General features: G+C 73.7%; 58 protein-coding genes, 1 pseudogene and 1 riboswitch (1 of these 60 cut by a window edge). Of the genes and pseudogenes, 39 read left to right on the top strand and 20 right to left on the bottom strand.

From position 1 onward, the window contains the following. The 3 genes from BM051_RS23770 to BM051_RS23760 form a co-directional block, all read left to right on the top strand. Nucleotides 1–1816 carry the 3' portion of an MMPL family transporter gene (locus BM051_RS23770; RefSeq protein ID WP_092534714.1) on the top strand. 311 nt of this gene lie to the left of the window's left edge, so the window shows 1816 of its 2127 coding nt (coding positions 312–2127); its start codon lies beyond the left edge, outside the window; its stop codon occupies nt 1814–1816. A 376-nt stretch (nt 1817–2192) separates the two neighbouring features. After that, nucleotides 2193–2816: a phosphatase PAP2 family protein gene (locus tag BM051_RS23765; protein WP_092534711.1), complete on the top strand. Its 624-nt coding sequence runs from the start codon at nt 2193–2195 to the stop codon at nt 2814–2816. 107 nt (nt 2817–2923) lie between these two features. Further along, nucleotides 2924–3631, top strand: coding sequence for an MBL fold metallo-hydrolase (locus BM051_RS23760; protein WP_092534708.1), 708 nt, complete (start codon nt 2924–2926; stop codon nt 3629–3631). Between the two features lie 483 nt (nt 3632–4114). Here BM051_RS23760 and BM051_RS23755 read toward each other — a convergent pair whose 3' ends face one another. Then, a complete protein-coding gene (locus BM051_RS23755; RefSeq protein WP_092534705.1) occupies nt 4115–4516 on the bottom strand; it encodes a PPOX class F420-dependent oxidoreductase in 402 nt (133 codons plus the stop codon). 553 nt (nt 4517–5069) lie between these two features. Between BM051_RS23755 and BM051_RS23750 the strand changes: the two genes are divergently transcribed. From BM051_RS23750 to BM051_RS23725, 6 genes and pseudogenes are all read left to right on the top strand, one after another. Further along, on the top strand, nt 5070–6305 hold the full coding sequence (locus BM051_RS23750) for an ROK family transcriptional regulator (protein ID WP_092535099.1): 1236 nt from the start codon (nt 5070–5072) through the stop codon (nt 6303–6305). Further along, on the top strand, nt 6274–7638 hold the full coding sequence (locus BM051_RS23745; RefSeq protein WP_092534702.1) for an extracellular solute-binding protein: 1365 nt from the start codon (nt 6274–6276) through the stop codon (nt 7636–7638). Before BM051_RS23750 ends, BM051_RS23745 begins: the two co-directional genes overlap by 32 nt. A 7-nt stretch (nt 7639–7645) precedes the next feature. After that, entirely contained in the window at nt 7646–8641 is a 996-nt protein-coding gene (locus tag BM051_RS23740) for a carbohydrate ABC transporter permease (protein WP_092534699.1), read from the top strand. Continuing rightward, nucleotides 8638–9477, top strand: a complete 840-nt coding sequence (locus BM051_RS23735; protein ID WP_092534696.1) for a carbohydrate ABC transporter permease — start codon at nt 8638–8640, stop codon at nt 9475–9477. Before BM051_RS23740 ends, BM051_RS23735 begins: the two co-directional genes overlap by 4 nt. Then, nucleotides 9474–10751 carry a 6-phospho-beta-glucosidase gene (locus BM051_RS23730; protein ID WP_092534693.1) on the top strand — a complete coding sequence of 426 codons (1278 nt, stop codon included), beginning with the start codon at nt 9474–9476 and terminating at the stop codon, nt 10749–10751. Before BM051_RS23735 ends, BM051_RS23730 begins: the two co-directional genes overlap by 4 nt. After that, nucleotides 10739–11725: pseudogene (locus BM051_RS23725) on the top strand (N-acetylglucosamine kinase); the annotation flags it as partial. The gene BM051_RS23730 and the pseudogene BM051_RS23725, both read left to right, overlap by 13 nt. A 17-nt stretch (nt 11726–11742) precedes the next feature. Here the strand turns inward: BM051_RS23725 and BM051_RS23720 are convergent. Further along, nucleotides 11743–12924 carry an ROK family transcriptional regulator gene (locus BM051_RS23720; protein WP_092534690.1) on the bottom strand — a complete coding sequence of 394 codons (1182 nt, stop codon included), beginning with the start codon at nt 12922–12924 and terminating at the stop codon, nt 11743–11745. 209 nt (nt 12925–13133) lie between these two features. Between BM051_RS23720 and xylA the strand changes: the two genes are divergently transcribed. Then, a complete protein-coding gene (gene xylA, locus BM051_RS23715; protein WP_092535096.1) occupies nt 13134–14369 on the top strand; it encodes a xylose isomerase in 1236 nt (411 codons plus the stop codon). A gap of 42 nt (nt 14370–14411) precedes the next feature. Here xylA and BM051_RS23710 read toward each other — a convergent pair whose 3' ends face one another. Beyond that, the gene (locus BM051_RS23710; RefSeq protein WP_092534687.1) at nt 14412–14603 is read right to left on the bottom strand and encodes a hypothetical protein; all 192 of its coding nucleotides are present in this window, start codon (nt 14601–14603) and stop codon (nt 14412–14414) included. Between the two features lie 344 nt (nt 14604–14947). Next, nucleotides 14948–15736: an IclR family transcriptional regulator gene (locus BM051_RS23705; protein ID WP_092534684.1), complete on the bottom strand. Its 789-nt coding sequence runs from the start codon at nt 15734–15736 to the stop codon at nt 14948–14950. A 60-nt stretch (nt 15737–15796) separates the two neighbouring features. Here BM051_RS23705 and BM051_RS23700 point away from each other — a divergent pair, with 60 nt between their 5' ends. Together BM051_RS23700 and dmpG are read left to right on the top strand one after the other, a co-directional pair. Continuing rightward, nucleotides 15797–16714, top strand: a complete 918-nt coding sequence (locus BM051_RS23700; RefSeq protein ID WP_092534681.1) for an acetaldehyde dehydrogenase (acetylating) — start codon at nt 15797–15799, stop codon at nt 16712–16714. Continuing rightward, complete coding sequence (dmpG, locus tag BM051_RS23695; protein WP_092534678.1) at nt 16711–17787, top strand: 4-hydroxy-2-oxovalerate aldolase; 1077 nt, start codon at nt 16711–16713, stop codon at nt 17785–17787. The genes BM051_RS23700 and dmpG overlap by 4 nt, the downstream gene beginning before the upstream one ends. Here dmpG and BM051_RS23690 read toward each other — a convergent pair. Next, entirely contained in the window at nt 17750–18373 is a 624-nt protein-coding gene (locus BM051_RS23690; protein WP_092534675.1) for a TetR/AcrR family transcriptional regulator, read from the bottom strand. The two genes, dmpG and BM051_RS23690, sit on opposite strands and share 38 nt — an antisense overlap. A 100-nt stretch (nt 18374–18473) precedes the next feature. Here BM051_RS23690 and BM051_RS23685 point away from each other — a divergent pair, with 100 nt between their 5' ends. Beyond that, a complete protein-coding gene (locus BM051_RS23685) occupies nt 18474–19454 on the top strand; it encodes an oxygenase MpaB family protein (RefSeq protein WP_092534672.1) in 981 nt (326 codons plus the stop codon). A gap of 13 nt (nt 19455–19467) precedes the next feature. After that, nucleotides 19468–20496, top strand: a complete 1029-nt coding sequence (locus tag BM051_RS23680; protein ID WP_092534669.1) for an LLM class F420-dependent oxidoreductase — start codon at nt 19468–19470, stop codon at nt 20494–20496. Between the two features lie 144 nt (nt 20497–20640). Here BM051_RS23680 and BM051_RS30065 read toward each other — a convergent pair whose 3' ends face one another. After that, nucleotides 20641–20865: a hypothetical protein gene (locus BM051_RS30065; protein WP_092534666.1), complete on the bottom strand. Its 225-nt coding sequence runs from the start codon at nt 20863–20865 to the stop codon at nt 20641–20643. 173 nt (nt 20866–21038) lie between these two features. Here BM051_RS30065 and BM051_RS23670 point away from each other — a divergent pair, with 173 nt between their 5' ends. Genes BM051_RS23670 through BM051_RS23660 form a run of 3 tightly spaced genes read left to right on the top strand, consistent with a single transcriptional unit; the run spans nt 21039 to nt 24017 of the window. Continuing rightward, nucleotides 21039–22373, top strand: coding sequence for an MFS transporter (locus BM051_RS23670; protein WP_177216994.1), 1335 nt, complete (start codon nt 21039–21041; stop codon nt 22371–22373). Continuing rightward, nucleotides 22370–23809 (top strand): pyridoxal phosphate-dependent decarboxylase family protein, encoded by a 1440-nt coding sequence (locus BM051_RS23665; RefSeq protein ID WP_243859758.1) that lies wholly within the window; start codon nt 22370–22372, stop codon nt 23807–23809. Before BM051_RS23670 ends, BM051_RS23665 begins: the two co-directional genes overlap by 4 nt. A gap of 43 nt (nt 23810–23852) precedes the next feature. Then, nucleotides 23853–24017, top strand: coding sequence for a hypothetical protein (locus BM051_RS23660; RefSeq protein ID WP_208326020.1), 165 nt, complete (start codon nt 23853–23855; stop codon nt 24015–24017). Nucleotides 24018–24129: 112 nt separating this feature from the next. Here the strand turns inward: BM051_RS23660 and rpmF are convergent, their stop codons facing one another. Genes rpmF through mrf form a run of 3 tightly spaced genes read right to left on the bottom strand, consistent with a single transcriptional unit; the run spans nt 24130 to nt 25819 of the window. After that, nucleotides 24130–24291, bottom strand: a complete 162-nt coding sequence (gene rpmF / locus BM051_RS23655; RefSeq protein ID WP_092534657.1) for a 50S ribosomal protein L32 — start codon at nt 24289–24291, stop codon at nt 24130–24132. After that, entirely contained in the window at nt 24291–24548 is a 258-nt protein-coding gene (locus BM051_RS23650; protein WP_092534654.1) for a type B 50S ribosomal protein L31, read from the bottom strand. The genes rpmF and BM051_RS23650 overlap by 1 nt, the downstream gene beginning before the upstream one ends. After that, entirely contained in the window at nt 24545–25819 is a 1275-nt protein-coding gene (gene mrf / locus BM051_RS23645; RefSeq protein WP_177216993.1) for a ribosome hibernation factor-recruiting GTPase MRF, read from the bottom strand. Before mrf ends, BM051_RS23650 begins: the two co-directional genes overlap by 4 nt. 102 nt (nt 25820–25921) lie before the next feature. Here mrf and rpmB point away from each other — a divergent pair, with 102 nt between their 5' ends. The 5 genes from rpmB (at nt 25922) to cobA (ending at nt 28306) form a co-directional block, all read left to right on the top strand. Beyond that, entirely contained in the window at nt 25922–26158 is a 237-nt protein-coding gene (gene rpmB / locus BM051_RS23640; RefSeq protein ID WP_092534648.1) for a 50S ribosomal protein L28, read from the top strand. Beyond that, on the top strand, nt 26159–26323 hold the full coding sequence (rpmG, locus tag BM051_RS23635) for a 50S ribosomal protein L33 (protein ID WP_092534645.1): 165 nt from the start codon (nt 26159–26161) through the stop codon (nt 26321–26323). Beyond that, nucleotides 26323–26628: a 30S ribosomal protein S14 gene (rpsN, locus tag BM051_RS23630; protein ID WP_092534642.1), complete on the top strand. Its 306-nt coding sequence runs from the start codon at nt 26323–26325 to the stop codon at nt 26626–26628. The genes rpmG and rpsN overlap by 1 nt, the downstream gene beginning before the upstream one ends. A 5-nt stretch (nt 26629–26633) precedes the next feature. Then, nucleotides 26634–26876: a 30S ribosomal protein S18 gene (rpsR, locus tag BM051_RS23625; protein ID WP_092534640.1), complete on the top strand. Its 243-nt coding sequence runs from the start codon at nt 26634–26636 to the stop codon at nt 26874–26876. 170 nt (nt 26877–27046) lie between these two features. Beyond that, nucleotides 27047–28306: a uroporphyrinogen-III C-methyltransferase gene (cobA, locus tag BM051_RS23620; protein WP_092534637.1), complete on the top strand. Its 1260-nt coding sequence runs from the start codon at nt 27047–27049 to the stop codon at nt 28304–28306. Here the strand turns inward: cobA and BM051_RS23615 are convergent. After that, a complete protein-coding gene (locus tag BM051_RS23615) occupies nt 28269–29183 on the bottom strand; it encodes an alpha/beta fold hydrolase (protein ID WP_092534634.1) in 915 nt (304 codons plus the stop codon). The genes cobA and BM051_RS23615 overlap by 38 nt on opposite strands. Nucleotides 29184–29523: 340 nt before the next feature. On the opposite strand from BM051_RS23615, the gene BM051_RS23610 reads away from it, so the two are divergent. The 7 genes from BM051_RS23610 to BM051_RS23580 all read left to right on the top strand — a co-directional run bounded on the left by BM051_RS23610 (nt 29524) and on the right by BM051_RS23580 (nt 34203). Continuing rightward, complete coding sequence (locus BM051_RS23610; RefSeq protein ID WP_092534631.1) at nt 29524–30366, top strand: crotonase/enoyl-CoA hydratase family protein; 843 nt, start codon at nt 29524–29526, stop codon at nt 30364–30366. A 232-nt stretch (nt 30367–30598) separates the two neighbouring features. Next, nucleotides 30599–30871, top strand: a complete 273-nt coding sequence (locus BM051_RS23605) for a hypothetical protein (protein ID WP_424923309.1) — start codon at nt 30599–30601, stop codon at nt 30869–30871. A 71-nt stretch (nt 30872–30942) separates the two neighbouring features. Then, entirely contained in the window at nt 30943–31560 is a 618-nt protein-coding gene (clsA, locus tag BM051_RS23600) for a cardiolipin synthase ClsA (protein WP_092535087.1), read from the top strand. Nucleotides 31561–31618: 58 nt separating this feature from the next. Next, nucleotides 31619–32002 carry a glycine cleavage system protein GcvH gene (gene gcvH, locus BM051_RS23595; protein ID WP_092534628.1) on the top strand — a complete coding sequence of 128 codons (384 nt, stop codon included), beginning with the start codon at nt 31619–31621 and terminating at the stop codon, nt 32000–32002. Nucleotides 32003–32224: 222 nt separating this feature from the next. Then, nucleotides 32225–32689: a glycogen accumulation regulator GarA gene (gene garA / locus BM051_RS23590; RefSeq protein ID WP_092534625.1), complete on the top strand. Its 465-nt coding sequence runs from the start codon at nt 32225–32227 to the stop codon at nt 32687–32689. Then, a complete protein-coding gene (ftsR, locus tag BM051_RS23585; protein ID WP_166677830.1) occupies nt 32686–33465 on the top strand; it encodes a transcriptional regulator FtsR in 780 nt (259 codons plus the stop codon). The genes garA and ftsR overlap by 4 nt, the downstream gene beginning before the upstream one ends. Nucleotides 33466–33729: 264 nt before the next feature. Beyond that, the gene (locus BM051_RS23580; RefSeq protein ID WP_092534619.1) at nt 33730–34203 is read left to right on the top strand and encodes a bifunctional nuclease family protein; all 474 of its coding nucleotides are present in this window, start codon (nt 33730–33732) and stop codon (nt 34201–34203) included. Nucleotides 34204–34318: 115 nt separating this feature from the next. Here BM051_RS23580 and BM051_RS23575 read toward each other — a convergent pair whose 3' ends face one another. After that, nucleotides 34319–34945 carry a TetR/AcrR family transcriptional regulator gene (locus BM051_RS23575; protein ID WP_092534616.1) on the bottom strand — a complete coding sequence of 209 codons (627 nt, stop codon included), beginning with the start codon at nt 34943–34945 and terminating at the stop codon, nt 34319–34321. A gap of 245 nt (nt 34946–35190) precedes the next feature. Here BM051_RS23575 and BM051_RS23570 point away from each other — a divergent pair, with 245 nt between their 5' ends. Then, nucleotides 35191–35757 (top strand): MerR family transcriptional regulator, encoded by a 567-nt coding sequence (locus BM051_RS23570; RefSeq protein WP_092534613.1) that lies wholly within the window; start codon nt 35191–35193, stop codon nt 35755–35757. A gap of 100 nt (nt 35758–35857) precedes the next feature. Beyond that, a riboswitch (glycine riboswitch) is annotated at nt 35858–35957 on the top strand. Nucleotides 35958–36417: 460 nt separating this feature from the next. Here BM051_RS23570 and BM051_RS23565 read toward each other — a convergent pair. Then, nucleotides 36418–36909, bottom strand: a complete 492-nt coding sequence (locus tag BM051_RS23565; RefSeq protein ID WP_092534610.1) for a PaaI family thioesterase — start codon at nt 36907–36909, stop codon at nt 36418–36420. Between the two features lie 85 nt (nt 36910–36994). On the opposite strand from BM051_RS23565, the gene BM051_RS23560 reads away from it, so the two are divergent. Next, a complete protein-coding gene (locus BM051_RS23560; protein WP_243859756.1) occupies nt 36995–37816 on the top strand; it encodes a helix-turn-helix domain-containing protein in 822 nt (273 codons plus the stop codon). A gap of 7 nt (nt 37817–37823) precedes the next feature. Here BM051_RS23560 and BM051_RS23555 read toward each other — a convergent pair whose 3' ends face one another. The 7 genes from BM051_RS23555 to BM051_RS23525 form a co-directional block, all read right to left on the bottom strand. After that, nucleotides 37824–38480 carry a substrate-binding domain-containing protein gene (locus BM051_RS23555; protein ID WP_092534604.1) on the bottom strand — a complete coding sequence of 219 codons (657 nt, stop codon included), beginning with the start codon at nt 38478–38480 and terminating at the stop codon, nt 37824–37826. A 101-nt stretch (nt 38481–38581) separates the two neighbouring features. Continuing rightward, nucleotides 38582–39472 (bottom strand): 3-methyladenine DNA glycosylase, encoded by an 891-nt coding sequence (locus tag BM051_RS23550; protein ID WP_092534601.1) that lies wholly within the window; start codon nt 39470–39472, stop codon nt 38582–38584. Nucleotides 39473–39543: 71 nt separating this feature from the next. Continuing rightward, nucleotides 39544–40593: a hemolysin family protein gene (locus BM051_RS23545; protein ID WP_092534598.1), complete on the bottom strand. Its 1050-nt coding sequence runs from the start codon at nt 40591–40593 to the stop codon at nt 39544–39546. Then, nucleotides 40590–41933 (bottom strand): hemolysin family protein, encoded by a 1344-nt coding sequence (locus tag BM051_RS23540; protein WP_166677828.1) that lies wholly within the window; start codon nt 41931–41933, stop codon nt 40590–40592. Before BM051_RS23540 ends, BM051_RS23545 begins: the two co-directional genes overlap by 4 nt. 314 nt (nt 41934–42247) lie before the next feature. Continuing rightward, entirely contained in the window at nt 42248–42814 is a 567-nt protein-coding gene (locus tag BM051_RS23535) for a TIGR03086 family metal-binding protein (protein WP_092534592.1), read from the bottom strand. 59 nt (nt 42815–42873) lie between these two features. Then, nucleotides 42874–43515 carry a TetR/AcrR family transcriptional regulator gene (locus BM051_RS23530; protein ID WP_092534589.1) on the bottom strand — a complete coding sequence of 214 codons (642 nt, stop codon included), beginning with the start codon at nt 43513–43515 and terminating at the stop codon, nt 42874–42876. A 71-nt stretch (nt 43516–43586) separates the two neighbouring features. Then, nucleotides 43587–44768 (bottom strand): Glu/Leu/Phe/Val family dehydrogenase, encoded by a 1182-nt coding sequence (locus BM051_RS23525; protein ID WP_092534586.1) that lies wholly within the window; start codon nt 44766–44768, stop codon nt 43587–43589. 253 nt (nt 44769–45021) lie between these two features. Between BM051_RS23525 and BM051_RS23520 the strand changes: the two genes are divergently transcribed. The 7 genes from BM051_RS23520 to BM051_RS23490 all read left to right on the top strand — a co-directional run bounded on the left by BM051_RS23520 (nt 45022) and on the right by BM051_RS23490 (nt 52854). After that, nucleotides 45022–45945, top strand: a complete 924-nt coding sequence (locus BM051_RS23520) for a LysR family transcriptional regulator (protein WP_092534583.1) — start codon at nt 45022–45024, stop codon at nt 45943–45945. Between the two features lie 89 nt (nt 45946–46034). Then, a complete protein-coding gene (egtA, locus tag BM051_RS23515) occupies nt 46035–47348 on the top strand; it encodes an ergothioneine biosynthesis glutamate--cysteine ligase EgtA (RefSeq protein ID WP_092534580.1) in 1314 nt (437 codons plus the stop codon). After that, entirely contained in the window at nt 47345–48691 is a 1347-nt protein-coding gene (gene egtB, locus BM051_RS23510; protein ID WP_092534577.1) for an ergothioneine biosynthesis protein EgtB, read from the top strand. The genes egtA and egtB overlap by 4 nt, the downstream gene beginning before the upstream one ends. Nucleotide 48692: 1 nt before the next feature. Then, nucleotides 48693–49478 (top strand): ergothioneine biosynthesis protein EgtC, encoded by a 786-nt coding sequence (gene egtC, locus BM051_RS23505; protein WP_092534574.1) that lies wholly within the window; start codon nt 48693–48695, stop codon nt 49476–49478. Beyond that, nucleotides 49475–50464, top strand: coding sequence for an L-histidine N(alpha)-methyltransferase (egtD, locus tag BM051_RS23500; protein ID WP_092534571.1), 990 nt, complete (start codon nt 49475–49477; stop codon nt 50462–50464). The genes egtC and egtD overlap by 4 nt, the downstream gene beginning before the upstream one ends. Continuing rightward, on the top strand, nt 50464–51066 hold the full coding sequence (locus BM051_RS23495) for a nitroreductase/quinone reductase family protein (protein WP_424923308.1): 603 nt from the start codon (nt 50464–50466) through the stop codon (nt 51064–51066). The genes egtD and BM051_RS23495 overlap by 1 nt, the downstream gene beginning before the upstream one ends. A gap of 174 nt (nt 51067–51240) precedes the next feature. Beyond that, nucleotides 51241–52854, top strand: coding sequence for an alpha/beta hydrolase (locus tag BM051_RS23490; RefSeq protein WP_092534568.1), 1614 nt, complete (start codon nt 51241–51243; stop codon nt 52852–52854). Nucleotides 52855–52878: 24 nt separating this feature from the next. Here the strand turns inward: BM051_RS23490 and BM051_RS23485 are convergent, their stop codons facing one another. After that, a complete protein-coding gene (locus BM051_RS23485; RefSeq protein ID WP_092534565.1) occupies nt 52879–53592 on the bottom strand; it encodes a sulfite exporter TauE/SafE family protein in 714 nt (237 codons plus the stop codon). A gap of 293 nt (nt 53593–53885) precedes the next feature. Here BM051_RS23485 and BM051_RS23480 point away from each other — a divergent pair, with 293 nt between their 5' ends. Next, nucleotides 53886–54608 carry an MgtC/SapB family protein gene (locus tag BM051_RS23480; RefSeq protein WP_092535081.1) on the top strand — a complete coding sequence of 241 codons (723 nt, stop codon included), beginning with the start codon at nt 53886–53888 and terminating at the stop codon, nt 54606–54608. The last annotated feature ends 269 nt before the right edge of the window (nt 54609–54877 follow it).

Genomic DNA, 54877 nt, shown 5'->3' with positions numbered 1-54877 from the left:
GGCCGGGCCGGTGACGCCGCCGGTACCCGCGCCCGACGGCGCGGCGGCGCAGTTCGTCGTGCCGGTGGCGGCCGACGTCAACCCCGGCGACGTGGTTCCCGACGTGCGGGCCGCGCTGGCCGACCCGCCGGCCGGGCTCACCGTGCTGGTGACCGGCCCGGCCGGGACGATCGCCGACCTCGTCGAGGCGTTCGCCGGCATCGACGGGCTGCTGCTGCTCGTGGCCGGCGCGGTGGTCGCGCTGATCCTGGTGCTGGTCTACCGCAGCCCGGTCCTGCCGGTGCTGGTGCTCACCTCGGCGGTGTTCGCGCTGGGGCTGGCCAGCCTGGTCGTCTACCTGCTCGCCGACCACGACGTGTTCGCGCTCAACGGGCAGAGCCAGGGCATCCTGTTCATCCTCGTGTTCGGCGCGGCCACCGACTACGCCCTGCTGCTGGTGTCCCGGTTCCGGGAGGAGTTACGCGACACCGAGGACCGCTACCGGGCCATCCGCGTGGCGTGGCGGGCCACCCTCGAGCCGATCGCGGCGTCGGCCGGCACGGTCATCCTGGGCCTGCTCTGCCTGCTGCTCAGCGACCTCAACTCCAACCGCAGCCTCGGGCCGGTGGCGGCGATCGGCATCGCCGCCGCGCTGCTGGCGTCGACGACGTTCCTGCCGGCGACACTGGCACTGACCGGGCGGGGCGCGTTCTGGCCGTTCCGGCCCACACTCGGCTCGGCCCATCCGGAGGCCGGCGGGCTGTGGGGCCGAATCGCCCGCGCGGTCGGCGCCCGCCCGCGGGTAACCTGGCTGGCCGCGACCGCGTTGCTGCTGGTCGGGGTGGCGTTCGTGCCGCAGCTGAAGGCGAGCGGCACCGCCCAGTCCGACGTGTTCCTCACCCCGGTCGACTCGGTGGCCGGGCAGGAGGCGCTGGCCCGGCACTTCCCGGCCGGGGCGGGCTCGCCCACCGTGATCGTGGCCGACGCCGACCGGCTCGACGCGGTGGTGGCGGCGGCCCGCGACGTGCCCGGGGTGTCCCAGGTGGCCCCCCTGCCCGGCCCGGACGGGGCACCGGCGGAGGTGGACGGGCTCGCGCAGGTCGAGGCGGTGCTCGCCGCGCCAGCCGACTCGCCCGAGGCGATGACCACCGTGCAGCGGCTGCGGGACGCCGTGCACGCGGTGCCCGGTGCCGACGCGAAGGTCGGTGGCCGGACGGCCATCCAGTACGACGCGCAGCGGATCTCCGAGCGGGACCGCGCGGTGATCATCCCGGTGGTCCTGGTGGTGATCTTCGCGGTGCTCGCGCTCCTGCTGCGGGCGCTGGTGGCGCCGCTGCTGCTGATCGCCACCGTGGTGCTCTCGTTCGGAGCCACCATGGGCGTGTCGGCACTGGTGTTCAACCACGTGTTCCACTTCCCGGGCGCCGACCCCGCGGTGCCGCTGTTCGCCTTCGTGTTCCTGGTGGCGCTGGGCATCGACTACAACATCTTCCTGATGACCAGGGTTCGCGAGGAGGCGACGCGCTCCGGGACCAGGGCCGGCACGCTGCGCGGGCTCGCGGTGACCGGTGGGGTGATCACCTCGGCCGGCGTGGTGCTCGCCGCGACCTTCGCCGCGCTGGCCGTGCTGCCGATCCTCTTCCTCGCGCAGATCGCGTTCATCGTGGCGTTCGGCGTGCTGCTGGACACCACGGTCGTGCGCTCGCTGCTGGTGCCGGCGCTGACCATCGAGGTCGGCCGGACGGTGTGGTGGCCGTCCCGGCTGGCCCGCGGGGACGATCAGCGGCAGTGCTCGCCGTACCACGCCTCGCGCCACTCGACCACCAGGGCAGGCTGATGCCGCCGGTCGGAGGTGATGCTTCACTCCCAGGCCTCCGGTGCCGGTTCGCCCTGTCGCTGCCACCAGCGGTACGCGGTCCCCGCTTCGTCCCACAGTTGTCGAGGAGTCCCACAGTCGCCGAGGATCGGACTGGCGTGCCACGGGAAGGTCACCGAGTTCACTGCCACCGGGAACGGTGCTCGCCCACGAGCCGGGGCACCCGATCCGCTGGGCTCGACGGCCGTTGCTCGCCAGGGCCGACCTGTCGGGGTGCTCCGTCGGCGTTCCGGGAACCGTCCGGGGTCGTCGGTCGCGTTCCCGGGCCGGTCATCGCCGCGTGGACCCACCCCCGTGTCGTCGCGTCCAGCCGTGGGAGAAGCTTGACGTCGTGACCATGCCTGCTTCCCACACCGCCACCACACCTCGTTCCGGCCGTGTCCGCCTCGCCGCGGTGATCACGGAGGCGCTCGCTCCGTGGGTGGTGATCGTGCTGCTGTCGTTGGCGATGGCCGGCAAGGCCACCGGCTTCCACCCCGGGTGGACCGTGCTGTGGGCGCTGGTGGTCGCCACGTTCTCCGCCGGGATCCCGATGACCTTCATCACTCGCGGGGCCAAGGCCGGCAGGTACGACACCCATCACGTCAACAACCGCGAGGGCCGGACCGTGGTGCTGCTCGTCTGCTTCGGGTCGACGGCGGTGGGAATGGCGATCCTGCTGCTCGGCGCCGCGCCGTGGGCGATGGTCGTGATGACCGTGGCGATGCTCGGTGTGCTCGTGGTGACCGGGGTGATCACCGTGGCGGCGCGGTGGAAGATCTCGATGCACACCGCGGTCAGCGCCGGCGGCGTGGCGATGCTCGCCCTCCTCTACGGGCCCTGGGCGCTTCCGCTGCTCCTGCTCGTCGCGGTGGTCGGTTGGTCCCGGGTCGTCCTCCGGGACCACACCGCGGCCCAGGTCGCCGCCGGCGCCGCCGTCGGGTTCGTCCTCTCCGGTGGCCTGTTCCTCTGGCTGCTGTGAACCGGCACGGTCCGCGGCGGCGCTCGTCGCGCCACGCCCTCGCGCCCGGCGAGCACGACGGCCGCTCCTGGCGGGCCTGCCGGCGAGCCGGTCGTTACGATCGGCGCATGGGCGAGCGCTTGTACTTCCGTCAGTTGCTGTCCGGCCGGGACTACGGGGCCGGTGATCCCGTCGCCACGCAGATGCGCAACTTCGCGTACCTGATCGGGGACAGGGAGACCGGTGAGGCGGTGATCGTCGACCCGGCGTACGCCGCCGAGGATCTGCTGGCCGTGCTGGACGAGGACGGGATGCGGCTCACCGGGGTGCTGGCCACCCACCACCACCCCGACCACGTCGGCGGACAGATGATGGGGTTCTCCCTGCCCGGGCTGCCCGAGTTGCTGGCGCGGCGCCAGGTTCCGGTGCACGTGCACCGGGAGGAAGTCGAGTGGGTGCGGCGCACCACCGGTGTGTCCGCGACCGACCTCGTCGGGCACGACCACGACGAGGTGCTCGAGGTCGGCGCGATCCCGGTGCGGCTGCTGCACACGCCGGGGCACACGCCGGGCAGTCAGTGCTTCCTGGTCGACGGGCGGCTGGTGGCCGGCGACACGCTCTTCCTGGAGGGCTGCGGGCGCACCGACTTCCCCGGCGGGGACAGCGACGCGATGTACCGCAGCCTGCGCTGGCTGGCCGACCTCCCCGGTGACCCGACCGTCTACCCCGGACACTGGTACTCCGTCGAGCCGTCGGCCGCGCTGTCGGAGGTCAGGCGGGACAACTACGTGTTCCGGCCGCGGTCCCTGGAGGAGTGGCACGCCCTGCTCGGCTGAGCCGCGCGGGCTGGCGTCCCGAGTCGTTGCCCGACGATCCACAGTAACCATCGAACCCGGCCTGGCCGATCCACTCGGTCATCGAACCCAGCCCGAACGGCCACTCGGCCACCGAGCCCGGTCCGAACGGTCCACTCGGACCACATAATTCCCGGATCTGTCCACAGATTTCCGTACACCCGAGATCGTCCGGTGACCCCGGGTAGACTGGGCTGGGGACGGCCCCCCGGGTTCAGGGTGGGGTCTGGGTAGGGGGCCGACGTTTTTGCGCGTGCCCGCGTCGAGGGGCGTCGGCGTACGTCCCCGGAAGTGTGTCCTCCGCCGGCGCGGCAGGTTGCCGTTCGCGAGCCTCGCTCGCCCTGACGCGAACTCGCGATCCCGAACGGCGACCTCGCCGTCCTGAGCGTGGAACTCGCGGACCCGAGCGCTGAACTCGCCCGTCCCGAGCGTGGAACTCGCCGTGCTGAGCGTGACAGTCGCGAGTCAGTGGAGGCCGAGCAGGCGGTCGATGGTGATCTCCAGGACCACCCGCTCCGGATTGGGCCGCGGCTCGCGCTGGTAGCGCAGGGCGTAGCGGCGCTCGGCGTCGCGCACCGACTCCTGATCGTCGCGCACCACCGCTCGACCCTCCAGAGTGGACCAGCGTCCCCAGTCCACCTGGCTGACCACGGCCAGCGCCCCGCCCGGACCGGCGGCGCGGACGTTGCGAGCCTTCACGCTGCCGCCGGAGCAGATCACCCTGGCGATCCGGAACTCCTCGTCGACGGTGACCCCCACCGGTACCACGTGCGGCCGCCCCGAGGGGCGCAGCGTGGTGAGGGTGCTCAGGTGACGTTCGGTCCAGAACTCCCGCAGCGCGGTGGAGACGGTCAGGGGTGCGGCCATGGCCGCATGATGCCAGCCGTGCCGGCCGCGACCCGCCCCGACGCCGCCGGGAGCGACTCGGCTCACCCCAGCCGGAACCGCCACGTCGTGCTGTCCAGCGCCACCGGCGGGATCGTGCCGACGCCGGTGTAGCGGATGGTGATGCCGCCGGGCCGCTCCACGGTCGCCAGGCCTGGCTCTCGTCCAGCGGCCGCGCCCGGTCGGAGCCAACCGGAGTCCACGGCCCGGCGGCGTGGGCCGTGCCGCCGGGCCCGGCCAGCACGCGACGAGCGCCACCAGCACTACCAGCACCACCAGCACCACTGCCCTCGATGTCCCTCGCGTTCGCGCCACGACGCCCTCCTCCGTCGCTCCTCCGGTCTGGCAACCGGGACGGTCCGGCGGGCACCGCCGAAGGTCGGGCGTTCCTACTTTCGTCGCATTGACCCGATGTGGTCTAAACCACTACCGTGGCCGGAAATCGTAAGGGAAGTTACCTATTGGGACCGCCGGCCGGTCGCCGCGCGGGGAGCGGGTGGAAGGGGTGGTCGGGATGCGGGACGGGAGCCCGCGGCTGCTCCGCGAGATCAACGACAGGGCGGCCCTCGACATCCTGCTCCGGGAGGGGCCGCTCACCCGCGCCGACCTCGAGGAGCTGGTCGGCCTGTCCAAGCCGGCCACCGCGCAGCTGCTGGCCCGCCTCGAGCGGGACGGGATGGTCGTGCGCGACGGCGTCCGCAACGGCGCCAGGGGCCCGCGCGCCCAGCTGTGGCGGGTGGCCGGCTCGGTCGCGCACGTCGCCGCGGTGGACCTCACCCCGCACGGCGCCGAGTTCGTCATCGCCGACATCACTGGTCGCGAGCTCGCCGAGCACCGCGCGCACCTGCCGATCGCCGCCGGCAGCGACGTCGTCGGCGCGTTCACCGCGGCACTGACCGACGCCGCGGCGGTCGCCGGGCGCACCCTCGCCGACCTGCGCCACGTCGTGGTCGGCACGCCCGGCGCGCTCGACCCCCGCACCGGACGGCTGGAGTCGGCGCCGCACCTGCCCGGCTGGTGTGGCTTCGACCTGCGCGGCCGGCTACGCGACGCGTTGGGCACCCCGGTGACCGTCGAGAACGACGTCAACCTGGTCGCGCTGCAGGAGCTGGCGGCCGCCGAGGCCACCGGCGTGCGGGACTTCGTCCTGGTCTGGCTCGACGAGGGCGTCGGCGGCGCGGTGGTCCTCGACGGCCGGCTGCGCCGCGGGGCCTCCGGCGCCGGCGGCGAGGTCGACTGGCTGCGGGTGCCCGACCCCGCCGCCGCCGACACGGGGATCGGACGGTCCGGGACGCGCTGGGGCGACCTCGTCGACTCCCCGGCGATCGTGGCGCTGGCCACGGCACACGGGATGTCCGCCGACACCGGTTGGGCGGCGGTCGGTGCGGCGGTCGAGGCGGGCGAGGGCGGCCAGGGGTTCCTGACCGACCTCGCCCGCCGGATCGCCGTCGGGGTGGCCGGTGTGGTCAGCGTGGTCGACCCGGAGCTGGTGCTGCTCTGCGGTGAGGTCACCAAGGTCGGCGGCACCGTCCTCGCCGACCTGGTCGCCGGGGAGCTGCACCGGCTGGTCGTGCCCCGCACTCCGGTCGGGCTGACCACCGTGCCGGGCAACGCGGTTCGGGCCGGCGCGCTGCACTCGGCGCTGGCCACGGCCCGCGTCGACGTCTTCGGCCTGGCCTCCCCGGCCGGCCCCGTACCGTACCGATCCCGATCCGTCGACGCCCCGCTCGGGAGGGCACATGCGCTCCACGACCCGCACCGGACGCCGTAACCGACGCGCCCCACTGGCCGCCGCGCTGCTCACCGCGCTCTCCACGGTCACCGCCTGCTCCGGCGCCGCGGGCGGCCCGGACACCGGTGGGACGCCGGCCCCGCCGCCGGGGCCCGAGCAGGCGCTCACCCTCACCGTGTACAGCAACTTCGCGGCCAGGGAGTACGACGTCGTCACCGCCGGGCTGAACCGGTTGCGGCACCGGTTCCCGAACATCGAGATCCGGCACGAGGGCAGCCAGGACGACGCCAAGCTCACCGCCGCGATCCGCGGCGGCAACCCGCCCGACGTCGCGATCTCGTTCTACACCGACAACCTCGGCGCCTGGTGCGAGAACGGCACGCTCACCAACCTCGGCCCCTACCTGGAGCGGGACGGCGTGGACCTCGGGGTGATCCCGCAGGCGGTCCGCGACTACACCGAGCACGAGGGCACCCGGTGCGCGATGCCGATGCTCGCCGACGTCTACGGCTTCTACTACAACACCGAGATGTTCGCCGCCGCCGGGCTCGACGCGCCACCGCGCACCACCGACGAGCTGTTCGAGTACGCCACGCGGCTGACCCGGTTCAACCCGGACGGCTCGATCGCGGTCGCCGGGTTCCTGCCGTCGATGCCCTTCTACGGCCACGAGCCGCACATCTGGGCGCCGAGCTTCGGGGCGAGCTTCCTCGACGCCGAGGGCCGTTCCCACCTGGCGGAGAGCCCGGAGTGGCACGAGCTGTTCCGGTTCCAGAAGCGGCTGGTCGACTTCTACGGCTACGAGCGGCTCGAGCAGTTCCGCGCCGGCCTCGGCGACGAGTTCTCCGCCGACCACGGCTTCCACCGGGGCAAGGTCGCGATGATGATCGACGGCGAGTACCGCACGGCGTTCCTCCGCGAGCACGCGCCGGACCTGCCCTACGCCACCGCGCCACCGCCGGTGGCCGACGCCGACCGGTACGGCACCGCGTTCACCACCGGCACCGTCATCGGCATCCCGCGCGGCGCGCCGAACCCGGGCGCGGCGTGGGAGCTGGTGAAGCAGATGTCGCTGGACACCGACACGCTCGTCGAGCTCGCCAACGGGCTGCGCAACGTGCCCAGCACCACCGCGGCGCTGGAGGACCCGCGGCTGGAGGTGGACGAGCGGTACCGCACGTTCCTGGACCTGCTCGCCGGCGGCAGGCTGGTGGCCAACCCGACCACCTCGATCGGCGACGCGCACCTCAAGGCCGTCAACGACTTCGCCGAGCGTTGGCAGGCCGGCAGGGAGCCGGACCTGACCGCGGGCCTGCGCGCGGTCGACGCGCGGATCAACGACGAGCTGTCCCGCACCGGCGGCGGGAACTGACCGGGCGATGACCACCACCCTCGGCCGGGCGGTGGCCGGTCCCGTGCCCGTCCCCTCCCGGGGTCAGCGGGCGCGGGTCCGGGCCCGGCGGCGGCGCACCGTGCTCGCCTTCATGGCGCCCGCCCTCGTCGGGTTCGCGGTCTTCTTCGGCTACCCGCTGGTCGCGACGGTGTACTACTCGTTCACCGCCTACGACCTGGTGAACCCTCCACAGTGGATCGGGCTGGCCAACTACGTCCGGATGTTCACCGCCGAGCCGGTGGTGGGCACCGCGGCGTACAACACGCTGTGGCTGGTCGTGGTGCTCACCGTCAGCAGGGTGACCTTCGCGCTGGGCGTGGCGTCGGTGATCGCCCGACTCCGCCGCGGCGTCGGGCTGATCCGCACGCTCTGCTACCTGCCGGCGCTGGCCCCGCCGGCGGCCGCGGCGCTGGCGTTCGTCTTCCTGTTCAACCCCGAGTTCGGCCCGGTGAACCGCGCGTTGCGGGCGGTCGGCATCGACGGTGGGCTGTGGTTCAACGACCCGGCGATGGCCAAGCCGGCGCTGACCCTGCTCGTGCTGTGGGGCAGCGGCGAGCTGATGATCATCATCCTGGCGGCCCTGCTCGACGTGCCGCGCGAGCAGCACGAAGCCGCGGCGCTGGACGGCGCGGGGCCGATCCGCCGGTACTGGCACGTCACCCTGCCGGCCATCTCGCCGGTGCTGCTGTTCGGCGTGGTGAACTCGATCATCGTCGCGCTGCAGCTGTTCACCCAGGCCGTGGTGGCCGGCTCGGTGGCGGCCGGCACCGCCGAGGTCGCCGGCAGCACCAGGACGATGGGCTTCCCGCAGAACTCGACGCTGACCTACCCGATGTGGCTGTACGTGCAGGGCTTCCGCTACTTCAACATGGGCTACGCGGCGGCGATGGCCGTGCTGCTGTTCATGGTGTCGTTCGCGGTCACCGCGGTCCTGGTGCGCCGGCTGCGCGCCGTGTCGCCGATCGAAGGGGACGCGGCGTGACGGCGGGGGTCCGCTGGGACCGGCGGCTGGCCTGGGTCGCCACGCACAGCCTCGGCCTGGCCCTCGGCGTGCTGTTCACCCTCCCGGTCGTGTTCGTGGTGCTCACCGCGGTGATGGACGGCGACCAGGCGCTGACCGCGAGCCTGTGGCCGCGGGAGTGGCGGTTCGACAACTTCGCCGAGGTGTTCACCAGGGCACCGCTGCTGGGCTACCTGCGCAACAGCCTGCTGTACGCGCTGTTGGCCACCGCCGGGGTGCTGCTGTCGGCGATCCCGGCGGCCTACGCGCTGGCGAAGCTGCGCTGGCGGGGCAGCACGGCGTTCTTCCTGCTCACCGTCGCGGCCATGATGCTGCCGCCGCAGGTCGTGGTGGTGCCGCTGTACGACCTGTGGGTGCGGCTCGGCCTCACCGGTGGGCTGGTGCCGCTCATCGTTCCGTACTTCCTGTTCGACGCGTTCAGCGTGTTCCTGCTCCGGCAGTTCTTCCTGACCGTCCCGAAGGACTACGTGGACGCCGCGCGGGTCGACGGCTGCTCGGAGCCGCAGGTGCTGCTGCGGGTGGTGGTGCCGATGGCCAAGCCGGGGATCGCCGCCACCGCGATGTTCTGCTTCCTGTTCACCTGGAACGACTACTTCGGGCCACTGCTCTACACCGGGGAGAACCGGGACAACTGGCCGCTGTCGCTGGCGCTGGCGTCGTTCCGGGGCATGCACCACGTCGAGTGGAACCTGACCATGGCGGCCACCACGCTGGTCATGCTGCCGGTCATCGTGCTGTTCGCCGTCGCGCAGCGGACGTTCGTCCGCGGGATCACGTTCACGGGGGTCAAGGGATGAAGCTCGCCGTCGTCGGTGGCGGATCGACCTACACGCCAGAGCTGGTGGACGGCATCGCCACCGGCGAGTCCACGGAGTCCATGCCGGACATCACCGAGATCGCGCTGGTGGACCCCGACGAGGCCAGGCTGGCGGCGGTCGGCGGGTGCTGCGCGCGGATGCTCGCCTCCGCCGGGCACCCCGCGAGGGTCACCACCACGACCGACCTCAGCACCGGCGTCGACGGCGCGAGCGCGGTGCTGCTGCAACTGCGGGTCGGCGGGCAGCGGGCGCGGCTGGCCGACGAGACCGTCCCGCTGCGCTGCGGCTGCGTCGGCCAGGAGACCACCGGCGCGGGCGGGTTCGCGAAGGCACTGCGCACCGTCCCGGTGGTGCTGGACATCGCCGCGCGGGTGCGCGCGGTGGCCGGCGACGCCTGGCTGGTCACGTTCACCAACCCGGTCGGGATCGTCACCCGCGCCCTGCTGCGCGAGGGGCACCGCGCGGTCGGCCTGTGCAACGTGGCGATCGGGCTGCGCCGGCTGTGCGCGGAGCTGCTGGGTGTCGATCTCGGCCGCGTGCGGCTGGACCACGCCGGGCTCAACCACCTCACCTGGCTGCGTCGGGTGCTGGTCACCGGCGACCGCGGAGAGGTCGACCGGCTGCCCGAGTTGCTGGCCGAGCACGGCCCGCGGCTGGCCGAGCACGCGGCCGCGCCGCTGGACTGGCTGCGCCGCACCGGCGTGGTGCCGTCGTACTACCTGAAGTACTTCTACGACCACGACGCCGAGGTGCGCCGGCAGCGGGCGGGGGTGCCCCGCGCCCAGGTGGTCGCCGAGGTGGAGGCCGAGCTGCTGGCCCGCTACGCCGACCCGACCGTGGTGACCAAGCCGGCGTTGCTGGACCGGCGCGGCGGCGCGCACTACTCGACCGCGGCGCTGCACCTGGTCCAGGCGCTCACCGGGCGCCGACCGGGGGAGCACGTGGTGAACGTCGGCAACGACGGCGCGCTGCCGTTCCTGCCGGCCGACGCCGTGGTCGAGGTGCCGGCCGCGGTGGACGGCACCGGGGCGCGGCCGCTGCCGGTGCCGCCGCTGGAGCCGCGCTGGGCCGGGCTGGTCGCGCACGTCGCGGCCTACGAGCGGCTGGCGCTGGAGGCCGCGGTGCACGGCGGGCGGGACCGGGTGGCCGACGCGCTGCTCGCCCATCCGCTGGTCGGCCAGTACGCGCTGGCCGAGGAGCTGGCCGACGCCCTGGTCGCGGCCAACCGGGAGCACCTGCCGTGGGCGGGGTGACCGGCGCCCGGGACGGGGTGGTCGTGGCCGTCGATGGGGGGAACAGCAAGACCGACGTCCTGGTGGTCGACTCCGGCGGGACGGTGCTCGGCCGGGCCCGCGGGCCCGGGGCCTCGCCGCAGACGGTCGGCGTGCCGCGGGCGCTGGCCGCGCTGGCCGCGTTGGTGGAGGCGGCGCTGGCCGGGGCCGGGCTGCCCACCGAGCGGCCCTACGCCACGCACGTGTCGGCGTACCTCGCCGGGCTCGACCTGCCCGAGGAGGAGGAGATCCTGCACCGCGCGCTGGTCGAGCGGGACTGGGCGCCCTCGGTCGCGGTCGGCAACGACACGTTCGCGTTGCTGCGCGCGGGCACCCCCGACGGGGTCGGCGTTGCCGTGGTGTGCGGTGCCGGAATCAACTGCGTCGGCGTCGGTCCGGACGGGGCGGTGCACCGGTTTCCCGCACTGGGGCGCGTCTCCGGGGACTGGGGTGGCGGGCTGTGCCTCGGCGAGGAGGCGCTGTGGTGGGCGGCCCGCGCCGAGGACGGCCGGGGACCGGACACCGCGTTGCGGGCCGCGGTGTGCGCGCACTTCGGGGCGGCGTCGGTGCTGGAGGTGGTGCGGCGGTTGCACACCGGCGGGCTGCCGGCCGTGCGGCTGCACGAGCTGTGCCCGGTGCTGTTCGCGGTCGCCGCCGGGGGCGACGCCGTCGCGCGCGGGGTGGTGGACCGGCTCGAGGACGAGGTCGCCGTGCTGGGCACGGTGAGCCTGCGCCGGCTGGGGATGACCGGGGGCACGCCGGCCGTGCTGCTCGGCGGTGGGGTGTTGACCGGGGTGGGGGAGGAGGTGATCGCCGGGATCCGGCGGCGCTGCCGCGTGGCCGCGCCGGGGGCGGACGTGCGGGTGGTCCAGCTCCCGCCGGTGGTCGGCGCCGCGTTGCTGGGGCTGGACGTGCTCGGCGCCGCGCCCGCGGCGGAGGCCCGGCTGCGCGCGGCCGGCCACCCGTTCGCCGGTCAGCCGGCGGCCTCGACGAAGGGGTCCGGGTCGGCCACGATGGCCCGCACCGCCGAGGCGGCCGCGCCACGCACCGCGGCCTCGCCGCCGAGTACGGACGGCAGCACCGACACCGGCGACCAGGCGGAGCTGAGCACCCGCGTGCCCAGCTCCGTGGTGAGCGGGTCGGCCAGCCAGGGGTGCAGCCGGGCATAGGCGCCGCCGAGCACCACCGCCGGCACGTCCAGCAGGCCGATCACGTTGCCGAGCGCGATGCCGAGCCACCGTGCGGCTCGCCCGACCGCGCGGCCCGCGGCGGGGTCGTCGGCGGCGAGCCGCTCGACGAGGGTGTCCACGTCCGGCGCATCGGCATCGCGCAGGATCGCGTCCTGCCCGGCGAGCCGCTCCAGGCAGCCCCGGCCGCCGCACGAGCACGCCGGCCCTCCGGGATCGACCGCGAAGTGCCCGATCTCGCCGCCGAAGCCGTGCACGCCCTCGAACACCGTGCCGCCCACCACCACGCCCGCGCCGATGCCGATCTCGGCGGACACGTGCACGAAGTCGGCGGGGCCGCCGGCCGCGAGCTCGGCCAGCGCGGCGAAGTTGGCCTCGTTGCCGGTGAGTATCGGCAGGTCGCCGAGGTCGGCGGCGCGGCGCAGCTCGGCCGGGACGTCCACGTCGCGCCAGCCGAGGTTGGGCGCGACCCTGAGCAGCCCGGTGGCCGCCTCGACCAGGCCGGGCACCGCCACCCCGAGCCCGCCGACCCGGACCCCGAGCCGGCCGGCTTCGGCGAGCGCGCCGACCACCACCCCGGCGGCCTCGGCGAGCACCGCGCCGGCCGGCGCGTTCCGATGGTCGGCGGGGCGGACCCAGCGGCGGCGGACCGTGCCGGTGAGGTCCACCAGGCAGGTCGCGAGGTAGTCGACGCCGATCTCCAGGCCGAGCCCGTGCGGGCCGGCGGGGGACAGGAACAGGGCGCTGCCGGGGCGGCCGGGGCCGGTGCGCTGTTCCGGACCGGTGTCCGAGACCAGTCCGGCGGCGACCATCCGGTCGACCAGGCTGGACACCGTGGCCTTGGTCAGCCCGGTGCGGGCGGCCACCCCGGCCCGGGAGCTCCCGGGCGACTCGGCGATGGCACCGAGCACCAGGGCGGAGTTGTGCCGGCGCACGGTGTGCTGCCCGGCCGGCAGCGGTCGTGTCATCCCGGTGATCTTACGGTGCCGGTGGAGACCAATCCGACCGAGCGTAAGCCGATCGGCCAGGCCAGCACGTCGCCGTAGTTCGCCTGCTTTCGGTCTCCCTGGTCATCGTTCACCCGGTGAACCAACTCCTTGACCGGTGTCCGCCCCGAGGATAAGTTCAGTCGCCGAACTATTAGCGCGGGCTGGTCGTGAGGCTGGGAGGCAGCAAGGTGGCGTACGAGCCGACACCCGAGGACAAGTTCAGCTTCGGGCTGTGGACGGTGGGCTGGCGTGCCGTCGACCCGTTCGGCGAGGCGACCCGCCCCCCGCTGGACGCGGTGGAGGTCGTGCGCAAGCTCGCCGAACTGGGCGCGTGGGGCGTGTCCTTCCACGACGACGACCTCATCCCGTTCGGCTCCGACGACACCGAGCGGGAGCGGCGGATCAGCCGGTTCCGCGCGGCGCTCGACGAGACCGGGCTCGTCGTGCCCATGGCGACGACGAACCTGTTCACCCACGCGGTGTTCAAGGACGGCGCGCTGACCAACAACGACCGCGACATCCGCCGGTTCGCGCTGCGCAAGGTGATGCGCAACCTGGACCTCGCGGCGGAACTGGGCGCCTCCACCTACGTGCTGTGGGGCGGCAGGGAGGGCGCGGAGACCGACGCCGCCAAGGACATGGGGACGGCGCTGGACCGCTACCGGGAGGGCGTCGACACGCTCGCCCAGTACGTGCGGGAACAGGGCTACGACATCCGGCTGGCACTGGAGCCCAAGCCGAACGAGCCCCGCGGCGACATCTTTTTGCCCACCGTGGGGCACGCGCTGGCGTTCATCTCCACGCTGGAGCACGCCGACATGGTCGGGGTGAACCCGGAGGTCGGCCACGAGCAGATGGCCGGGCTGAACTTCGTGCACGGCATCGGCCAGGCGATGTGGCAGGGCAAGCTGTTCCACATCGACCTCAACGGCCAGCGCGGCCCCCGCTACGACCAGGACCTGATCTTCGGCCACGGCGACCTGCTGTCCGCGTTCTTCCTGGTCGACCTGCTGGAGCACGGCGTCGGCGCGTCGAGCGCCGGCGGGCTGCGTGGTGCCTCTGGCGCCGGCGGGCGCGGGGGCTACGACGGGCCGCGGCACTTCGACTACAAGCCGCTGCGCACCGAGGACATCGACGGAGTGTGGGCGAGCGCCGCCGCGAACATGCGCAGCTACCTGCTGCTCGCCGAGCGGGCCCGCAACTTCCGATCCGACCCGGAGGTGAAGGAGGCACTGGCCGCCTCCCGGGCGCCGGAGCTGGCCACGCCGACACTCGCCCCGGGCGAGACGGTCGCCGACCTGCGCGCCGACCGCGGTGCCTACGAGGACTTCGACCCCGAGGCCGCGGCCGCCCGCGGGTACGGCTACGCGAGGCTGTCCCAGCTCGCGCTGGAGCACCTGATCGACGCGCCACACCCGACCTGAGCCCTCCTCGGGCCCCGGCCGGGCGCGGCGCGGTCGGGGCGATCAGGAGCGGCGGGCGGACACCGCGGCGGGCCGCAGCGCCTCCGCCGGCGTGCTGGGCGTGCCCGCGCCCGCCGACCGGGCCGCCGGCCCGGGGTGGGACTCGGCCTTGGCCCACCAGAGCAGTCCGCGCAGCACCAGCGCGGCGAACACGAACCCGCCGATCAGCAGGGCCGCGGTTACCAGGGGACTCATCGGACGTCCACTCGCTTCCCGGCGACCCGGTGCGTCGGCACCGGCGTCACCGATGGTCGTTGGTCTTGTTCCGGGTGCCGTCATCGGGCGGCACGACTCCAGGATCGGCGCCGGGCGGACACCTGACACCCCGGCCTGCCGCGGTCTTGACACGGCCGGCGGGACCATTGACGCGGCGTTGACGCCCAGCACCAAGGCCGAAAGAGTAGTCCCCCGACCAGCCGATTGACACCCGGGGTGCCCGGCGCGTCACGAAGGGACGCGAATCACATGCCCTCCTCGCTGGCGCTCGTCGGTGACGTGTCCCGCGGATGCTGTGTCGAGTGGTTCGCTCGCGGGCTCGGTCACAGCGGCGGCAGGCCGCGGGACAGCGCCAGCGCCGCCGTCCGCACCGCGGGAGCGACCCGGTCGGTGCGCATCCGGCTGGTCCAGCCGGAGATCGAGATGGCCGCCACCGCCCGCCCGCCCGGGTCCAGCAGCGGGCTGGCCGCGCACACCACGCCGACACCGGACTCCTCGCGCTCGTAGGCGATCCCCTCGGCGCGCACCTTCTCCAGCTGCCGGCGCAGCAGCCCGGGCGCGGTGATCGTCCGCCGGCTGATCCGCGGCAGCCCGGCGGCGACGACCGCGTCCACCATGGCCGCCGGGGAGTGGGCGAGGATGGCCTTGCCCACCGCGGTGGCGTGCGCCGGGAACCGGCCGCCGATGCGGGACGGCAGCCGCGGCGCGTCCGGCCCGCGCAGCACGTCCAGATAGACCACCTCGGTGCCCTCCAGCACGGCCAGGTGCACGGTGTTGCGGGTGGCCTCGCGCAGGTCGGCGAGATAGGGCCGGGCGGCGTCGACGATTCCGCGTTGCCGGGTGGCCAGCTGGCCGATCTCGAACAGCTTCAGGCCCAGCCGCAGCGCGCCGCCGTCCCGCTCCAGCAGCCCGTGCTCGACCAGCCCGCCGGCCAGCCGGTGCACGCTCGACTTCGGCAGCCCGGTGCGCCGGGCCAGCTCGGACACCCCGAGCGCGTCGTCACCGGGCCGGAACGCGGTGAGCAGCGCGGTGACCCTGGCGACGACCGAAGGCCCCGCCCCGTCATCCCCGGGGGCAGCGCGAGGGTCGTCGTTCCGGTGAGCGGGACACATGCGTTGAGTGTGCCCGATCCCCCGGGCGACCGTGGAGGCCAGGACGAGGAAGGAGCACGGATGGGCGAGGCACGGGCGGTGGCCGCGATCGTCGGTCCCGGCAACATCGGCACCGACCTGCTGGCCAAGCTCCGCCGCAGCGAGCGGATCGACGTGCGGTACATGGTCGGTGTCGACCCGACCTCCGCCGGGCTGGCCAGGGCCGCCGAGCTGGGGGTGCGCACCTCCGCCGCGGGGGTGGACTGGCTGCTGGACCAGGACGAGCGGCCGGACCTGGTCTTCGAGGCCACCTCGGCCGCGGCGCACCGGGCCAACGCGCCGCGCTACGCCGACGCCGGCATCCAGGCGGTCGACCTCACCCCGGCCGCGGTCGGCCCGTTCACCTGCCCGGTGGTGAACCTGCCGGACCAGCTCGACGTGCCGAACCTGAACCTGATCACCTGCGGCGGGCAGGCCACCATCCCGATCGTGCACGCGGTCGCCAGGGTCACCCCGGTGCCCTACGCCGAGATCGTCGCCTCGGTGGCGTCCCGCTCGGCCGGACCGGGCACCCGGGCCAACATCGACGAGTTCACCGAGACCACCGCGCGTGGCCTCGAGGTCGTCGGCGGCGCCGAGCGGGGCAAGGCGATCATCATCATCAACCCGATGGAGCCCCCGATGATCATGCGGGACACCGTGTTCTGCGCGATCGATCCGGACGCCGACCGGGCCGCGGTGGCCGACTCGGTCGAGCGGATGGTCCGGGACGTCCAGCGGTACGTGCCGGGCTACCTGCTCAAGGCGGAGCCGCAGTTCGACGACCCCCGGCCGGAGTGGCGCGGCCTGGCCAGGGTGGCCGTGTTCCTCGAAGTCGCCGGCAACGGCGACTTCCTGCCGGCCTACGCCGGCAACCTCGACATCATGACCGCGGCCGCGGCCAGGGTCGGCGAGCTGCTGGCCGAACGGATCGCCGAGCGGAAGGCGGTGCGCGCATGACCGCGGCGGGCGGCTGGGACGGGGCGGGCCGGGAGGTCCGGCTGGTCGACACCACCCTGCGCGACGGAAGCCACGCCATGGCGCACCGGTTCACCGAGGCCAACGTGCGGGACACCGTCCGCGCGCTGGACGCCGCCGGCGTCTCGCTCATCGAGGTCAGCCACGGCGACGGCCTCGGCGGGTCCACCTTCAACTACGGCTTCTCCCTCGTCGACGAGCGCACGCTGATCGCCGCCGCCGTCGAGGAGGCGCGGTCGGCGCGGATCGCCGTGCTGCTGCTGCCCGGGCTGGGCACGGTGACCGACCTGCGGGCCGCCGCCGGCCTCGGCGCCGGCGCGGTGCGGATCGCCACGCACTGCACCGAGGCGGACGTGTCGGTGCAGCACTTCACCGCGGCCCGCGCGCTCGGGCTGGAGACGGTCGGCTTCCTGATGCTGTCGCACATGGTCGACCCCGAAGCGCTCGCCAAGCAGGGCCGGATCATGGTCGACGCCGGCTGCCAGTGCGTCTACGTAGTGGACTCGGCTGGCGCGCTGGTCCTGGAGGAGGCCGCCGACCGGGTGGCCGCGCTGGTCGCCGAGCTGGGCGAGGCGGCGCAGGTCGGCTACCACGGGCACCAGAACCTCAGCTTCGGGGTGGCCAACTCGGTGCTCGCCCACCGCGCCGGGGCGCGGCAGATCGACGGGTCGCTGGCCGCGCTCGGCGCCGGCGCCGGCAACTCACCGACGGAGGTGCTGGCCGCGACGTTCGAACGGTTGGGCGTGACCACCGGGGTGGACAAGGACCTGCTGATGGACGCCGCGGAGAACGTCGTGAAGCCCTACATCACCCGGCTGCCGGTGATCGACCGCGGCTCGATCGTGCAGGGCTTCGCCGGGGTGTACTCGAGCTTCCTGCTGCACGCCGAGCGCGCGGCGCGGCGCTACGACGTGCCGGCGCACGAGATCCTCTACCGGGTGGGGGAGCGCCGGTACGTCGGCGGCCAGGAGGACATGATCATCGACGTCGCGCTGGAGCTGCGGCGCGAGCGGGAGGCTAGCGGTGCCGGGCAGCGGGCTCACCGGCCCGGCTGAGCAACCGCACGCAGTGCCCCACCAGGCGCTCCCGAGACACCCGCAGGGTGCCCTCGAGGTAGCCGATGAACAGGTTGGTCAGCGCGCCGACCAGCCCGACGGCGGTCAGCTCCCGGTCGAGCTCGTCGACGCCCGCCGGCAGCTGCTCGCGGATCAGCGCGGCGAAGTCCGGCAGCAGCTCGACCCCACGGCGGCTGAGCACCGGGTCGCTCAACGGCGCGATCAGCAGCACCCTGCCCTTGCGCGGGTCGTCGAGCATGAGCTCCACGAACGCGGTGACCGCGGCCGCCGCCCGCTCCTCGGCCGAGCCCGGCGCGGCCGCCACGGCGTCCACCAGCGCCTGCCGGGCCCGCTCGCCCACCCGCTCGTAGACGGCGAGCACGAGCGCCTCCCGGTCGGCGAAGCTCTCGTAGAAGTACCGCTCGGTGAGCTTGGCGTGCCGGCAGACCGCCCGGACGCTCACCGCCGGGCTGCCGCCGGTGCCCAGCAGGTCGAGGCCGGCGTCGAGGAGCTGTTCCCGACGCGCGGCCCTGCGGTCGGTCAGGGTGGTCCCACCCCAGGTGCGCCCCGCCGCGGTGTCACCCATCTCGCCGATTCTCCCGAGCCCGTCCCGTGCCGATTGACTACGAGTGTTGTCAATCCTAACCTGACAACGAGCGTAGTCACTTGGTGGAGGGATCCCGGCGATGACCCAGCTGCCCGACCAGGCCGTCCCGACCGCGCCGCCCGGTGCGGCCGCCCCGGACCCGTCGGATCCGGAGCCGCTCGGCCCGGACTCGCTGACCTGGCGGTACTTCGGCGACTGGCGGGGCCTGCTGCTCGCGCTGTGGGCGGGCTCGATGCAGAACATGCACCCGGGGCTCGGTGCGGGGGTGGAACAGCACTCGACGTTCTTCACCGAGCGCTGGCAGCGACTGTTCCGGTCGCTGTACCCGATCGGCGGGGTGGTCTACGACGGGCCGCGGGCGGCGGAGACGGCCCGCCAGGTGCGCGGGTACCACGCCACGATCAAGGGCGTGGACGCCAAGGGGCGGCGCTACCACGCGCTCGACCCGGACACCTACTACTGGGCGCACGCCACGTTCTTCGTGATCACCCTGCTCACCGCGGAGCACTTCGCCGGCGGGCTCACCGAGGCGCAGCGGCGGCAACTGTTCACCGAGCACGTGCAGTGGTACCGGCTGTACGGCATGAGCATGCGGCCGGTACCCCGCACCTGGGAGGACTTCCAGCGCTACTACGAGCACATGTGTACCGAGGTGTTGGAGGTCAACAAGGCCACCAGGGACGTACTGGACATCCGCGAGCTGGCCAAGCCGCCGATGCTGGCGTGGCTGCCGGACGCGGTGTGGCGGCTGCTGCGGGTGCCGGTCGCCCGCGGCTTCGTGTGGCTGACCGTCGGGATGTACCACCCCGCGGTGCGGGCCAAGCTGGGCTACTCGTGGTCGGCCGGGGACGCGCGGCTGCACCGGCTGGTCGGCAGGGCGATCAACGCGGCGTTCCACCTGGTGCCGTTCGAGCGGCGCTACCACCCGCGGGCCCGGGCCGGATGGCGCCGGGCGGCCGGGAAGGCCCCGGCGGGCGCGCCACTGGTGGAGACCCCGGCACGCAACCTGCCGCCACTGGACGAGCGGGACAGCCCCACGCACTATTCACCCAAGGTCTAGCGAGGAGGTCGGCGTGCGGCTCGGCTATCACATCGGTTACTGGACGACCGGCCCGACGCCGGGCGCGCTCGAGGCGATCGTGCGGGCGGAGGAGCTGGGGTTCGAGTCGGTGTGGACGGCCGAGGGCTACGGCTCCGACGCGTTCACCCCGCTGGCCTGGTGGGGCGCGTCGACCTCGCGGATCAGGCTGGGCACGAACATCGTGCAGATGTCGGCCCGCACCCCCACCGCCACCGCGATGAGCGCGCTCACCCTGGACCACCTGTCCGGCGGCCGGTTCGTCCTCGGCCTCGGCGCGTCCGGTCCACAGGTGGTGGAGGGGTGGTACGGGCAGCCGTACCCGCGGCCGCTCGCCCGCACCCGCGAGTACGTGGAGATCGTTCGGCGGGTGGTGGCCAGGGAGGAGCCGCTCACCTTCGACGGCGAGTTCTTCCAGCTGCCGCTGGCCGGCGGCACCGGGTTGGGCAAGCCGTTGAAGTCCACGGTGCACCCGCTGCGCCGGCGCATCCCGATCCACCTCGCCGCGGAGGGGCCGAAGAACGTGGCGCTGGCCGCCGAGATCGGCGACGGCTGGCTGCCGCTGTTCTTCTCGCCGAGGAGCGACGGGTTCTACCGGGCCGCGCTGGCGGAGGGCTTCGCCCGGCGGGCCGACGGCGCGCCCGACCCGGCGGAGTTCGAGGTGGCCGCGTCGGTGCCGGTGATCGTGCACGACGACGTGGAGCAGGCGGCCGACATGATCCGCCCGGCGCTGGCGCTCTACATCGGCGGCATGGGAGCCAAGGGCGTCAACTTCCACCACGATGTGTTCGCCCGGATGGGGTATGCCGACGTGGCGGACAAGGTCCAGGACCTGTACCTGAGCGGGCGCAAGCAGGAGGCGGCCGCGGTGATCCCGACCAGGCTGGTGGAGGACACCTCGCTGATCGGGCCGCCGGCGAAGATCCGCGACGAGCTGGCCGCGTGGGAGGAGAGCGTGGTCACCACGCTCCTGCTCCGCGGCGACGCCGCGACCCTGGAGAGGGTCGCCGACGTCCTGTCCTGATCCGGTCCCGTCCGTTCTGATCCGCGGACGTCGGACCCTGGTCAGACCGCCGCCCAGCCGTTGTCCACCGGGAGCACGACCCCGTTGATGTTGCTGGCGGCGTCCGAGGCGAGGAACCCGAGCACGGTGAGGTCGAGTACGCCCTCACCCGCGCCGAGTGGGAGGCACGCGGCCGGGGTTAGGGCCGTATCCCGCGCTGCTCAGGAGGTACCGGAGCTGCCCGGCTGTGGCCGGCGTGCCCGCCACCGAGGCCTGGACGGTGTCGGCCGCGGAGATCCGGTCGGCGGAGTCGGCCTGGACCGTGGCCTCGTGCCAGGCGAGCTCCTGGTCGTTGATCCACCAGGCCCACGCCGGATCGTCGTCGCGCACACCGTCCAGCTAGAGCGACGCCGACGCCCCGGAGTCCGCCGGACCGAGTCGGACGAGCGGGCCGGTGGTGGGGCGGGGTCACGGCGATGACACGATTCCCCCGATCACCCACCTCGGAGGTGGGCGATCGGACCGGAAGTTCCGCAACCCGGGCACAGCGTCGAGGAGGTCCCGTGGCCGAGCTGACCCCGCGCACCCGGCTCGGCTACTCGCTCGGCTCCTTCGTCACCGGAGCCTTCGGGACCGTCCCCGGGCTGCTCCTGCTGCCCTACCTCACCGACACGATGGCGGTGCCGGCGGCCGTGGCCGGCGCGATCGTGCTGCTGCCCAAGGCGTGGGACGTGCTGTTCAACCCGCTCGCCGGGCGGCTGTCCGACGCGGGCCTGGCGCGGCACGGCAGCCGGCGCCCCTTCCTGCTGCTCGGCGGGATCGGCGTCGCCGTGTGCTTCGCCGCGCTGTTCGCCCACCCCGGGCTCGGCTCGATGCCCCGCGACGCCGCCTATGTGGTCGCCGTGTTCTTCCTCTGCGCCACCGCGTTCGCGTTCTTCCAGGTGCCCTACAACGCACTGCCCGCCGAGATCACCGACGCCTACGACGAGCGCACCCGGCTGACCAGCTGGCGGATCGCCGTGCTGGCGCTGGCGATCCTGGTGTCCGGCGCGGGTGCCCCGGCGATCGCCGACGCGGTTGGCGGGATACCCGGCTACCGGGTGATGGGCGTCGCGGTGGCGGCGCTGATGATCGCCGGCACCGTCGGCGTGTACCTCGGGCTGCGTCGCGCCCCGGTCGGCGCCCTGCGCGCGCCCACGCCCCGGTTCCGCGAGCTGCTGGCCACCATGCGCGAGTGGCGGTCGTTCCGCTGGCTGCTGTCGGTGTACTTCGTGCAGGCACTCGGCGTGGGCACGCTGCTCGCCGGCGTGGTCTACGTCGCCAGGTACGTCCTCGGCGACCCCGGGCTGCAGTCGCTGCTGTTCGCCGGCTTCGTCGGCCCCGCGCTGGTGGTGATGCCGCTGTGGAACCGGCTGGGCCAGCGCGGCGGCAAGTTGCTCGGCTTCCGGGTCGCCACCGCGGTGTTCGCCGTCGCGCTGTTCGGCCTGGTCGGGGCCAGGGTGCTGCCGCTGCCGGTGGTGTTCGGCTTCGTGGCGCTGGCCGGCATCGGCTACGCCGGCATCCAGGTGTTCCCGCTGGCGATCCTGCCGGACCTCATCACCGCGGAGGAGGAGCGCACCGGCGCCACTCGGGCCGGCGTCGCCGCCGGGGTGTGGACCGCCGCCGAGACGCTGGGTCTCGCGCTCGGCCCCGGGCTGTTCGGGCTGGTGCTCGGCCTCGGCGGCTACGTGTCCACGGCCGGCGGCATCACGGTCGCGCAGCCGGGCAGCGCCGTGGCCGCGATCGTGGTCGGCTTCTCGGCCATCCCGGCGGTGCTGGTGCTGCTCGGCATCCCGCTGCTGCCCCGCCGCGTGGTGGCCGGACCGGGGCGGGGCCGGGTGCTGGAGCCGCGGCCGTGAGCGCACTGCCGGAGCGGGGCCGGCCGGCCGCCGACGTGCTGGCCGAGCTGCGCGACCGCCGCGCCGGCGACCTGCCCACCTCCGGCGGCCGCACGCTGGCCTACGTCTACGACAGCGGGGTGGCCGGGCTGGACGAGCTGGCCGCGGCGGCGCACGCACTGGGCGCACCGGCCAACGCGCTCGATCCCACCGCCTTCCCCAGCCTCGCCGCCATGGAGAACGACCTCGTGGCCGCGGCCGCCGGGCTGGTCGGCGGGGGAGCGGAGACGGTCGGCACGGTCACCTCGGGCGGCACCGAGTCGTGCCTGCTCGCCGTGCTCGCCGCGCGCGAGGCCAGGCCGGACGTGGCCCGCCCCACCATGGTGCTGCCGGCCACCGCGCACGCGGCGTTCCACAAGGCGGCCCACTACTTCGGGGTGCGCGCGGTGCCGGTGCCGGTGAACCCGGTGACCTTCCGGGCCGACCCGGCCGCGATGGCCGCCGCGGTCGACGGGTCCACCGTGCTCGTGGTGGCCAGCGCGCCGTCCTACGCGCACGGCGTGGTCGACCCGGTGGCCGAGATCGCCGAGACGGCCACCACGGCGGGCGCGCGGCTGCACGTCGACGCCTGCATCGGCGGCTGGGTGCTGCCCTACTTGCGCCGGCTCGGCGTCGCGGTGTCCGACTTCGGGTTCACCGTCCCCGGCGTCAGCAGCGTGTCGGTGGACCTGCACAAGTACGCCTACTGTCCGAAGGGCGTGTCGGTGCTGCTGCACGCCGACGCCGGGCTGCGCCGCGCACAGTTCTTCGCCAGCGCCGACTGGCCCGGCTACACCATGCTCAACACCACGCTGCAGTCCACCCGCTCCGGCGGTCCGGTGGCGGCGGCGTGGGCGGTGCTGCGACACCTGGGCGACGCCGGCTACCTGAGGCTGGCGGAGGCGACGCTGGCGGCGGTGCGGGCGATCCACGACGGGATCCGGGAGATCGACGGGCTGCGGGTGCTCGGCGACCCGGACGCGACCCTGCTCGCGCTGGGCACCGACGGCGAGGTGGACTTCGACCTGTTCACGGTGGCCGACGAGATGCGCGTCCGCGGGTGGTACCTGCAACCGCAGTTCGCGCACGGCGCGGCACCGGTGAGCCTGCACCTGACGGTGACCGCCGCCAGCCACGGCGGCGAGACCTGGCTGCTGGCCGACCTCGCCGCCGCGGTGGCCGCCGCGCGCGCCGCCGGCCCGGTGGTCGTCGACGACGAACTGGCCGGGCTGATCGCGGCGCTGGACCCGGAACAGCTGACCGGTGCGCAGTTCCGGACGCTGCTCGCCGAGGCCGGGCTCGGCGCCGACGGCGGCCTGCCGGACCGGATGGCCGAGGTGAACGCACTGCTCGCGGTGTCGCCGCCCCGACTGCGGGAGCGGCTGCTGCTCGAGTTCCTCGGCATGGTCTTCCGCTGAGCACCCCACTCGCACCGCCACCCGATCGGGAGTGGTGCCGCCGGTGACAGTGCCCGGTGCCGCGCACGACCACGCCCACGGCGAGGGTTGCCGGCACGTCGCCGTGCCGCACGGCGACCACGTCGACCACGTGCACGTCGGCCACCGGCACGCGGCGCACGACGGGCACTACGACGAGCACTACGACGGGCACTACGACGAGCACTGAGCCAGCGGGCACTCGATGCCTGCCGCCGCCGGCCGGGGGTGCGGTTTGGCTGGCGGCGGTGTCACCGGGTGTCGTCAGGCGCGTTCTCGGAGCGGTGGCCGTCCACCGCCGGTCAACTGTCGCCGGTGCGGTGGGCGTGCCGGACCAGCCGCCGGGGAACGAGCCGGCGCCGGCCGTCGACGACGACCGGCACCAGGTCCACCGGCGCGGCCTTCCACTGTGCCCGCCGGGACCGGGTGTTGCTCCGGGACGTCTTCCGCTTCGGTACGGCCATCAGCGCGCACCGTCCCTTCGCCCGTACCGGCGGTGGAACTTCTCCACCTGGCCGGCCGTGTCCATGATCCGCCGGGTGCCCGTCCAGAACGGGTGTGACCACGCACTGACGTCGACCACCACCAGCGGGTAGGTGTTGCCGTCGGACCACTCGATGGTCTTGTCCGAGGTGATCGTCGACCGGGTGACGAACGCGTCGCCGGTCGAGCGGTCCTGGAACACCACCGGGTGGTAGTCGGGGTGGATGCCGGGTTTCATCGGCTTTCGTCCTTTCCGTTGCGCACGTTCACGTCGCGCCGGTCCGGGTCGCCGTCGCTGCCGGCGCACGGGTCGGCGTGCCATTCCCCGAACGGGTCCGGGTAGTCCCGCCACGCCTCCGGCCCCGCCGCCAACTCCGCGTCGGTGAGCAGCGCCCCGGTGAGCGCGGCGTCGATCTCCTCGGGTGTGGCCGTGTGGGTGACCACCACGAGCTCCTGCGCCCGGTCGCCGAACACCGGGTGCCAGCGCAACGACGCCAGCGTCCTGCGCTCGGCCGACACCTCGTCCCACGCCGGCCCGTCCGGCGCCGCCAGCCATGGCCCGGCGTGCCCGATGCCGAGCCCGCCACCGGCCGACTCGATCCAGAACGCCACGTCCGGCTGGCTGGCCACCCACGCTCGTCCGCGGGTGCGCACCACCCCGTCCAGCAGCACGTCGATGGCCTCGTGCAGGCGCTGCGGGTGGAACGGCCGCTGGGCGGTGAAGGTCAGCAGCGCGATCCCGCAGTCGGGATGCAGCGGCGGCTCGCCAAGCAGCAGCGGGCCGTGCTGGTCGGTGACCTCGCCGCGGCGGGCGTTCGCCGGCACCGCGGCGCGCACGGTCTCCGCGTCGAGGTCCGTCAGGTCGAGCCGGGCCGCCGCCGGGGCCACCCGGTCCAGCACGGCGGCGGTCCGCGCCGCCCGCCACGCGTCGGTGCCGTCGCCGGTGTCAGTGTCGAGGTCACCGCCGAGGACCACCACGTCGGCGAACTCCACCTGGGACAGCGCCACCTGGGCGAGGGTGCGCTCGTCGTCCGGGCTGGCGGCGAGCCCGCGCTCGGCAAGGACGTCGTCCCCGGTCGCGGCGTCGAACCAGGTGTCGCGGTCCACCACGGTGACCACGGCCTCGAGGTCGACGTCCTCGATCACCGGGCGGTCGCCGACCAGCACGTGCCGCAGTGCCCAGCTCACCGGCTCCGGCTCCATCGCCTCGTCGAGCCACACCACGATCCGCCGCACGCCGGGCGTCCCGGCGAGCCGCCGGACCAGCGGCAGGAGGTCCTCGCGCAGGGTGCAGGACACGCAGCCGTGCGCCAGCTCCAGCGCGATCAGCTCGTCCCGCCGGTCGAGCCACAGCCGCCGGCGCACCACGCCGGAGGTGACCTGCCGGAGGTCGTGGTGCACCACGGCGGTGCCGGGGCCGCCGGCGCGCAGCGTGTCGGCGAGCCGGCGGCCGAGCCCGGGGGAGAGGCCGCTGAGCAGGGTCAGGGGTACGCGGAGGTTCTGGGTCACGCGGGCTTCCTCCATCGACCCACACCGGGTCGTCGGTCGGGCGGTACGGTCGGCTGTGTACAGTAGTTGACAATGACTATCAATTTCAATTTGGGAGGGCATGTGTCAGGCGTGTGCCAGGTCACCGGCCGGCGGCCCGGGTACGGCAAGCAGGTGTCGCACTCGCACCGCAGGACGTCCCGGCGCTGGGACCCGAACCTGCAGACCCGCAGGTACTGGGTGCCGAGCGAGGGGCGCCACGTCCGGCTGCGGGTGTCGACCAAGGGGATGAAGACCATCGACCGGCGCGGGATCGAGGCCGTGCTCGCCGAGCTGCGCGCGGCGGGGGTGCGGGTGTAGATGGCACGCGACGACATCCGGCCGATCGTGAGGCTGCGCTCCACGGCCGGCACCGGCTACACCTACGTGACCAGGAAGAACCGACGCAACGACCCGGACAGGATGGTGCTGCGCAAGTACGACCCGGTGGCCCGCCGGCACGTCGAGTTCCGGGAGGAGCGCTGATGGCGAAGAAGTCCAAGATCGCGCGTGACGCGCGGCGCCGGGTCGTGGTGACCCGGTACGCCGAGCGCAGGGCCGAGCTGAAGCGGGTGATCCGCTCGCCGCGGTCGAGTCCCGAGGAGCGCGCCACCGCCGTCTCGGCGCTGCAGGCACTGCCCCGCGACGCGAGCCCCACCCGGCTGCGCAACCGGGACGCCGTGGACGGCCGGCCGCGCGGCTACTTCCGCGCGTTCGGGCTGTCCCGGATCCGGCTGCGGGAGATGGCGCACCGCGGTGAGCTGCCCGGCGTGAGCAAGTCGAGTTGGTGAGGTCGATGACACGGAACCACCGGGCCAGGCCGGCGAAGCGGCGGCCCAACGCGCTGGCCGTGGCGGGAGTGTCCGAGGTGGACTGGAAGGACACCGACCTGCTGCGCCGGTTCATCTCCGACCGGGGCAAGATCCGCTCGCGGTGGGTGACCGGGCTGACCCCGCGGCAGCAGCGGCAGGTCGCCACGGCGATCAGGAACGCCCGCGAGATGGCCCTGCTGCCCTACCCCAACGCCCGCCGCGGCTGACCACCCCGCCCGCGTGTTCGCCGTCCCGGTCGCCAGGTTGGCGTCGTGCGGCGCGAACACGGTGACGTGGACGGCGAACACGCCGGGTGGGGCTGCTCGCGCTGTCGCGGTCGCACGCGAGTGAGCAACCTGACCGCGCGGCCCGCGAGTAGGGCCGGCATGCTTGGCGCATGTCCGAAGAGCACCACTACCTCGTCGGCCTGGACCTGCGCGGCCGGCGCGTCGTCGTGGTCGGCGGCGGCACGGTCGCCCAGCGCCGGCTGCCCCGCCTGGTGCGCGCCGGCGCGGCCGTGGAACTGGTCTCGCCGCACACCACCCCGTCGGTGCAGGCGATGGTCGACGCCGGCGAGGTGGTGTGGCACCGGCGGCGTTACACCGCGGGCGACCTCGACGGCGCCTGGTACGCGCTGGCGTGCACCGACACCCCCGCGGTCAACGAGGCGGTGTGCGCGGAGGCCGAGCGGGCTCGGGTGTTCTGCGTCCGGGCCGACGCCGGGGTCGAGGGCAGCGCGGTCACCCCGGCCAGTGGCGAGCACGACGGCCTGCTCGTCGGGGTGCTCTCCGGTGGGCAGCCGCTGCGTTCGGCGGCGGTGCGCGACGCGCTGCTCGACGCGCTGCGCACCGGCGCCGTGACCGACCCCGGCGACGACCCGGCGGGCGGCGAGCGGGGTGGGGTGGCGCTGGTCGGCGGCGGGCCGGGCGACCCCGAGCTGATCACCGTGCGCGGCCGCCGGCTGCTGGCCCGCGCCGACGTGGTGGTGACCGACCGGCTCGGCCCGCGCGAGCTGCTCGACGAACTCGCCCCGCACGTCGAGGTCATCGACGCGGCGAAGATCCCCTACGGCCGGGCGGCGAGCCAGGAGGTGATCAACGCCGCGCTGGTCGACAACGCGCGAAAGGGCCGGTTCGTTGTCCGGCTCAAGGGTGGCGACCCGTACCTGTTCGGCCGCGGCTTCGAGGAGGTGCTCGCCTGCGCCGAGGCCGGGGTGCCAGTGACCGTGGTGCCCGGCATCACCAGCGCGTTCGCCGTGCCGGCGCTGGCCGACGTCCCGGTCACCCACCGCGGCGTGGCGCACGAGGTGGTCGTGGTGTCCGGTCACGTGCCGCCGGGGCACCCGCAGTCGCTGGTCGACTGGGACGCGCTGGCCCGAATGCGCGGCACGGTGGTGCTGATGATGGGGGTGGAGCGGCTGGAGACCTTCGCCGACGCCCTGCTCGCCGGCGGCCGGCCGGCCGACACCCCGGTCGCCGTCATCCAGGACGGCACGATGCCCACCCAGCGGGTGCTGCGGGCGACGCTGGGCACCGTCGCGGCGGAGGCGGCCGCCGCGGGGGTGCGGCCGCCCGCGGTCACGGTCGTCGGGCCGGTGGCCGGGCTGGTGGAGGAGCAGGTCAGCGGCGCTCGTGGCAGCGCCGCGCGAAGTCGGTGATCGCCTCGGTCAGCCGGGTCGGAGCCAGCCGCAGCTCGACCGGGCTGCGGGCCTGGACGAACTCGGCGTCGGGCAGGTCCGCGGCCAGGGTGTCGGCGTCGCCGAAGGGGTGCACGGGGTCCCGCTGGTGGCCGATCACCAGCGCGGGGACCTCGATCCGCCGGCGGGCCGCCCGCGGCGGCGCGATCCGGCCGAACAGCACGCCGTGGATGAGCGCGGCCATCTCCGCCGGTCGCTGGTCGAGGGTGTCGGTGACGACGTCGACCCACTGGTTGCCGTGCGGCACCCGGTGCGCCACGGCCGCCACGGCCCGCACGGTGAGCGGGGCGAACCGGGCGGCGAACAGCAGCGGGGTGAACGCGAGCAGCCCGGCGACGATCGCGTTGTCCAGCACCGGCATCTCGACCACCATGCCGCGCAGCCGCTCCGGCGCGGCCACCGCCACCTCCAGCGCCACGTTCGCGCCGAGCGAGGTGCCGCCCACCACCGCCCTGTCGACGTCGAGGTGGTCGAGCAGGCCGACGGTCTGCTCGGCGAAGGCGGTCATCGAGTACTGCCACGACTCTCGCGGGCGGTCGGACTCGCCGTGGCCGAGGAGGTCGAGGGTGACCGCCCGGAACCCGGCGTGGGCGAGGCCGCGGGCCAGCGGCGCGTGCATCCTCCGGGTGAGCATCAGGCCGTGGGCGAGCACCACGACCCGGTCGCCGGCGCCGAACTCGGTGTAGGCGAGGCGGTGCCCCTCATGGGTGAACGACCCGGCGAGCTCGATCGGCCGGGCGGCCCGCCGCCCGTGCCGGGGGAGCGGAGCGGGCACCGGCGGCGGCACGTCCGGTGCCGGCGCGGCGGCGGAGCTGACGGAGCTGGCGGAGCCGACCATGGTGGGAACTCCTTTCCGCATCGACGCTGTCGCTGTCGCTGGCCCTGGTGACCCGGGAACCTCGGTAGCAGTAGGAAACCATTCCGCGGCGACAACGGCATAACGGCGCCTCGAGGCGGCCGTGCCATCAAGGCCACCGTTGCGCCCCGCTGCGCGACAACGGCGAAGCCCGCGCGGTAGGGGAGCGCTGAGCAAGCACGGTGACGCGCAGCGTCTCCGTTGGGGTGGTGGGGGAGACGGGTGGGCGCCATGACGGTGGCCTGCACGGCGTCGAGTAGGGCCGGGGAGGTGTGCGGCACACCCGCTGGCAGGCTGCCAACGGATCCGCCAGGATGCCCCCATGACCGAACCCGCTGACGCGCTGTCCGACCTGGTCTCGCTCCGCGTGGAGCGCTCGGGACGGGTCGCCGAGGTGACCCTGCTCGGCCCCGGCAAGGGCAACGCGATGGGCCCGGACTTCTGGCGCGAGCTCCCGGTGGTGTTCCGGGCGCTGGACGCCGATCCGAACGTGCGGGCGATCGTGCTCACCGGCAGCGGCGAGCACTTCTCCTACGGGCTGGACCTGCCGGCGATGATGCCGCGCTGGGCGGAGTACCTCTCCGGCGGGGCGCTCGCCGGCCCGCGCACCGGGTTCCTCGAGGAGATCCGGACGTTGCAGGCCAGTGTGAGCGCGCTGGCCGAGATCCGCACCCCGGTGATCGCCGCGGTCGCCGGCTGGTGCATCGGCGGCGGCGTCGACGTGATCAGCGCCGCCGACATCCGGCTGGCCAGCGCCGACGCGAAGTTCAGCGTCCGCGAGGTGAAGGTGGCCGTCGTCGCCGACCTGGGCAGCCTGCAGCGGCTCGGTGCGATCATCGGCGAGGGGCACCTGCGCGAGCTGGCGTTCACCGGCAGGGACATCGACGCGGCGCGGGCCGAGCGGATCGGCCTGGTCAACGACGTCTACCCGGACAGGGACGCGCTGGTCGCCGCGGCCCGCGCGCTGGCCGCGGAGATCGCCGCGAACCCGCCGCTGGTGGTGCGCGGGGTCAAGGAGGTGCTGGCGGAGAACACCAGGGCCCAGGTGGAGGCGGGGCTGCGCTACGTCTCGGCGTGGAACTCGGCGTTCCTGCCCAGCAAGGACCTCGCCGAGGCGACCCAGGCGTTCCTCGAGCGCCGGGAACCGCGGTTCACCGGCGAGTAGGGCCGCGCTCCCCGCGGTGGTCACCCAGCGTGACCGGAACCGGGATGCTCTTGTCTATTGTGGACGGCCTCTGACCGGCCTTGTTTGCGGTTTGTCAATAACCTGGGTGAACATGGTCCGTTGCGGGTTAACGAACGGGACCTTTCGGCCGACTCTTGGGGTGAGCGTGCGCGACGGTGCCACGGCACCGGCCGCGCGGGCGATCCCTCCCCAGGAGTGAACACCGAGAGCGATGAGCACCGAAGCAGAGAGCGTGTCCGCGGAGAGCGAGTCCGCGCCGGTCGCGCCGTCCATGCCGGCCGTGCCGGCCACGCCGTCGAACCCCGCCGGAGTCCCCCCGACCACCCCGTGCACCGTGGTGTGGAGCCAGGGACGCCCCTACGTGCTCGACGGCAGCGTGGGCCGGCCCCGCTGGATGGGCACCGACGCCCACGGCCGGCCGCAGGCGCTGACCGGGGACGACCTGCGCCGCAGGGGCTGGAGCTTCCGGCGCGCGTCGGGGTGACTGAGCCGCCGAGCGCCGCCGCCCAGCGTCTGTGCGGAGACGGTGCGAGCCGCCCGGATACGGTGGGCGGTGTGACTGAGCGGGAACCGGCCGGCGGCGAGGCGAACACCCTGGCGCGGCAGGCGCTGACCGCGCCGAACCTGCTGTCCATCCTTCGCCTTGCCCTGGTGCCGGTGTTCCTCTGGCTGCTGCTCGGCCCGAAGGAGGACGGCTGGGCGCTGGCGATCCTGCTCTTCGCCGGCGTCAGTGACTGGCTCGACGGCAAGCTCGCCCGGTGGCTGAACCAGATGAGCCGGCTCGGGCAGCTGCTCGACCCCGCCGCGGACCGGCTCTACATCGCCGCCACTCTGCTGGCGTTCCTGGTCCGGGACATCGTGCCCTGGTGGTTGGTCGCCGTCCTGCTGGCCCGCGAGCTCGTCGTCGGCGGCTGCCTGCTGGTGCTGCGCCGGCACGGCTTCGGCCCGCCCGAGGTGACCTACGTCGGCAAGAGCGCCACGTTCAATCTCATGTACGCCTTCCCGCTGCTGCTGCTCACCCAGGGTGGCTCGACGCTGGCGGAGGTCGCCCGTCCGGTCGCCTACGCGTTCACCGTCTGGGGTGGCGCGCTGTACCTGTGGTCGGGTGCGCTCTACGTCATCCAGACGGCGCGGGCCGTCGCGACCCCTCGGGGTGCCGGCGCGGTCGGGTAGGTGACAGACTTTCGCGCACGACACCACCGGCAAGCCACGGCTGGAAAGGGGCCCGACGTTGTCCGCTCCGGAGGAACTCCGCTACACCGAAGAACACGAGTGGGTAGCCGTCCGCGAGGGCGGCACGGTGCGGGTCGGGATCACCGAGTACGCCCAGGACCAGCTCGGTGACGTCGTGTTCGTCGACCTTCCCGAGACCGGGCGGCAGGTCGCGGCCGGTGACGTGTTCGGTGAGATCGAGTCGACCAAGAGCGTCTCCGAGCTGTTCGTCCCGGTGGACGGCGAGATCGTCGCCGTGAACGACGCCGTCGCCGACTCCCCGGACCTGGTGAACAGCGACCCCTACGGTGAGGGCTGGCTGATCGAGATCCGGCCGGACGACGTCGCGAGCGTCGACGGCCTGCTCGACGCGGACGCGTACACGCGGCTGACCGAGAGCTGACCCCAAGATCACCGGGCCCGCCGCGGACCGGGCGATTCGCTGAGTCTGATGCCCGCGCTCCTCCCGCGTCCGCTCCTCCCTCGCTGGCGCTCGGTCGATGCTCGGCGGTCGTCGCGCGACGGGGCCGCTTGGGGGAGCCCCGGCACTCGGAACCGATCAGGCACGGTACGTTGGCAGCAACACTTCCGAGTCACTTACCCTCAGTGCGTTAGGAGAGCTCAGGTGAGCACGAACGACGGGCCCGACGTTCCCCCGGAGCAGTCTCCGGAACGGACCTCCGTCTTCCGGGCCGACTTCCTCTCCGAGGCCGAAGGCCAGGAGGCGCAGGCGCCGGAGCCTCCGGTCGCCGGTGTCGACGCGCTGCCCGCCGGTACGGCGTTGCTGGTCGTCAAGCGGGGTCCGAACGCGGGCTCGCGCTTCCTGCTCGACCGGGACACCACGAGCGCGGGTCGCCACCCGGACAGTGACATCTTCCTCGACGACGTCACCGTATCCCGACGGCACGCGGAGTTCCGCCGCGAGGGCGGGGAGTTCGTGGTGATCGACGTGGGCAGCCTCAACGGCACCTACGTCAACCGGGAGCCCGTCGACCAGGCGGTGCTCGCGGGCGGTGACGAGGTGCAGATCGGCAAGTTCCGCCTCGTCTTCCTGACCGGGCCAGGGCACGGGGGCCAGGGGGCGCGGTGACGGCGGCCGGGCGGCCACAACGCGAAGGGAACCAGCGGGACGGGTTGAGCATCGGGGCGGTGCTGGCGCAGCTGCGCACGGACTTCCCCGACGTCACCATCTCCAAGATCCGGTTCCTCGAGTCCGAGGGCCTGGTCCGGCCCGGCCGGACGCCGTCCGGGTACCGGCAGTTCACCGCCGCCGACGTGGAGCGGCTGCGGTTCGTGCTGGCCGCCCAGCGGGACCACTACCTGCCACTCAAGGTGATCAAGGAGCAGCTCGACGCGGCCGACCGCGGGTTGGAGCCGGCCGCCGCGCTGCCCCGCCTGCCGCGCCGGCTGGTGCCGCTCGGGGGCAACGGCCGCGCTGAGGCTGACGCGCGGTCCACCGCGTTGCCGAGCAAGGACGACTTCGCGGCGCAGCGCGAGATCCGGCTGACGCGCGAGGAGTTGCTGGCCGAAGCCGGCATCGACGCCGCCATGCTCGGTGAGCTGGAGCAGTACGGCCTGATCCGCCCCGGCGCGGCCGGCTTCTACGATCCCGACGCGGTGCAGGTCGCCAGCACCGTCCGTGCCATGACCGAGTACGGCATCGAGCCGCGGCACCTGCGGGCCTACCGCGCCTCGGCCGACCGGGAGGTCGGCCTGCTGGAGCAGATCGTCGCGCCCGTGTACCGACACCGTGACGACGCGGCCAAGGAACGCGCCGACGAGCTGGTGCGGGAGCTGGCCGCGCTGTCGGTCGCGCTGCACACCCTGCTGGTCAAGGCGGGTATCCGGGGGGTAACCGGCGGGTGACCCGACTCGGCGACGCCCGGCCGGTGGTCCGGCGTCTGTTTCGCCACATTGTCGTGACTCAACGTCGGCCCCGGAATGCCGTACGGTTAGGCATGGGTTTGCCCATGGTGGAACCCGAGAACGGACACAGCGAGCACACGCAACGGCGAGCACAGCGCGCGGAAGACGGGTAGCGTCGGCGGTGGCACCACGGCCGACGCGAAGGATCGCGAAGGATCCCGACGAGCGCTGCGGCCCGCGCGCAGGAGAGGGAGGCGAAGCCCGATGAGCGAGATGCGCGTCGTCGGTGTGCGGGTCGAGCTGCCCGCGAACCAGCCGATCTTGTTGCTGCGGGAGACAGAGGGCGAGCGGTACCTGCCGATCTGGATCGGCTCGGTCGAGGCCACCGCGATAGCGCTGGAGCAGCAGGGCGTCCGGCCGGCCCGGCCGTTGACGCACGACCTGCTCAAGGAGGTCATCGCCGCGCTGGGGCGGGAGCTCGAGCAGGTGGTGATCACCGACCTGCGGGAGGGCACGTTCTTCGCCGAGCTGGTCTTCGACGGTGACGTGCGGGTCTCCGCGCGGCCCAGCGACTCGATCGCGCTGGCGCTGCGGGCGGGGGTGCCGATCCACGCCGAGGACGGTGTGCTCGAGGAGGCCGGGCTGATCATCCCCGACGAGCAGGAGGACGAGGTGGAGAAGTTCCGCGAGTTCCTCGACTCCGTCTCGCCGGAGGACTTCCGCGGCGCCGACACCTGACGCCCCCTCGTGGGTCGACGGCCGCCTCCCACCCACCGCGGTCCCGAGCCGGCTCGGGTTCGTTTCCGCCCACGGCGCGCATTCCCGCCACCCCGCGAACTTCCCGATTGTCCCGCTAGGCGCGGGTGGCCCGCTCGAACAGGTCGGCCAGCTCGCGGCCGTACACCGCGAGGTCCAGGTTCGGCCGCGTGGCGTGGTGCAGGGCCACCCCATCCAGCGCCTGCCGGATCGCCATCGCCATCACCGCGGCGTCGAAGCCACCGAACGCCCCCTCTCGCTGTCCCTGCCGCAGTTGCCGCTCCATCCGCCCGGTGCGCAGGTCCTGCCACACCAGCCCGTCGAGGGTGTCGTCGTCGGCGTGGCGGCCGATCTCGACCAGTGCCTTTGCGTGCTCGGGATACGCGCCGAGGAAGGCCACCTCGGCCTCGATCTGGGCGCGCAGCATGGCGATCCGGTCGGCGTGTGCGGGCAGCCGCTCGGCGAGGAAGGCGTCCCACGTGTCGACGATGGCGCCGACCGTCGCCGCCATCAGATCCTTCTTGCCGGCGAAGTGGTAGGAGATCATCCGGGTGCTGCTCAGCCCGGCGCGCTGGACGATCCGGGCGAACGATGTGCGGGGGTAGCCCACCTCGGCCAGTGTCGTGATGGTCGCCGCGACGATCTGCGCGCGGCGGGTCGCCTCGGTGACGCTGAGCCCCATGCCTCGGCCGAGGTCCCCCTGGTGCTGGGTTGTTACCTGCATGAGTAAAGTTTTACCTGGGTGAGTAAGTTGGGTCAACGTGGGTCAAGTCTCGATATCGCCTTGAGGGTGCCCGCGCGTCGCGTTGACCGGTTCGGTACGCCCGCTTACCGTCAGAAGAGACGAATCGCGTCGGTGTGACTCACTCCTGGGTCGCCGACCGGCGGCGATGTCGATCCGAAGGCCGCACTCGCGGGCCTCGGAGTGTTCGTTCGCCGGCCAAGGAGGCCGGGCGAGGGGAGGCATGCGTGGTCGAGGACAAGCCGATCCGGGCTGCCGACGGCGAGCAGGGTGAGCTGTTCCCCGACGCGTCGTTGCCGGACGAGCTGGTCGGTTACCGGGGGCCGGCGGCGTGTCAGATCGCCGGGATCACCTACCGGCAGCTCGACTACTGGGCGCGGACCCAGCTGGTGGCGCCGAGCATTCGCACCGCGCACGGCTCCGGTTCCCAGCGGCTGTACTCGTTCAAGGACATCCTCGTCCTGAAGATCGTCAAGCGGCTGCTCGACACCGGGGTGTCGTTGCAGAACATCCGGGTGGCGGTGGAGCATCTGCGCGCGCGCGGCGTGCGGGACCTCGCCAGGGTGACCCTGTTCTCCGACGGCACCACGGTGTACGAGTGCACCTCGCCAGAGGAGATCGTGGACCTGCTGCAGGGCGGGCAGGGCGTGTTCGGCATCGCGGTGAGCGGTGCGATGCAGGAGATCAGCGGGACGATCCACGAGTTCCCGGCGGAGCGCGCCGACGGTGGCGTGGTGGAGCACGTGGTGTCCGACGAGCTGTCCGAGCGGCGGCGGGCCCGGCGTACCGGCTGAACCCCGTGCCGTCGATCACCGGCGCGCGCCGGTGGCCAACGCGGGCCGGCACCGCGTGCCCGGTGCTTCCGGTGGCGCGGTAGGGTGAGCGCGCAGTCGCCGAACCCGCGCGGGAGAGACCGGGCCACCGACAGTGGGCCCGGCGCCGAAGGAGCAACTCCTCCCCGGAACCTCTCAGGCACCAGGACCGCGCGGGTGAGACGCCTCTGGAAAGCGGGTCGGCGGGACACCCTCCGGCGACCCCGCCGACGGTGCAAGCCCAGCGGAAAGCCGGGCGAACCTCTCAGGCGCCCGCGGGCGGGCACGGACAGAGGGGGAGGGCCGGTTCTCACCGGCACGTCCGGCGACGTGCACGCGGCGGCCGCACGCCCGACGCGCGTGGGGCGGGGACAGACCACCCGCCGAACCAGCGCCGTCCGCTCGGCGCACCCGTAGGTCGCGCCCCGCGCGCGATGCCACCATCCCCGGGACGGCGAGTTCCACGTTCGCCAGGCGGGCGTTGCCTGGGAGCCGGCCTCCTCGCGGGGCCCGGCACGGGCGAAAGGGTGGGGGAGAACCACGGCACGCGTCTCGCCGGTGATGTCTGGACGCCCGACCCGGCCCAGCGCCAGCCCCCGCGGGGCCGGCACGGGCGACGAGGATCGGTCGCCGCCGGTCGGGCTACCCGGCGGCGTGGAAGGACTCGTCCGGTACCACGCTCGCCGTGGCGCGGGCCAGCACCGCGCCCTCGGGATCGCGCACCTCGGCCACGGTCACCATCCGCCGCCGCCCGGCGTGCAGCAGCTCGGCGCGGACCGCGTAGGTCGCGCCGACGGACGGTGGGAGCAGGTAGTCGACGCTCAGGCTCAACGTCACCATGGGGTCGCACCGGCGCCCGGCGCTCACCGCCGCGGTACAGCATGCCTGGTCGAACACCATCGCCGTGTAGCCGCCGTCCACGCCGCCCATCACGTTGCGCACCTCGGGTGTGGGCGTCCAGGCCAGCTCGACGTCGCCGGTCCGCACCGCCGCCAGCCGCAGCCCGATCCGGTGATAGCCGCGCGGGTGCGGCAGCCGACCCTCGGCCATGGCGGCCAGCGTCTCCCGGCCGGACAGCTCGTCACGCGCGGCCGCCATCGCGGCGAGGAACTCGGGATCCGGTGTCGTCCTCATGCCGCCACCCTGGCCGCTCGCGAGACCCGAGTCGATGACCTCCGGGGTAATGGCGGTCCCGCCCCGCGCCCCGTACGGTCGGCCCGTGACCAGGACCCACCCACCCGCCCCGCGAACACACCACCAGCGCGGAGTGGGGGAGCTGCTGCGCGAGTGGCGGCACCGGCGCCGCGTCAGCCAGCTCGAGCTGGCCGTCACCGCGGACGTGTCGGCCCGGCACCTGAGCTTCGTCGAGACCGGAAGGGCCGCGCCGAGCCGGGACATGGTGCTGCTGCTCTGCGCGCACCTGGACGTCCCGCTGCGGGAACGCAACCAACTGCTGCTCGCCGCCGGCTACGCCCCTGTCTACGCCGAGCACGCCCTCACCGCCCCCGAGCTCGCCGCGGTCCGGGACGCCGTCCGCGGGTTGCTCCGCGGCCACGAGCCCTACCCGGCCGTGGTGGTGGACCGGAAGTGGAACCTGGTCGAGGCCAACAGCAGCATCGCCGTACTGGTCGACGGTGTGGCGCCGGCACTGCTGGAACCACCGGTGAACGTGCTGCGGGCGACCCTGCATCCGAACGGCATGGCCCCCCGGATCGCCAACCTGGGGGAGTGGCGTGCCCACCTGCTGGGCCGGCTCCGCCGGGAGGTCGACGTCACCGCCGACCCGGACCTGACCGACCTGCTGCGCGAGCTGCGCGGCTACCCGTGCGCCGAGCCGGTGCCCGAGGTGCTGGCACCCAACCCCGGTGACCTCGTCGTTCCGCTGCGGTTCCGGTACGGCGGCATCGAGTTGGCGTTCTTCAGCACGGTCGCGACCTTCGGCACCCCGCTGGACGTGACGCTCGCCGAGCTGTCGATCGAGTCGTTCTTCCCCGCCAACGCCGCCACCGCCGCCGTGTTGCGGGGCGACGGGAACCTCTGACCGGGGGCTACCCGATACCGGCCGCGGCGAAGTCGGCCTGCTGCGTCGGTTCCAGCAGGAACGCCCGGAACGACTGCATCGCGTGCTTCTGCACCACGTCGATGCCCTCGCCGGACAGTCCGAGGAACGGGTAGTCCGCGCCCCGGGCCGAGGTCACCGACTCGGCGGGGGAGGCGATCATCTCGGGCCTGTTCTGGGTCAGCTCGCTGATCCACCAGGACGACTCGGGCAGCCACCCCGCCGGCATGCCGCCGATGGCGTCGAGGTTGGTCGCGCCGGCCAGGGCGTCCAGCACCCGACGCGACGGCATCGCCTCGACCTCCACGTGGACGCAGTGCGCCCGGACCACCGTCCTGGCCTCGTTCCACCGGGCCGCGGCGGCGGTCACCGGTTGCTCGGCGCTGGGGGTGACCACCACCCGCAGCGTCGCGTCACCCTCCTGGCAGCTCGACGCCTGCGCCTCGGCGCGGCTGGCCAGCACCCCGTCGGCCCAGCTCAGCCCGAGCCATCCCATGCCGAGCAGCGCCACCAGGACCGTGCACACGATCGGCCAGGCGGCGATCCGCCGCCGGGGCGTGCGACCGACGGCGCGGTGGCTGCCGGTGGACGTGCGACCGTCGGGTCGCGGTGGAGCCGGTCGGTCGACCTTGCTGTGTCGGCCCATCGGTGTCCTCTCGCTACAGACGGCGATGTGTGGCTGCTCTCCGTATGCAACCAAAACGTTATCACTCTAACAGGCGAGTGCTTCTCGGCAAGTGGTGACGCTCAGTTGTTTTCCGCGTGGTCGCCGTCCTCCGGGGCGAGCAGGTCCCGGCACCGCGCGATCAGCCGCTCGCGCAGCGGCGCCGCCCGCCGGGTGAACTCCGCCTGTGCCCGCGCGTACTCCGCTCGCCCCTCGGCCGTCTCGATCCGCACCGGCGGGTAGCCCAGCTCGCCCAGGTCGTAGGGGCTGGCCCGCATGTCCAGCTCGCGGATCTCCACGGCCAGCGCGAAGCAGTCGCCCACCAGCTCCGCCGGCAGGAACGGGTCGAGCTTGTACGCCCACTTGTAGAGATCCATGTTGGCGTGCAGGCAACCCGGCTGCTCCAGGTCGCGCTGGGTCTCCCGGCTCGGCCGCAGCGCGTTGCGCGGCCGGGCCGGCGCGGTGAAGAACCGGAACGCGTCGTAGTGCCCGCACCGGATGTCCAGCGACTCCACCACCCTGTCGGTGCCGGCCGTGCCCAGCCGCAGGGGCAGCTGGGCGTGCCGCACCCGCTCGGGTGGCAACCGGTAGACCATCGCCCACTCGTGCAGCCCGAAGCAGCTCAGCCGGGGCGACCGGGCGGCCGTCGCGGTGAGCAGGTCGAGCACGAACCGCGCGGTGCGGGCCCGCGCCGGGGTGAGCGCGCCGCGGTCGAGGGCGACACCGCCGTCGACCTCCCGGAAGCCGGGCCGGTCCAGGAAGTGGCGGGCGGCACCGGCCAGCACCACGTCGATCCCCGGCTGCCACCGCTCCAGGTGCGCGGGGCGGTGCGAGTAGTAGGTGAAGAGGAAGTCCAGCACCGGGTGCTTCTCCCCGCGGGCCCGGCGCTCCTGGTGCGGCCGGGTCCACGCCCGCATCCGCTCGGCGTGGGCGCGCTCCCGGGCCCGCCACTCCGCTTCCGGCAGTACCCGCATCCGCCTCCTCTCGCTGGCGCTCGTCGGTGGCGTACGCATCCCCGCGGTCAATGGTTCGCTCGCACGCTCGCTCACAGTGCGACGTGCGTCCCGTCGCGCACCGTGCCGACGTACTCCTCCACCAGGTCCTCGAGGGCGACCACCCCGACCACGGCCCCGGCGGAGTCCAGCGCGCAGGCGAGGTGGCTGCCGTCGGCGCGCAGCGCGGACAGCGCCTCGTCCAGCCGCGCGCTCGCCGGCAGCTGGGTGAGCCGGCGGACCTTGCTGTCCGGCACCCGGGTGTCCGGGTCCTCGCCCACCAGGTCGAGCACGTCCTTGACGTGCAGGTAGCCGACCAGCTCGCCGGGGGCCGCGCACAACGGGAACCGGGAGAACCCGGTCGACGACACGACCCGTTCGACGTCGCCGACCGTCGGCATGCTCGGCAGCGTCTTCAGCTCCGCCATCGGCACCAGCACGTCGGCGACGGTCTTCTGCGCCGACGACAGCGTCTGGCTGAGCCGCCGGTGCTCCGCCTGCTCGAGCAAACCCTCCCGGCGGGACTCGCTGAGCAGAGCGGCGAACTCGTCGGAGGTGTAGGCGGTCTCCAACTCGTCCTTGGGCTCCACCTTCGCCAGCCGCAGCACCAGGTTGGCCACCGAGTTGAGCAGCCAGATGAACGGGTTCGCCAGCTTCACCCAGGCAACGTGCACCGGCACCAGCCACAGCGCCAGCCGCTCCGGCTCGGCGATCGCGAGGTTCTTCGGCACCATCTCGCCGATCAGGACGTGCAGCAACGTCATCGCGGCCAGCGCGACGGTGAACGAGATCCCGTGCAACACGTACCCCGGGATCGGGACGCCGAGCGCGGTGAACGCCGCCTCCAACTGGTGCGCCACCGCCGGCTCGCCGAACTGCAGCAGCAACAGCGAGCAGATGGTGATGCCCAGCTGCGCGCCGGCCAGCATGAGGGAGACGTTGCGGCTGGCGTTGATCACGATCCGGGCGCGCGCCTTGCCCTGCTCCAGCAACGCCTCCAACCGGTCACGGCGGGAGGAGATGAGCGCGAACTCGGCGCCGACGAAGAACGCGTTCGCCAGTAGCAGCACGCCGATCAGCGAGATGGCGAGGGCGTCGCTCATCGGTCGGCCTCCTCCGGCGCCGCGGTGGTGCCCTCCCCGGTGCGGCGCAGGCTCAACTCCGCGATCCGGTGCCGGTCCATGGCCATCACGGTTAGCCGCCAGCCGTCGACGTCGATCGACTCGCCCGAGGTCGGAATCTTGCCCAGCCGCTCCAGCACCAGCCCGGCCACGGTCTCGTAGTCGCCCTCGGGCATCCGGAAGCCGGTGAGGTCGCGAATCTCGTCGGCGCGCAGTTGGCCGGACACCAACCAACTGTCCGTGCCGAGCCGCCGCGACGCGGGGGCCTCGCGCTCGTCGTGCTCGTCCCGGACGTCGCCGATGATCTCCTCGACCACGTCCTCCAGGGTGACCATGCCGGCGGTGCCGCCGTACTCGTCGACGACGATGGCGAGCTGGAACCGGGAGGCGCGCAGCCGGTCGAGCAGCGCGTCACCGGGCAGCGACTCGGGCACGGTCGGCACCGGACGCATCACCGAGCCGATCTTGACGTGGGCGCGCTCGGCGGCCGGCACGGTGAACGCCTGCTTGACGTGCACGGCACCCTGGACGTCGTCGAGGTCCTCGGCGTAGACCGGGAAGCGGGAGAACCCGGTGCGCAGCGCCGCCTCGACGAGGTCGTTGATCGTGCTGTCCACGGTGAGCGACTCGACCTGCACCCGCGAGGTCATCAGCTCGTCGGCGGTGCGGTCGCCGAACCGCAGCGATCGGTCCAGCAACTGCGCGGTGGCGCTGTCCAGCGCGCCGCTCTCCGCGCTGGTCCGCACGATCGAGCCCAGCTCCTGGGGTGAGCGGGCCGAGCGCAACTCCTCCTGCGGCTCGACGCCGAACTTGTGGACCACCCAGTTCGCGCTGTTGTTCATCAGCCGGATCAGCCATCCGAACAGCCGGGAGAACCGGTCGTGGTAGCCGACCACCGCCCTGGCGGTCTGCAGTGGCCTGGCGACGGCCAGGTTCTTCGGGACCATCTCGCCGAGCACCATCGACAGCGAGGTCGCGAGGAACAGGGCCACCACCAGGGACGCTCCGCGGGCCACCGGCGGTGACATGCCGAGCGCGGTGAACGCGGGCCGGACCAGCTCGCCGAGCAGCGGCTCGGCGACGAACCCGGTGACCAGCGTGGTCAGCGTGATGGCCACCTGGGCGCCGGAGAGCTGGAACGACAGCGTGCGATGGGCGTGCAGCAGGGTCTTCGACCTGCGGTCGCCGACTCGGCGCACATCGGCCTGGACGGTGCTGCGCTCGAGCGCGGTGAGGGAGAACTCGGCGGCGACGGCCAGGCCGGTGCCGATGGTCAGCAGCACCACGAACAGCACACCGCCGATGGCGAGCAGGACGTCCATCAGCCGCGACCGCCAGGGGTGTGCGGGGCGGGGGAGACGGGGAAGCCGGGCTCGTCACCCGGCTTGGTACTGCCGTCGGGTGACGGTGCTGCGCGCACGGGGGAAGTCACTCCTCGAAGAGACTCACGGGATGGTGCCCCATCCTAGTCGGACCGCCCGGTCCTCGCCCGCGTGACCGGGTGTCCAGTGTGGTGCGGTGCGCCTCGGGGCTGCTGCTCGGGGCGGGTGTCCCCCTGGAGCAGCCTCGCGGGTAGCGCCCGTGCCCCCGAACGGAGGTCTCGCCGTCCCGAACGTAGATTCCGCGATCCGTGCGGTTATCGCGGGTCGCGGCCGAGGAGGGCGACCAGGCGGTCGGGCGGGTCGGCGTCGGCGGGCACCGGGACCGGCGGGGCGACGATGCCCGCGTCCCGCCACTGCTCGACCTCGGGGGCGACCCGGTCGAGCAACTCGGCGGCGACGGCGTCCTCGATGGGGTGCGGCACACCGATGGCGCGGGCCAGGTCCCAGCCGTGCACGGCCAGGTCCACGGTCATCTGCCAGCCGTACTCGGTGGCGTCGATCCGTCCGCTGGTGAGGTGCACCCGCTGGTCCAGCGCCCCCGGTTCGATCCAGGCGGCGCGGGCCGCGGCGGCCGCCGCGCGCCAGGTGCCGGCGGGGTCGCCACCGAGCACGTCGCCGGCGTAGCGATCCCCGACGTCGTCCAGGGCCTCCCCGGCGAGCAGGTGCGGCACCCACAGCTGCTCGCTCACCACGTGATTGACGAGGTGGCGGACGGTCCAGTCGGTGCACGGGGTGGCCTCGGCCCACTGGTGGTCCCCGACCTGGTGGATGGTGCGGTCGAAGCCGCGCATCGCGCGGCCGTGCGCGTCGAGCAGGTCCATGACACCTCCAAGTCCTCTACTGCACCACGCGCCGCCGCCTCCCGCAGCTCGGCACGGGCTCAGCTCGGCGCGTACTCGGCCGACCCGGGCCGCCGGACCGGCTCATCCCGGGCCCGGTGCCGCCGGACCGACTCCTCGACCAGGTCGAGCACCGGGCCGAGGTCGTCGGCGGGCAACCCCATCGCCAGGTGCGACACCAGCCCCTCGAGCACGAGCTCGAGGAAGCTGGTGAGGACGCCCAGCGGCACGTCGTCGCGCAGGTTGCCGGCCTCGCGCTGGCGCTCCAGCCGGCGCCGGGTCGCGGTGGTGAGCTGTTCGGACCGCTCCGCCCACCGGGCCCGGAACTCCGGGTCGGTGCGCAGCCGTCGGGACACCTCCAACCGCGTGCCCAGCCAGTCGGCCGGGTACGGGCCATCCCGCCGGTCCTGCTTGTCGCTGTCGAGCAGGTCACGCATCACCTGCACCAGGCCCTGCTCGGCGACGACGTCCGCCATCCGGACCGCGTCGTCCTCGGCGAGCGCGAGGAACAGCGACTCCTTGTCCCGGAAATGGTGGAAGATCGCCCCGCGGGACAGCCCGGTGGCTTCCTCGAGCCGGCGAACCGTGGCACCCTCGTAGCCGTACCGGGCGAAGCACATCCGCGCGCCGTCGAGGATCTGACGCCGGCGCGCGTCGAGGTGGTCCTGACTGACCCGTGGCATTCCCCGATCCTGTCACCAGGGATCGTCAGATCGCAATCCGTACGTACGTACTGCGACAGGTCGGCCCCCAGTCAGGGGATGGTGACCATGGTGGCCTCGGGCACCGGCGCCTCCGTGTGACGCTGCGCGGCGGCCAGCTCCTCGGCCGTCCGTCGCGGCGGCACGCCGACCGCGGACCACTGGGCGAGCAGGAGCGACACCTTGGCCTGCATCTCCGTGCGCAACCGCAGGAACGAGTCCCCGGGGTCGGCCCCGACCTGCCCGAGCAGCAACCACCACGCCCAGGCGGCCGCGCCGGCATTGGCCACGAAGTCCGGGATCACCGGGATGCCCCGCGCGGCCAGCATCGCCTCGGCCTCCGGCGTGGTCGCCGCGTTGGCCGCCTCGACCACGACCCTGGCCCGCACGTCCACGGTGTTGTCCGGAGTGATCGCGTAGGAGATCGCCGCCGGCACCAGGATGTCGGCGGGCACCCCGAGCACCGCGCCGCGCGGCAGCCGGCGCACCTCGGGCGGCACCCCGGCCCTGTCGATCTCCCCGAACGCGTCACGCAGCTCCAGCAGCGCGGGAACGTCCAGGCCGGCCGGGTCGTACAGGGTGCCGGCCGCGTCGGCCACCGCCACCACCCGCAGGCCCGCCTCGTGCAGGTACCACGCGGCGGCCCCGCCCATGGTCCCCACGCCCTGGATCGCCACGGTGGTCGCCGCGTCGTCCCACTCGCCGGCCGCCACCGCGCCCAGGCAGGCCTGCGCGACGCCGTACCCGCCGACCACGTCGCCGAGCAGCAGCCCGCCCGGCACTGGCGCGTTGAGCCCGGCCTGCACCCGGCGCAGCGTCCGCTCCGGGTCGGCCGATCGGCGGATCGCCGCGTGGTAGGACTGCCCCAGGCCCAGCCGGGCGAAGACCTCGTCGATGAGGTGCTGCGGCACGCCCAGGTCCTCCGCGGTCACCCAGTGCGCGTCCAGCCAGGGCCGCATCGCCTGGCAGAAGCGCTCCAGCACCCCCACCGCGCGCGGGTCCTTGGGGTCGAAGTCGATGCCGCCCTTGGCGCCGCCCACCGGCAGGCCGAACACCGCCGTCTTGGCGGCCATCCCGCGGGCCAGGTCCTCCACCTCGGACAGCGTGCACCCGGCGCGCATCCGGGTCCCGCCGGTGGCCAGGCCGGCGACCAAGGTGTGCACGACCAGGTAGCCGTGCGTGCCGGTCACCGGGTCGGTCCACGTCAGCCGCAGCAGCGGTTCGGTGTTCTGCATGCTCCCCACCTCCTGGTCGACTCCTGCTCGCCCATGCCCGGGACCGTCCCGGGATCCGGTCTCCTCCCGAACACCGGGCGGCCGCACGCGCGCAGGACTCACCCGCCCGCTGGCGACGGGCGGCGTGCTGTGGGATGCGGTGCGGCGGTCCGCCGACGGCGACCGCGAGGCGACTCCTACGACACCAGGGTGCGACCGGCCGGCGCCGCGCGTCCAGTTAAGGATCATGCAGGGTTCCGTTTACGCTTCCTGCATGGAGCTCTCGTTGCACCGGCTGCGGATGCTCCGGGAGCTGCGCCGGCGCGGCACGGTCACCGCCGCCGCGGCCGCGCTGCACTACACCGCGTCGGCGGTGTCCCAGCAGCTCGCCCAGCTCGAAAGGGACGTCGGCGGGAAGCTCTTCGAGCGGCTCGGCCGCCGAGTCCAGCTCACCGACCTGGGCATGGTGCTCGCCGAGCACGCCGAGGAGATCCTCGGCGCGGTGGAGCGGGCCACGATGGCGCTGGAGGAGGCGCAGCAGAGCCGGTCGGTGCGGCTCACCGCCGGCGTGTGGGCGTCGGTGGCGTCCGGGTTGCTGCCGCCGGCCCTGTCCGCGCTGGCCGCCACGCACCCCGGCATCGAGGTGCGCACCCGCGAGCTGACGCCGGAGGAGACCGCTGGCGCCGTCCGCGACGGCACGCTGGACTTCTCCTTCGTCATCGACTACTCGGACTACCCGATGCCCGAGGACCCGGCCCTGGAGCGGGCGGTGATCGCGGTGGAGCGGCTGCACGCCGCGGTGCCCGTGGGCACGGTGCCGGCGGGTGTGGTGTCCCTGCAGGACCTGGCCGAGCAGCCGTGGATCCTGGCCGGTCCGCGCAGCCACTTCGGCAGGGCGGTGCGGATCGCCTGCCAGCGCGCCGGGTTCGAGCCGACCATCGATCACGAGGTGGGGGAGCAGGCCACCGCGCTGGCGATGGTCGGTGCCGGGCTCGGCGTCACGCTGGTGTCCGACCTCGGGCTCTCCCTGCGCCCGCCGGGGGTGGACATCGTCGCGCTCACCGATCCGGTGATGCGCACGGTCTCCATCGCCTACCGGCGGACCGCGGCCCGTCGCCCCGCGTTGCACCTGGTGATCGACGCCGTGCGGGGCGCGGCCGCCGAGCTCGGCCTCGGCGCCCGCGCGCCGCTGCCCTGAACCGGAACCACGCAGGGCACTGCGTTTGTCGGATCCTTTGCGTAGGTTCCTAGTCGACGGGTCCTCCGACTGACGCCAGGTGGTGTGCCATGACAGCCGTACACGAGCGCCATCCCCGCTCCCCGTTCCACACCGCGGCCAGCTCCGCCGAGGCCGACCAGGCCGCGGTGAACCGGACCGCGCGGATACTCGCCGACCGTGCCGAGGGTGAGGCCTACGTCGCGTCGGTCTGCTTCAGGAACGGCCCCCCGCGGCGGATCGGCGTCGAGCTCGAGTACACCGTCCACCGCACCGCCGACCCCACCCGTCCACTGGATCCCGCCGACCTCGTCGCCGCGCTCGGTCCGCACGCGCCCCGCACGGTGGCGCCGGACAGCCCGGCCGAACCCCTTCCACACGGCTCACCGGTGACCCTCGAACCCGGAGGCCAGATCGAGATCTCCCCACCACCCCAGACCTCGCTCGGCGCGCTCGCCGCCGTGGCCGACGCCGACCTCGCCCACCTCCGGGAACGGTTGGCCGCGGTCGGGCTGTCCCTCGGCACCTCGGGCATCGACCCGCACCGGCCGCCCGCGCGGATGCTGGCCACCCCCCGCTACACCGCCATGGAACGGCGCTTCGCGCCCGAAGGGCCCGGCGGGATCACCATGATGTGCAGCACGGCCGCGCTCCAGGTGTGCGTGGACGTCGGGGAGCGGGCGACGCTGCCCGGCCGGTGGGCGCTGGTGCACGCGCTCGGCCCCGTCCTGGTCGCGCTGTTCGCCAACTCGGCGCGGCACGCCGGCGTCGACACCGGCTGCGCGTCCGCCCGCTGGCTCGCGGTGCTGCGCACCGAGCGGTGCCGCACCCACCCGAGCACGCCGTCGCGCGACCCGGTCACCGACTGGGCCCGCCGGCTGATGGACACGCCGGTGATGGTGCTGCGCCGGCGGGACGGGCCGTGGGACGCCCCACCCGGCCTCACGTTCGCGGACTGGATCGCCGGGCGCGGCGCCGGCGCACGGCTCGATCCCCCGACCACCGCCGACCTCGACTACCACCTGAGCACGATGTTCACCCCGGTCCGGCCCCGCGGCTACCTGGAGATCCGCTACCTGGACGCGCAGCCACCCGGCCGCTGGCTGCCACCGGTGGCGCTGCTCACCGCGCTGCTCGCCCGGCCGGCCACCGTGGACCGGGCGCTGGCGGCGTGCGCCCCGGTCGCGGACCGCTGGGAGGACGCGGCCCGGCACGGCCTCACCGACGCCCGGCTCGCCGCCGCCGGGCGGGCCGTGGTGGACCTGGGCTGTGCCGAGCTCGCCGAGCTCGGTACCGGGACCGGCCTGCCCGCCGCGACCGTCATGACCATCATCGACGACCTCCAGCGACGGCTGGACCACGGGGGAGAGGAGGAGCGGCGGTGAGCGGACCGACCGACCGCCTGACGGAGACGCCGAACCGGCTGCGCGAGCTGGGCGCCGAGCGGCTGCGCACGCACGCCGCCGACGTGCTCGACCACGCACGGGCCCGCAGCACGGCGCTCACCGACGCGGTGGACGACGCCGACCTGGTGCGCCAACACTCCCGGCTGATGTCCCCACTGGTGTGGGACCTCGCGCACATCGGCAGTCAGGAGGAGCTCTGGCTGGTGCGCGACGTGGGCGGCCGCGATCCGCTGCGCCCGGACATCGACGACCTGTACGACGCCTTCCAGCACCCGCGCGCTGACCGGCCGGCGCTGCCGCTGCTCGGCCCCGCCGAGGCCAGGGCCTACGTCGCCGAGGTGCGGGACAAGGCGTTCGACGTGCTGGCCGACGTCCCGCTCACCGGCCGCCGGCTCACCGAGTCGGCGTTCGCCTTCGGGATGCTGGCCCAGCACGAGCAGCAGCACGACGAGACCATGCTGGCCACCCACCAGCTGCGCAGGGGCGAGCCGGTGCTGCACGCGCCGCCGCCACCCGTCCGCAGGGCGGGGCCACTGCCCCCGGAGGTGTTCGTGCCCGGCGGGCCGTTCCTCATGGGCACCTCCACCGAGCCGTGGGCGCTGGACAACGAGCGGCCCGCGCACGAGGCGCACGTCGCCCCGTTCTTCCTGGACACCACCCCGGTCACCAACGGCGCCTACCTCGAGTTCGTCGAGTCCGGCGGCTACGGCGAGCGGCGGTGGTGGAACGCGGCCGGCTGGGCCTACGTCCAGGAGCACGCCATCGGCGCGCCGCGGTTCTGGCGGCGAGAGCGGGACGGCTGGTACCGGACCCGGTTCGGCGTGGTCGAGCCGGTGCCGCCCGACGAGCCGGTGGTGCACGTGTCCTACCACGAGGCCGCGGCCTATGCGGCGTGGGCCGGCAAGCGGCTGCCCACCGAGGCGGAGTGGGAGAAGGCGGCCCGCTTCGACCCGGCGACCGGGCGGTCTCGCCGCTATCCGTGGGGTGACGCCGACCCGGGGCCGGAGCACGCCAACCTCGGCCAGCGGCACCTGCGGCCGGCCGCGGTGGGCGCCTACCCGGCCGGTGCCTCGCCGCTGGGCGTGCACCAGCTGGTCGGCGACGTGTGGGAGTGGACCAGCTCCGACTTCCGGCCCTACCCGGGCTTCGTCGCGTTCCCCTACCGCGAGTACTCCGAAGTGTTCTTCGGCAGCGAGTACAAGGTGCTGCGCGGCGGCTCGTTCGGCACCGACGCGGTCGCCGTCCGGGGCACGTTCCGGAACTGGGACTTCCCGATCCGCCGGCAGATCTTCGCCGGGTTCCGCTGCGCCAGGGACGCCTGACATGTGCCGGCACCTGGTGTATCTCGGCGCGCCGGACTCACCCGCCGAGCTGCTGCTGCGGGCGCCGCACTCGCTGCTGCGGCAGTCCCACGCCCCCCACGACATGCGCTGCGGCGGCACGGTCAACGTCGACGGCTTCGGCCTGGGCTGGTACACGTCGGAGGGCACCCCGGTGCGCTACCGCCGTACCGGTCCACTGTGGGCGGACGAGTCGGTACCCGGGCTGGCCGACTCGGTGCGCACCACGGCGTTCCTGGCCGCGGTGCGGTCCGGCACGCCGGGCATGCCGGTGAGCGAGGCGACCTGTGCGCCGTTCCGGTCCGACCGCTGGCTGTTCAGCCACAACGGCGTGGTCACCGGCTGGCCGGACTCGGTGGCCGGCCTGGCCGAGAAGCTGCCGGTCACCGACCTGCTCCGGCTCGAGGCGCCGACCGACTCGGCCCTGCTGTGGGCCCTGCTGAGGGACCGCCTCCGCGGCGGGCAGGAGCCGCTCGCCGCGGTCACCGGCCTGGTCGCCGAGGTGGCCCGCGCCGCGCCCGGATCACGGCTCAACCTCCTGCTCACCGACGGCGAGCGGGCCGTCGCCACCGCGTGGACCCACGCCCTGTCGGTGCGGCACACCCCAGACGGCGTGGTCGTGGCCTCGGAACCGTGTGACGGCGAGCCCGGCTGGACGGCGGTGCCGGAGGGGCGCGCGCTCCTGGTGCGCCGCCGCGGGGGCATTGTCACCGTCGAGACTCACCCGATCGATCCCGCCGACGCGGAGGGGAGCACCGCACCGTCATGACCGATGTCGACCTGGACGTGCCGCGCAGCGCGCGGGACCTGGACGCGGCCCTGCGTGCCGACGTCCGCGCCGGCCTGGCCGTCGAACCGAAGTGGCTGCCGTCCAAGTGGTTCTACGACCGCAGGGGCAGCGAGCTGTTCGAGCGGATCACCGAGCTGCCCGAGTACTACCCGACCCGGGCCGAACGGTCGGTGCTGGCCAGGGTCGCCGGGGAGATCGCCGAGCTCACCGGGGCACACACGCTGGTGGAGCTGGGCTCGGGGTCGAGCGAGAAGACCCGGTTGCTGCTGGACGCGCTGCGGGGCAGGCGGACGCTGCGCGCGTTCGTGCCGCTCGACGTGTCGGAGCCGGCGCTGGCCGAGGCCGCCGCCGCGATCGCCGCCGACTACCCGGGACTGCGGGTGCGGGGCGTGGTCGGTGACTTCACCGAGCACCTCGACCTGCTGCCCGGCGAGCCGCCCCGGCTGGTGGTGTTCCTGGGCGGCACCATCGGCAACTTCACCCCGGCCGAGCGCGCGGCGTTCCTGCGGTCGGTGCGCGACGTGCTGGACGAGGGGGAGTGGCTGCTGCTGGGCACTGATCTGGTGAAGGATCCCGACGTGCTGGTCCGCGCCTACGACGACGCGGCGGGTGTCACCGCGGAGTTCAACCGCAACGTGCTGCGGGTGATCAACGCGCGGCTCGGCGCGGACTTCGACCCGGAGCGGTTCGACCACGTGGCCCACTGGGACGCCGAGGCCGAGTGGATCGAGATGCGGCTGCGGGCGCGGGAGGCGATGCGGGTGCGCATCCCCGGCGCGGACATGGTGGTCGACTTCGCCGCCGGCGAGGACGTGCGCACCGAGATCTCGGCGAAGTTCCGCCGCAAGGGGGTGACCGCGGAACTGAGCGACGCCGGGTTCGCCGTCCAGCACTGGTGGACCGACGACGAGGGGCGGTTCGCGGTGTCCCTGGCCCGGGCCGTCCGCCGCCCGGCGGGGGCCTGATGGTCGAGGGGAGGGACTGGCGAGGGGCGGCGCCGGGCGGGCCGGGCCGAGTACGGCGGCAGGTGACCGGCCGGCCCGGGCGAGGGCGGCGCGGAACCGGCCGCGGTGCCGGCTCGTCGCGGTGGCCGGGGCGCGACCTGGTACCGGCGCTGGCCCGGGCACTGGGCACCCGGCCGTGGCTGATGCGGCGGGCCGGTGCCGTCGTCCGGGCGGACACCTGGCTGCACCGGCTCACCCGCGGCCGGCTCGGCCTGGTGACGCTCGCCGGGCTGCCGTGGCTGCGGCTCAGCAGCCGGGGTCGGCGGACCGGGCTGACCCGCGAGAACAACCTGCTGTACCTGCCGCGCGGCGACGACCTCGTGCTCACCGCGTCGAACTGGGGTCGCCGCCGGGATCCCGCCTGGGCACACAACCTGCGGGCGCACCCGGACACCACGGTGGCGATCCGCGGCGCCACGGTGCCGGTGCGGGCCCGGGAGGTCCACGGCCGCGAGTACGACGAGCTGTGGGCGGAGCTGCTGGAGTTCTGGCCCGGGTACGCGATGGAGCGCGCCGCCGCCGGCCGCCGGCTGCCGATCTTCGTCCTCACCAGGGGGGACTGAGCGGCGACCGGAACAATCCGGCGCGACGGCCCGCGCCGGTGCGGCGACACGCCCGTCGCACTGCACCATCCTTCCCGGTGAATGCGCGTGATCCCCCTTTGTGGCATTCTTCGCCTCATTCGGCAGCGCTGCGCACCCGAACGTGCGCGGACGGTGACGCCTTGGGAGGATGCGATGGTCAACGCTTGGGGCAGGGCGATGCTCGGTGCGGCCGTGACGGCGTTGCTGATGACCGGTGTGCCCGCCGTGACCGCGACGGCCGCTCCCGTCGCGGAGAACGGGGCCACCACAGCGGTGCGGTGGGGGGACTGCGACGAGGCGACGCTGCGACAGATCCCCGCCGACCAGCACGACCGGTACAGCTGCGCCTGGTTCCGGGTGCCGGTGGACCACGACAACGCCGAGCTCGGCTCGATCGATCTCGCGTTGCTGCGCAGGGCCGCGGACAGCCCCGAGTCGAAGATCGGCTCCCTGTTCCTCAACCCCGGCGGCCCGGGCGGTGCCGGGCGGACGATGCCCGTCGTCGCCGACCGCTTCCTCGACCAGCCGGTGCTCGACCGGTTCGACATCATCGGCTTCGACCCCCGCGGCGTCGGGCAGAGTCACCGGGTGCAGTGCTTCGCCACCGTCGAGGACGCCCGGGAGGTGCTCGGCAGTCAGTCGACGGTGCCGCTGAGCCGGGCCGAGATCTCCGGCACCCTGGCGGCGTACCAGGACTACGCCGGGTTCTGCCGGCGCAACGCGGGCGCGCTGTTGGAACACCTGTCCACCAAGAACGTCGTGCGGGACCTCGATCTGCTGCGCGCCGCGGTGGGGGACGAGCGGCTCAACTACGTGGGCTTCTCGTACGGCACCCTCATCGGCGCCACCTACGCCAACATGTTCCCGTTGAAGGTCCGCGCCATGGTGCTGGACGGCAACGTCGATCCGGCCCTGCGCACCAAGGACGGCCTGCGGTACGACCGGGAGCGCGCACAGGGGTTCGAGCGGGTGCTGGACGCCTTCCTGACCGAGTGCGAGCGGGCCGGGGACCGCTGCGCCTTCGGCGCCGACCAGCCGAAGCGGAAGTTCGCCGCGCTGCGAGAGAGGTTGCGACGGGGCCCGATCACGCTGCCGGACGGCAACCGGGTGACCATCAACTCCTTCACCTCCGGGGTTGCCGGCTCGCTGTACTCGGCCAGGACCCTTCCGGACTTGGCGAACGTCCTCCAGGTGTTGTACGACATCGCGCACGCGCCGTCGAACCCGGACGTGTCGCCGACCGCCCGTGACCTGCAACCGTTGTTCGACCCCCCGCAGAACGCGCGGCTGGACGCGCTGCCCGACACGCCGTACACCACGGACGACTCGTACTTCGGGGTGAACTGCGCCGACAAGGTGTTCCGGCACCGGCAGGACGGGGTGCCGGAGATCGCCGCGGAGTGGGAACGGGAGTCGCCGAACTTCGGGCGGACCCAGGCATTCGCCGACGCCGCGGGGTGTCCGGCCTGGCCGGCACGAGAGGGTGACGCCTACCGCGGCCCGTGGAACGCCTCGACGGAGCACCCGGTGCTGGTGATCGGCAACTACCACGACCCGGCTACCCAGTACGAGTTCTCCCGTCGCATGGCCGACCAACTCGGCTTCGCCCGGCTGCTGTCGGTCGACGCGTTCGGGCACTGCATCCTCGGCCAGTCGACCGCCGTGGACAAGGCGACCGCGGATTACCTGGTCGACCTGGTCACGCCACCGCCGGGGCGGGTGTACCAACCGGACGAGCGGCCGTTCGGTGCTCCGCCGGCGGGCTGACCTCCGTCGTCGTACGCAGCGCTGTCAGCTGACAGCGCTGCGTACGAGCAGGGTGACCGCGCTGGCGGACGCGACGGTGAGCACCGCGTAGCGGATGCGGCCGTCGAGGACGCGGCGGACCGGCCCGGAGAGCAGGAACCCGAGCACGAGGAAGGGCAGCAGCGCCGCGGCGAGCAGCAGGTGACGGGGCCCGATCTGGCCGCCCAGCGCGAGCCCGCCGATCGACAGCAGCGAGCCACCGGCGAACACCGCCGCCATCGTGCCGCGGATCCTGGGTCCGGTGTCGTGCTGGTACAGCAGGGCGATGGGTGGGCCGCCGATCGAGGCGGCGGTGCCCAACGTCCCGCTGGCCACGCCGGCCACGATCAGTGCCCCGGGTACCGGCCGCGGTCGCCAGGCGGTGACGGAGAGGACGACGCAGATCAGCACCGCGGCGCCGACCAGCGCGGTGAACGGCCGCTGCGGCAGCGTGGCCACCGCCAGCACTCCGAGCGCGGTGCCGGGGAGCCGGCCGAGCATCGCCCAGCCGACGCCCCGCCAGTCGGTGTCGGCGGGTTCCCTGGCCATCGCCAATACGGCGTGCCCGGAGGCGACCAGCAGCAGTGGCACCGGCACCAGCGCTGGGTCGAGCAACGCCAGCAACGGGGCGGCAACGAGGTTCATGCCGTAGCCGACCGCGCCCTGCACCAGCGCGCCGACGAGCACCACCGCGCCGGCGACGAAGACCACACCCCACATCCGTCCTCCTCCGCAGGGCACCGGGTACAGTGGCCAAGTTGATCGATGCGCCCGCGCATCGCCCATCACATCACGAGTTCACGTCACGAGTACGGGAAGCGAGGTGAGCGGCACATGCCGGAAGACAGTTCCGACCGGACCCGACCCGGCGCCGCCACCGGCACCCGCCTCCCGCGGCCCGGGCGCTGAGCACGCTCGCCGTTCCCGCGCGCGCCCTGTGCCGCCGCTCGCGCCGGTAGTCGAGTTCGGTCGCGACCTGTCTGGCTGTGCGCACGCCAGGGAGGCCGATGACCATGATCACAATGGACATGCTGCTGCGGGTCGGAGCCGGAGTGGGGCTCGGCGCCGCGATCGGGTTCGAGCGGCAGTTCCGCGCCAGGATGGCGGGGCTGCGCACCAACGCGCTGGTGGCCGTCGGGGCCACCCTGTTCGTGCTGTTGTCCGCGCACGGTTTCGGCGGACTGGACACCAGCGGTGACGCCGACCCGACCCGGGTGGCGGCACAGATCGTCTCCGGGATCGGGTTCCTCGGCGCCGGTGTCATCCTGCGCGACGGGCTCAGCGTCCGCGGCCTCAACACGGCGGCCACGCTGTGGTGCTCGGCCGCGGTGGGCGCGCTCGCCGGCGCGGGGCTGTTCCAGGTCGCGACCGCCGGCGCGGTGGTGGTGATCGCGGTGAACATCGTGCTGCGCGCCCTCGGCCGGGCACTGGACCGGCGTCCGGACACCGGCGGTGAGGTGCCGGCGCACTACACGTTCCGGGCGGCGACCCGGGACGACGCCGAGGCCCACGTCCGGGCGTTGCTGGTGCAGGCGTTGACCCGCACCGACTTCCGGTTGTTGGCGGTGCAGAGCGCCGACGTGCCACCGGGCGGGGTGGTGGAGGTGCGGGCCGAGCTGGTCGGTGACCACCGCGACGACGCGCAGATGGAGTCGGCGGTGAGCCGGCTCAGCCTGGAGCCCGCGGTGTCCAGCGTCCGCTGGGAGGTCGAACAGCCGGACCACGCGGCACGGTGATCGCCGGCGAGGCGCGAACGCCCCCCGCGGTCCACAGTCGACGTCCACGGCCGGTGTCCATGCCCGATGTCCATGCCCGATGTCCACTGCGGAGACACGGCGGGGCCCCGGTGGCGACACCGGGGCCCCGCTCTCGTGCCGGGTCAGCTGGCGATCATCTTGCGCAGCACGTACTGCAGGATGCCGCCGTGGCGGTAGTAGTCGGCTTCGCCGGGGGTGTCGATGCGGACGGTGGCGTCGAATTCGGTGGTGGTGCCGTTGTCGTGGGT

It is taken from the genome of Amycolatopsis arida (genome assembly GCF_900115565.1).
Lineage (GTDB): Bacteria > Actinomycetota > Actinomycetes > Mycobacteriales > Pseudonocardiaceae > Yuhushiella > Yuhushiella arida.
This window is presented reverse-complemented; position numbering and strand designations above follow the sequence as displayed.

Bases quoted from the DNA above. Each gene is read 5' to 3' on its own strand.
- BM051_RS23765 (WP_092534711.1), top strand. From the start codon at position 2,193: ATGCCTGCTTCCCACACCGCCACCACACCTCGTTCCGGCCGTGTCCGC.
- BM051_RS23760 (WP_092534708.1), top strand. From the start codon at position 2,924: ATGGGCGAGCGCTTGTACTTCCGTCAGTTGCTGTCCGGCCGGGACTAC.
- BM051_RS23755 (WP_092534705.1), bottom strand. From the start codon at position 4,516: ATGGCCGCACCCCTGACCGTCTCCACCGCGCTGCGGGAGTTCTGGACC.
- BM051_RS23745 (WP_092534702.1), top strand. From the start codon at position 6,274: ATGCGCTCCACGACCCGCACCGGACGCCGTAACCGACGCGCCCCACTG.
- BM051_RS23740 (WP_092534699.1), top strand. From the start codon at position 7,646: ATGACCACCACCCTCGGCCGGGCGGTGGCCGGTCCCGTGCCCGTCCCC.
- BM051_RS23730 (WP_092534693.1), top strand. From the start codon at position 9,474: ATGAAGCTCGCCGTCGTCGGTGGCGGATCGACCTACACGCCAGAGCTG.
- BM051_RS23720 (WP_092534690.1), bottom strand. From the start codon at position 12,924: ATGACACGACCGCTGCCGGCCGGGCAGCACACCGTGCGCCGGCACAAC.
- BM051_RS23710 (WP_092534687.1), bottom strand. From the start codon at position 14,603: ATGAGTCCCCTGGTAACCGCGGCCCTGCTGATCGGCGGGTTCGTGTTC.
- BM051_RS23705 (WP_092534684.1), bottom strand. From the start codon at position 15,736: ATGTGTCCCGCTCACCGGAACGACGACCCTCGCGCTGCCCCCGGGGAT.
- BM051_RS23700 (WP_092534681.1), top strand. From the start codon at position 15,797: ATGGGCGAGGCACGGGCGGTGGCCGCGATCGTCGGTCCCGGCAACATC.
- dmpG (WP_092534678.1), top strand. From the start codon at position 16,711: ATGACCGCGGCGGGCGGCTGGGACGGGGCGGGCCGGGAGGTCCGGCTG.
- BM051_RS23690 (WP_092534675.1), bottom strand. From the start codon at position 18,373: ATGGGTGACACCGCGGCGGGGCGCACCTGGGGTGGGACCACCCTGACC.
- BM051_RS23685 (WP_092534672.1), top strand. From the start codon at position 18,474: ATGACCCAGCTGCCCGACCAGGCCGTCCCGACCGCGCCGCCCGGTGCG.
- rpmF (WP_092534657.1), bottom strand. From the start codon at position 24,291: ATGGCCGTACCGAAGCGGAAGACGTCCCGGAGCAACACCCGGTCCCGG.
- BM051_RS23650 (WP_092534654.1), bottom strand. From the start codon at position 24,548: ATGAAACCCGGCATCCACCCCGACTACCACCCGGTGGTGTTCCAGGAC.
- rpmG (WP_092534645.1), top strand. From the start codon at position 26,159: ATGGCACGCGACGACATCCGGCCGATCGTGAGGCTGCGCTCCACGGCC.
- rpsN (WP_092534642.1), top strand. From the start codon at position 26,323: ATGGCGAAGAAGTCCAAGATCGCGCGTGACGCGCGGCGCCGGGTCGTG.
- rpsR (WP_092534640.1), top strand. From the start codon at position 26,634: ATGACACGGAACCACCGGGCCAGGCCGGCGAAGCGGCGGCCCAACGCG.
- cobA (WP_092534637.1), top strand. From the start codon at position 27,047: ATGTCCGAAGAGCACCACTACCTCGTCGGCCTGGACCTGCGCGGCCGG.
- BM051_RS23615 (WP_092534634.1), bottom strand. From the start codon at position 29,183: ATGGTCGGCTCCGCCAGCTCCGTCAGCTCCGCCGCCGCGCCGGCACCG.
- BM051_RS23610 (WP_092534631.1), top strand. From the start codon at position 29,524: ATGACCGAACCCGCTGACGCGCTGTCCGACCTGGTCTCGCTCCGCGTG.
- BM051_RS23605 (WP_424923309.1), top strand. From the start codon at position 30,599: ATGAGCACCGAAGCAGAGAGCGTGTCCGCGGAGAGCGAGTCCGCGCCG.
- BM051_RS23580 (WP_092534619.1), top strand. From the start codon at position 33,730: ATGAGCGAGATGCGCGTCGTCGGTGTGCGGGTCGAGCTGCCCGCGAAC.
- BM051_RS23575 (WP_092534616.1), bottom strand. From the start codon at position 34,945: ATGCAGGTAACAACCCAGCACCAGGGGGACCTCGGCCGAGGCATGGGG.
- BM051_RS23565 (WP_092534610.1), bottom strand. From the start codon at position 36,909: ATGAGGACGACACCGGATCCCGAGTTCCTCGCCGCGATGGCGGCCGCG.
- BM051_RS23555 (WP_092534604.1), bottom strand. From the start codon at position 38,480: ATGGGCCGACACAGCAAGGTCGACCGACCGGCTCCACCGCGACCCGAC.
- BM051_RS23550 (WP_092534601.1), bottom strand. From the start codon at position 39,472: ATGCGGGTACTGCCGGAAGCGGAGTGGCGGGCCCGGGAGCGCGCCCAC.
- BM051_RS23545 (WP_092534598.1), bottom strand. From the start codon at position 40,593: ATGAGCGACGCCCTCGCCATCTCGCTGATCGGCGTGCTGCTACTGGCG.
- BM051_RS23540 (WP_166677828.1), bottom strand. From the start codon at position 41,933: ATGGACGTCCTGCTCGCCATCGGCGGTGTGCTGTTCGTGGTGCTGCTG.
- BM051_RS23535 (WP_092534592.1), bottom strand. From the start codon at position 42,814: ATGGACCTGCTCGACGCGCACGGCCGCGCGATGCGCGGCTTCGACCGC.
- BM051_RS23530 (WP_092534589.1), bottom strand. From the start codon at position 43,515: ATGCCACGGGTCAGTCAGGACCACCTCGACGCGCGCCGGCGTCAGATC.
- BM051_RS23525 (WP_092534586.1), bottom strand. From the start codon at position 44,768: ATGCAGAACACCGAACCGCTGCTGCGGCTGACGTGGACCGACCCGGTG.
- BM051_RS23520 (WP_092534583.1), top strand. From the start codon at position 45,022: ATGGAGCTCTCGTTGCACCGGCTGCGGATGCTCCGGGAGCTGCGCCGG.
- egtA (WP_092534580.1), top strand. From the start codon at position 46,035: ATGACAGCCGTACACGAGCGCCATCCCCGCTCCCCGTTCCACACCGCG.
- egtC (WP_092534574.1), top strand. From the start codon at position 48,693: ATGTGCCGGCACCTGGTGTATCTCGGCGCGCCGGACTCACCCGCCGAG.
- egtD (WP_092534571.1), top strand. From the start codon at position 49,475: ATGACCGATGTCGACCTGGACGTGCCGCGCAGCGCGCGGGACCTGGAC.
- BM051_RS23495 (WP_424923308.1), top strand. From the start codon at position 50,464: ATGGTCGAGGGGAGGGACTGGCGAGGGGCGGCGCCGGGCGGGCCGGGC.
- BM051_RS23490 (WP_092534568.1), top strand. From the start codon at position 51,241: ATGGTCAACGCTTGGGGCAGGGCGATGCTCGGTGCGGCCGTGACGGCG.
- BM051_RS23485 (WP_092534565.1), bottom strand. From the start codon at position 53,592: ATGTGGGGTGTGGTCTTCGTCGCCGGCGCGGTGGTGCTCGTCGGCGCG.
- BM051_RS23480 (WP_092535081.1), top strand. From the start codon at position 53,886: ATGATCACAATGGACATGCTGCTGCGGGTCGGAGCCGGAGTGGGGCTC.